Genomic DNA, 55,879 nt, shown 5'->3' with positions numbered 1-55,879 from the left:
CCACCTACCTCGCACCGCACCCGGGCTCCCTCTGGGCCAAGGGGCCTGACGCTCTCGACCTGACCCGACCGCCGCGGAGGCTCGTCGACGACGTGCTTCCGGACGAGTTTCCCCTGAGCATGTTCTATGAGGCGCTCTCGAAGAAGCTGAAGCGTGTGATCGCCTCGACCCGAGGTATCACCAGGGCGGACGCCGGGCGAGCAGCTGCGTGAGCGCGGGTTCTGAGGAGGCGGTGGCGATGAACGGAACAGGCAGGGCCGACAACGGTGTGCTCGAGGGTGCGGTGATCGCGGTGGCCGGTGCGGCGGGTCCCGCCGGCCGGGCCACGCTGCTCAGGCTCGCGGAGGCCGGAGCGACGGTGGTCGCGTCCGACGCGAACCCCGAGCGGCTCGTCGAGGCGGTCGACGCGGCACGCTACGCCCACGGGGGCGCGACCGTCACCGGTGACACGGTCGATCTCCTCGATCCGGGCGCCGCGCGTGAATGGGCCCTCAAGACGGAGAGCGAGTTCGGGAAGGTCGACGGCCTGGTCCATCTGGTCGGTGGCTGGCGCGGCGGTGCGGGGTTCGAGGACTCGAGTCTCGCCGACTGGGACTTCCTCGAGAAGCTGCTGATCCGGACCGTCCAGTCGACGTCGCTGGCCTTCCACGAGGTGCTCCAGCGCAGCGACCGGGGTCGCTACGTGCTGATCAGCGCGGCCGGAGCCAGCAGCCCGACCGCCGGGAACGCCGCCTACTCCGCGTCCAAGGCCGCGGCCGAGGCGTGGACCCTCGCCCTGGCCGACTCCTTCCGCAAGGCGGGGGGCGACGCGGGACCCACATCGGCTGCTGCGATCCTGGTCGTCAAGGCACTGGTGCACGACGCGATGCGCGCCGAGCGCCCGAATGCGAAGTTCGCGGGCTTCACGGACGTCACGGAGCTGGCCGAGGCCATCGCCGGCGTCTGGGACGTTCCCGCAGGAGAAGTGAACGGAAAGCGCCTGTGGCTGACCCCGCAACCGTAAGGACCGACGCGCGACGGCATCACGATCCACTGGTACGCGGTTTCGCCAGTGACAACTACGCGGGCGCGCACCCCGAGATCCTGGCGGCCCTCGCCCTCGCCAACGGCGGCCACCAGGTCGCCTACGGCGAGGACGACTACACCGAGCACCTCCAGCGGGTCATGCACAGCCACTTCGGCCCCACCGCCGAGGCGTTCCCCGTCTTCAACGGCACGGGGGCCAACGTGCTCGCGCTGCAGGCGCTGACCGACCGCTGGGGTGCGGTGATCTGCGCCGAGTCCGCGCACATCAACGTCGACGAGGGCGGCGCGCCGGAGCGGGTGGGCGGTCTGAAGCTGCTCACCGTGCCGACGCCGGACGGCAAGCTGACCCCGGAGCTCATCGACCGCCAGGCGTACGGCTGGGAGGACGAGCACCGGGCGATGCCCCAGGTCGTCTCCATCACGCAGAACACCGAGCTCGGCACGGTCTACACGCCGGACGAGATCCGGGCCGTCTGCGAGCACGCCCACCGGCACGGGATGAAGGTGCACCTGGACGGCGCCCGGATAGCCAACGCCGCCGCGTCGCTGGACGTGCCGATGCGTACCTTCACCAACACGGTCGGCGTCGACGTCCTCTCCTTCGGAGGGACCAAGAACGGCGCGATCTTCGGCGAGGCCGTCGTCGTGCTGGACCCGGACTCGGTACGCGCCATGAAGCACCTGCGCAAGCTGTCGATGCAGCTGGCCTCGAAGATGCGCTTCGTCTCGGTGCAGCTGGAAGCGCTCCTGGCGCGGGACCTCTGGCTGCGCAACGCGCGCCACGCCAACGCCATGGCCCAGCGGCTCGCCGACGGGGTGCGGACGGTGGACGGGGTCGAGATCCTTCACCCCGTGCAGGCCAACGCGGTCTTCGCGCGGCTCCCGCACGCCGTGTCCGAACGGCTCCAGAAGCGGTTCCGGTTCTACTTCTGGGACGAGAAGGCCGGAGACGTCCGCTGGATGTGCGCGTTCGACACCCGTGAGGACGACGTCGACGCCTTCGTGCTGGCGCTCAAGGAGGAGATGGCCCGGCAGTAGGCGGGACATGGACGAGGTACGACGGCGGCCGTGGAGCGAGTGCTCTCCACGGCCGCCGTGTCGTCTCCGTGCGTCGTCAGCCGCGCTCGCGCACCTCGGCGGGCGTCGGCGCCGTACCGCCGAGATGGGCAGGTACCCACCAGGTGTCCGACGCGTCCTTGGGCCGCACCGGGTACGCGCGCTGGGCCGCCTCCAGGAGCTCCTGGACGCGCTCGCGCAGCCGGCGCGTGATGGCGCCCGCGTACTGGTCGGTGGGCGCTTCCAGGGCTTCGCCCACCCGGATCGTGATCGGCATGTGGCTGCGCCGGAAGTTGCGCGGACGGCCCTTGGTCCACAGGCGCTGGGTGCCCCAGAGCGCCATGGGGACGAGCGGCACTCCGGCCTCCTGCGCCAGGCGCGCGGCACCCGACTTGAAGCTCTTCAGGGTGAACGACTCGGAGATCGTCGCCTCGGGGAACACGCCGACGACCTCGCCCGACCGAAGAGAGGCCAGCGCGTGCGCGTATGCGTCCTCGCCCTGGTCGCGGTCCACGGGGATGTGCTTCATGCCGCGCATCAGCGGCCCGGACACCCTGTGCCGGAACACCGACTCCTTCGCCATGAAGCGGACGAGCCGCTTCTGGGGAAGGGCGCCCAGTCCGCTGAAGATGAAGTCCAGATAGCTGATGTGGTTGCTGACCAGAACCGCGCCACCGGTCTTCGGGATGTGCTCCGAACCCTGGGTGTCGATCTTCAGGTCGAGCGCCTTGAACAGCGTGCGAGCGGCGCCGATGACCGGCCGATAGACGAGTTCTGCCATCTGGATGAAGACCCTTCTTCAATGCCTCGGGAGGGTTCTCCCGGCGGAAGTTACGCAGCCGTAGGTTTTCGGCATTGGGGCGATCGTGCCCCATGTGCGACGTCGTGGCCAGCCCCAAAGGGTCCGGGGCGAGAGATTCTCGTCACGTGAACGGGCCGGGAATGCGGCGGGCCGGCGGTGTGCTGACCCATGGTGCGGAGATGTGAGACGGAGGCAGGGATGGACGGGCGGATGGCTGCCGAAACGCTGGACGCTGCCCAACTCGGGGCGGAGCTGGGCGATCGGGCGACTCTGGTGCAGTTCTCCAGCGCCTTCTGCCAGCCGTGCCGGGCCACCAGACGCGTCCTCGCGGAGGTGGCCGGGATGGTCGACGGGGTGGCCCACGTGGAGATCGACGCGGAGGCGCGCCTCCCCCTCGTGCGCGCCCTCGGAATCAGCCGGACCCCGACGGTGCTCGTGCTCGACGCGGACGGCAGGATCGTCCGCCGCGCCGCCGGCCAGCCGCGCCGGGCGGACGTCCTCGCGGCTCTCGGGCGGGCGATATGACGGTCCGTGACACATCTCCCACATGACGGGACGCACTTGACTGCGCACGCCACGCATCGTCAGTCTGACGTTATGCCGCCAGACCTCCTTCTCTCCGGCCGGGTCCATATCGACCTCGCTCGTCACGCGAGCGCGCGCTGTCCGGGCTTCTGAAGAACCCGCGGACCCGTACGCCCACTCGTCGAAGGATCACCCCATGACGGCATCGACCGATCTCGCCGCCTCGCTCGCGGCCACTCCCGAACTCCTCCGCTCCGTCTTCCGCCGGCACGCCGCCGGGGTCGCCGTGATCACGGCCGCCGGTGCCGCTCCGGTCGGCTTCACGGCCACCTCGCTCAACTCCGTCGCAGCCGAGCCCCCGCTCGTCTCCTTCGGAGTGGGAACCTCTTCCTCCAGCTGGCCGGTGATCGCCGAGGCGGAGCATGTCGGGGTCCACATACTCGGGGAGCACCAGCAGGAGCTGGCCGCGACGTTCGCGCGCCGCGGGGCCGACCGCTTCGGCCCCGCCACCGACTGGCGTGTCGGCCCGGAGGGCGTGCCGCTGCTGGGAGGCGTGGTGGCGTGGCTGGTCTGCCGGGTGGTGGCCCGTGTCCCGGCGGGGGACCACCGCATCGTGATCGCCCAGGTGGAAGCCGGTGACCCCTCGGGAGGCGGCAGGCCCCTCGTGTATCACCAGGGCCGGTTCACGGCTCTGCGAGACTGAGACCCGCACGCGCCGGGGGTGTGCCGGGCCCGTTGGCTACGTCACAGTTCCAAGCGCTTGCTTATGGGTAACGTAATAGGTGTACTGGCGAGTAATATTTCGGCCCGGGGGCTCGGTCGCCCTGACCGGAAACCGCCCGACAAGGCGCCTATGCTGCGTGCAACAAGGCAGCCCGGAAATGACGATGCAGTAGGAGAGCCGGCGTGAGCTTGAGGATCGTTGTCTGTGTGAAGTACGTGCCCGACGCCACCGGCGACCGGCACTTCGCCGATGACCTGACCCTGGACCGTGACGACGTCGACGGTCTGCTGTCGGAGCTCGACGAGTACGCCGTCGAGCAGGCGCTGCAGATCGCCGACGAGGCGGACGACGCGGAGATCACCGTGCTCACGGTGGGTCCGGAGGACGCCAAGGACGCGCTGCGCAAGGCGCTGTCGATGGGCGCCGACAAGGCCGTCCACGTCGAGGACGACGACCTGCACGGCACCGACGTCATGGGGACGTCCCTGGTCCTGGCCAAGGCCGTCGAGAAGACCGGTTACGACCTGGTCATCTGCGGCATGGCGTCGACGGACGGCACGATGGGTGTGCTGCCGGCGCTGCTCGCGGAGCGTCTCGGCGTCCCGCAGGTCACGCTGCTCTCCGAGGTCTCCGTCGAGGGCGGCACGGTCAAGGGCCGCCGTGACGGCGACACCGCGTCCGAGCAGCTCGAGGCGTCCCTGCCGGCCGTGGTGTCGGTGACGGACCAGTCGGGCGAGGCCCGCTACCCGTCCTTCAAGGGCATCATGGCGGCGAAGAAGAAGCCGGTGGAGTCCCTGGACCTGGACGACCTGGACATCGAGGCGGACGAGGTCGGTCTGGGCGGCTCGTGGACCGCGGTCGACTCCGCGGCCGAGCGTCCTGCCCGCACCGCGGGCACGATCGTCAAGGACGAGGGTGAGGGCGGCAAGCAGCTGGCCGAGTTCCTCGCGGGCCAGAAGTTCATCTGAGCCCCGGTCGCATCTTCCACGCCCCGCCCTTTCTCGCACGCAGGAGATTGAAGTCCCATGGCTGAAGTTCTCGTCTATGTCGACCACGTCGACGGCGCCGTCCGCAAGCCCACCCTGGAGCTGCTGACGCTCGCCCGCCGCATCGGTGACCCGGTCGCCGTCGCCCTCGGCAACGGCGCCGCCGACACCGCCGCCGCGCTCGCCGAGCACGGCGCGGTCAAGGTGCTCACCGCCGACGCGCCGGAGTTTGCCGACTACCTCGTCGTCCCGAAGGTCGACGCGCTGCAGGCCGCCTTCGAGGCGGTCTCCCCGGCCGCCGTGCTGCTGCCCTCCTCGGCCGAGGCCAAGGAGATCGCGGCCCGCCTGGCGCTGCGCATCGGCTCGGGCGTCATCACCGACGCCGTCGACCTGGAGGCCGGCGACCAGGGCCCCGTCGCGACGCAGTCCGCCTTCGCCGCCTCGTACACCACCAAGTCCCGTGTCTCCAAGGGCACCCCGGTCATCACGGTCAAGCCGAACTCGGCCGCCGTCGAGGCCGCCCCGGCCGCGGGCGCCGTCGAGGCCCTGTCCGTGTCCTTCTCCGCCACGGCCACCGGCACGAAGGTCCTCTCCCGCACCCCGCGTGAGTCGACCGGGCGCCCCGAGCTGACCGAGGCCGCGATCGTCGTCTCCGGCGGCCGCGGCGTCAACGGCGCGGAGAACTTCGCGATCATCGAGGCGCTCGCCGACTCCCTCGGCGCGGCCGTCGGCGCCTCGCGTGCCGCGGTCGACGCGGGCTGGTACCCGCACACCAACCAGGTCGGCCAGACCGGCAAGAGCGTGTCCCCGCAGCTGTACATCGCCTCCGGTATCTCCGGCGCGATCCAGCACCGGGCCGGCATGCAGACCTCGAAGACCATCGTCGCGGTCAACAAGGACGCCGAGGCCCCGATCTTCGACCTCGTCGACTACGGCGTCGTCGGCGACCTCTTCACGGTCGTCCCGCAGCTCACCGACGAGGTCAAGGCCCGCAAGGGCTGATCCGGCACGAGCACTGCCCGTACGACGGCCCGGGGCCGCGTGGTGTCCTCACCGCGCGGCCCCGGGCCGTTTCCGATCACCATTGACGCGCGACCAACGGGCTTATAACTTCACTATGCGGATGAAATATTCCGGGAAGTGGAAGTTACTCACTACGTGGAGGGTACGTTCATGGGTCAGCAGGAGAAGGTGGCGACGAGCCTCACCGCGGCGGTCGGTGAGGAGATCAGCGCCTCCCTCACAGCGGTGGACGCCGAACTCGCCCGCCGCTACCCGGGGGACCCCGGTACGCGCCAGCCCGTCCACACCGTCTACGTGCCCGCCGACGCGTTCACCGCGGGCACGATCCGCGCATGGGGCGACCAGGCGCTGGCGGCCCTCGACGAACACGCCCCCGACGCCGCCGCGTTCGCCGGGGCGCTCGGCATCCCCGACGCACTCGCGGGGCCGGTGCACGACCGCGTACGCGCCAAGCTGGAACGCGAGCCGGTGGAAGACCTGCGGATCGACTTCGAGGACGGGTACGGCCCGCGCCCGGACGCCGAGGAGGACGAGGCGGCGGCCCGCGCCGCACGGCTGGTCTCCCAGGCGTACGCGGACGGGACCGCCGCGCCGTACATGGGCATCCGCATGAAGTGCATGGAGGCCGCCGTACGGGACAGGGGCATCCGCACCACGGACATCTTCCTCACCGGCCTGCTGCGGGCCGGCGGGCTTCCGGACGGCCTGGTCCTGACGCTGCCCAAGGTCACCTATCCCGAGCAGGTGACCGCCTTCGTGCGGCTGCTCGAAGCCTTCGAGGAGACCCACGGTCTGCCGGCCGGGCGTCTCGGGTTCGAGATCCAGATCGAGACGAGCCAGTCGATCCTCGCCGCCGACGGCACCGCCGCCGTGGCCCGCATGATCGACGCCGCGAAGGGCCGGGCGACCGGGCTCCACTACGGGACCTTCGACTACAGCGCCTGCGTCGGGGTCAGCCCCGCCTACCAGGCGAGCGACCACCCCGCCGCCGATCACGCCAAGGCTGTCATGCAGGTCGCCGCGGCCGGCACCGGCGTCCGCGTCTGCGACGGCTCCACGAACGTGCTGCCCGTCGGCCCCACCTCTCAGGTCCACGAGGCGTGGCGCCTCCACCACGGCCTCACCCGCCGCGCCCTGGCCCGCGCCTACTACCAGGGCTGGGACATGCACCCGGGGCACCTGCCCACGCGCTACGCCGCCGTCTACGCCTTCTACCGCGAGGGCCTCGCCCCGGCGGCGTCCCGTCTCGCGGCCTACGTCGCGAAGGCCGGCGGGGACGTCATGGACGAGCCCGCCACCGCCAAGGCGCTCAGCGGCTACCTGCTGCGCGGCATCGACTGCGGCGCCCTGGACGCGGACGAGGTCACCGGTCTCACCGGCCTGAGCCGGGCCGACCTGGACGGCTTCGCCTCGCCGCGACGGGCTGACCTGACCGTCACCGTGCCCCGGTAGCCGACAGCCACCGGGCCTCGCGCCCCGGTCGCCCGGCGCCCTTGTCGCGCCGTCCGCGCGTCCGGCACCCCGCCGTCAGGATTCCGGCCGGTGGCCGTACGCACGCGGCGCTTCCCGGGGCCGGCACCGACGGTCGCGGCGCCGGGGCTCAGGCGGGCGGCAGCTCGCCCGACCCGCGCGCGATCAGGCGGGTCGGCAGCTCCACCCGCGCGGGCGCGTCGCAGGCGCCGTCGAGGCGGCGGAACAGGTGTTCCGCCGCCGTGCGGCCGACCGCCGCGGCGTCCTGCGAGATCACGGTGATGCCGAGCAGGTCCGCCAGTTCGATGTCGTCGAAGCCGACCAGCGCGATCCGGCGGTCGCACTCGGCGAGGACACGGACCGCGGTGACCGTCACGCGGTTGTTCCCCGAGAAGAGCGCGGTCACCGGCTCCGGCCCGGCCAGCATGGCCTCGGCCGCCGCCCTCACCCGCGCGGGACCGGTCGGCCCGAGGGAGACCCAGGACTCCTCCACCTCTATGCCCGCGTCCGCCATGGCCGCGTGGTAGCCGCGAAGGCGCTCCGTGGCGGTGTGGATGCGCGGCTGGTCACCGATGAAGCCGATCCTGCGGTGACCGTGCTCGACGAGATGGGCGACACCGGCCCTGGCGCCGCCGAAGCTGTCCGAGAGGACCGTGTCGGCGTCCACCTGTCCCGCCGGACGGTCGACGAACACGGTGGCGATGCCCGCCTTCATCTCGGGTTCGAGATACCGGTGGTCGTCACCGGCGGGGATCACGATCAGGCCGTCGACCCGGCGGGCGCAGAGCGCGAGGACGAGTTCCTGCTCACGGTCCGGGTCCTCGGCGCTGGAACCGTTGATCAGCAGGGCGCCGTGGGCACGGGCGACCTCCTCCACGGCACGGCTCAGCGGGCCGTAGAACGGGTCGGCCAGATCCTCGAGCACCAGGCCGATCGAGGCGGTGCGCCCCTTGCGCAGCACGCGCGCACTGTCGTTGCGCCGGAAACCGAGGGCCTCGATGGCCTCCTGGACGCGCCGCTCGGTGTCGGGGGTGACACCGGGTTCGCTGTTGACCACGCGGGAGACCGTCTTGAGCCCGACTCCGGCGCGTGCCGCCACATCCTTCATGGTCGGCCGGTTGCCGTAGCGGGACTCGGAAGGGCGGGCGGTCTCGGCCACGGTGCGCTGTCCTGACGTCGGGAACGGTCGGTTCGGCCCTCCCGGTCGGTGCCGGGGGAGGCCGTGAAGCTGTGGCGTCGAGCATAGGCCCTGGACAACGTTGTCAAGAGAATGGAGACTGGGAGGACCACACAGACTGAAGTCGCAGGTCCTGCGCCGCACCCCCCGGAGAGTCCACACCGATGCATACCGACCTCGTCGCCGCGCTCGACATCGGCGGCACCAAGATCGCCGGGGCATTGGTGGACGGCGACGGCACGCTCCTCGTCCGGGCCCAGCGTCCCACGCCGGCCCGCGAGGGCGCCGAAGCCGTGATGGGCGCCGTGGGCGGCGTCCTGGCGGAGCTGACGGCCTCTCCGCTCTGGACCAGGACACACGCGGTCGGCATCGGCAGCGCCGGGCCCGTGGACGCCTCGGCAGGCACGGTCAGCCCGGTCAACGTCCCCGGCTGGCGGGGCTTCCCACTGGTGGCCAGGGTCGCGGCCCTCACCGGCGGACTGCCGGTCACCCTCGTCGGCGACGGCGTCGCCATGACCGCGGCCGAGCACTGGCTGGGCGCCGCCCGTGGGTACGACAACGCGCTGTGCCTGGTGGTGTCCACGGGCGTCGGCGGCGGTCTGGTGCTCGACGGGAAGCTGCACCCGGGGCCCTCGGGCAACGCCGGTCACATCGGCCACATCAGCGTGGACCTCGACGGCGATCCCTGCCCCTGCGGCGCGCGCGGCTGCGTCGAGCGCCTCGCGAGCGGGCCCAACATCGCACGCCGGGCGGTGGAGAACGGCTGGCGCCCCGGACCGGACGGCGACGCGACGGCAGCCGCCGTGGCCGCGGCGGCGCGTGCCGGGGACCCCGTGGCCGTGGCGTCCTTCGAGCGGGCCGCCCAGGCTCTCGCCGCCGGCATCGCCGCCACCGCGACCCTGGCCGACATCGACATCGCCGTGATCGGCGGGGGAGTGGCCGGTGCGGGCGAGGTCCTCTTCGCGCCGCTGCGCAGGTCCCTCCGCGACTACGCCACCCTCTCCTTCGTCCAGAACCTCACCGTGGCCCCCGCGGTGATGGGGACCGACGCCGGCCTGGTGGGCGCGGCGGCGGCCGTGCGTCCGGTCGGCGTGAACGGCGTACGGGCCGTGGCGGCCCCGTAGAGGGCCCGCCCCGCGGGATCGCTCCCGACGGCAGGCCGGTGGCCGCCTGATACCGTCCGGCATGGACATCACATCCGGCGGCACGGACGGGCCACGCCTCGACGCCGCCGCCCTGGCCCACGCGGAGCGTGGCGCCAACGTGTAGGGATCCCTGACGGAGACGTCCGACGCCGGACACGCCGCCGAGGTCTTCCGCCGCGCGGGCTGGGCGGTCCGACGATCGAGCTGGACCGGGTACGAGGCCGAAAGCGCCTTCGCGGAACTGGAACTGATGCCGACGGAGCCCGTGGTCCTCAGTGGGTTCGTCGACCCCGACCGCGTCGCTCTGCTCCTGGCAGCCCTGACGGATACGGGCATGCCGTTCACCCTCGAGTTCGAGGACCCGGACGGGCGTGAGCACTTCCTTCGCTCCGCGGCCCGGCCCGGAGGCTGACCGTGGGGGAGAGTACGCGTGTTCCGCCGCAGGCGTCCCCTCCGCCGTCCCTGCCCGTGCGCGCGTCAGCCGTCCCGCTGGTCGGGCTGCGGAGTCACCACCAGGAAGGTGTCCCGCTCCAGGTCCATCACGACCGCCGCGGGCACGCCCTCGCCACGGCGGGCCGCCGCGAACTCCTCCGCGGGCCGGCTGCCGCGCGGGCCTCCGGCAGGGAACTGTTCCAGTACCGTGCGACGCAATGCTCTTCCCCTCGTCCGTCCGGTGAACGCCTCTTCCAACGAGGCCCGGTGCCCGGTGTCACGGTGCCTCGGCCGACCGGACCCGCAACGCCACCACACGCCCCGGCGCCCGCTCCGGCGCAACCATGTGACCGATGTTGGTTTCCGGAGCGGGGTGTTGCGGGCAAGCCACAGGGGGCTACGGAGGAGGGGGACCCGTGATCGTCTGGATCAACGGTGCGTTCGGTGCGGGCAAGACCAGTGCCGCGTGCGAACTGATCGATCTGATCCCGAACAGCACCCTGTACGACCCCGAACTGACCGGCGGGGGACTGAGCCGGCTGCTGCCGCAGAAGAGACTCGCGGAGGTGACCGACTTCCAGGACCTGCCCATATGGCGGCGGCTGGTGGTCGACACGGCCGCCGCGCTCCTGGCCGAGCTCCCGGGGGTGCTGGTGGTGCCGATGACCCTGCTGAAGCAGGAGTACCGGGACGAGATCTTCGGGGGACTCGCGGCCCGGCGTATTCCGGTGCGCCATGTGCTGCTGGCGACGGAGGAAACGATCCTGCGCAGACGGATCGCCGAACGCGAGGAGTACGCCGACGACCCCGAACGCAGCGAACGGGTCCGGCAGTGGGCCTACGACCACATCGAGCCCTACCGCGCGGCACTCGAATGGATCGGCCCGGACGCCCACACGGTCGACACCGGCGCGCTCACCCCGTACGCGACGGCCGAGCTGATCGCGGAAGCACTGCGTACCGGCGCGGCGGGTGAGTGCGGCATCGTCCAGACACCCGAACCCCGTGCCGAGACGGTCGCGTCCGGGGTGCTGCTCTTCGACGACCTGGACCGGGTGCTCCTCGTCGACCCGACCTACAAGCCGGGATGGGAGTTTCCCGGTGGCGTGGTCGAGGCGGGAGAGGCTCCGGCGCAGGCGGGGATCCGGGAGGTCGCCGAAGAGCTGGGACTGCGTCTGGAGACGGTTCCCGAACTCCTGCTGGTCGACTGGGAGGCGCCGAAGCCGCCGGCCTTCGGCGGACTGCGCTTCCTCTTCGACGGGGGGCGCCTGCGGGGTGAGGAGGCCTCGCGCCTGCTGCTCCCCGGTTCGGAACTGCGCGGCTGCCGGTTCGTCACCGAGGAGGAGGCGGCCGGTCTGCTGCCGCCGACCCGTTTCGAACGTCTCCGCTGGGCGCTGCGCGCCCGTGAACGGTCCACCGTGATCAACCTGGAGGCGGGCGTACCCGTCGGGGGGGCGGGTTAGGGCCTCCCGTTCGGATCATGCCGGGCTCGCGTACCCCGGTGCCGCGTTGCACGCGGCGTCGCCGACAGCCGGTCACCGCATCGGCCCACGCCTCGCCTCGCGCCGCACCGGACCCCGCCACCCCGGTGCCGCTGATCCGGACAGGAGAGCCCGGGGGCCCGGGCGGAGCTCACCCCGCGGCGCCCCGCAGCACGGCGGCCGTGTCCTCGGTGAGCGGGTCGCCGTGACCGAAGCAGGCAACATCGGGGGCCAGGGCTGCCAGCCGGCGGAAGGATGCCCGTGCCTGCCCGTGGTCCGCGTTGAACACCCCGAGTGTCACGCGGCCGACCCCTGCCACGGCGTCCCCGGTGAACAGCACCGCGTGGCACGGCAGATGGATACCGATCGAGCCGGGGGTGTGCCCGGGAGCGTGCACGATGCGGGCGCCGCCCCCGAACGGCAGCTCGTCCCCGTCCTCCAGTTCGCGGTCCACGCGGGTGGCGGGCGCCTCCGGAACGGTCAGCGCGTGCGCGTACAGCGGTCTCTCCCAGTCGTGCAGGACCGGATCGGGTACCCGCTCCTCGCCCCGGACGAACGGGGCGTCCAGACGGTGGGCCAGAACCTCGGCGCCGTGGCGCCGGGCCAGCTCCCCGGCGGCCCCGTAGTGGTCGCGGTGGCCGTGCGTCAGGACGATCCGCCGGATCCGGGCCGGGTCGTGGCCCAGGCCTCGTATGCCGTCCTCGACGGCCGCCGCCGCGTTCACATCGCCCGAGTCGATCAGGGTCAGCTCCGCGCCGTCGGCCCAGAGACAGGCCTGACCGATCGCGAAACGGAAGAGGTGCAGCTGTGGAAGTACCTCGACGATCTCCATGGGGAGAACGTACGCACGGCGAGCCGCCCGGAACCGGAGTTCTGCTCCGGGCGACTTCGCTCAGGGCGTACCCGTACGGTCCGACGCGGCCTCAGCCCTTCCTGGAGTCCGCGTAGTTGCGCAGGAACAGTGCCTCGGCCACCGAGAGCCGCTCGAGTTCCCGCGGTGACACGCTCTCGTTCACCGCGTGGATCTGCGCCTCGGGCTCGCTGAGACCGATGAGCAGGATCTCCGCCTGCGGGTACAGCGCGGCGAGGGTGTTGCAGAGCGGGATCGACCCGCCCATTCCGGCGATCTGCATCTCCTCACCCGGGTACGCGACCCGCATGGCCTCCGACATCGCCGCGTAGGCCGGGCTGCTGGTGTCGGCGCGGAACGCCTGCCCCTGACCGACCTGCTCGACGGAGATCCGGGCACCCCACGGCGTGTGCGACTCCAGGTGCGCGGTGAGCAGCTTCGCGGCCTCCACGGCGTCCTGACCGGGCGGTACCCGCAGGCTGACCTGGGCCCGGGCGCTCGCCTGCACCGACGGGGTGGAGCCGACGACCGGCGGGCAGTCGATCCCGATGACGGTGACCGCGGGCCGCGCCCAGACGCGGTCGGAGACGGAACCCGAACCGATCAGACCGACCCCGTCGAGGACCTTGGCGTCCGCGCGGAACTCGTCCTCCGGGTACTGCAGTCCGTCCCACTCGGCGTCCGTCGCCAGGCCGTCGACCGTCGTCGTGCCGTCCTCGGCCCGCAGGGACGCCAGCAACTGGATCATCGCCGCCAGGGCGTCCGGCGCCGCCCCGCCGAACTGACCGGAGTGCAGGTTCCCCTTCAGGGTGTCCAACTGCACGCGAACCATCGCCATGCCGCGAAGCGTCGAGGTCACCGTGGGCACGCCGACCCGGAAGTTGCCGGTGTCGCCGATGACCACGGTGTCCGCGGCCAGGAGCTCCGGGTGTGCCTCGGCGTACCGCTCGAGGCCGCCGGTGCCCTGCTCCTCCGAGCCCTCGGCGATGACCTTGACCGAGACCGGCACGCCGCCGTTCGCCCGCAGGGCGCGCAGGGCCAGCAGGTGCATGATGAACCCGCCCTTGCAGTCCGCCGCCCCGCGCCCGAACCAGCGGCCGTCGCGCTCCGTCAGCTCGAAGGGCGGCGAGATCCACGCGGACTCGTCCAGCGGCGGCTGCACGTCGTAGTGGGCGTAGAGCAGCACCGTCGGGGCGCCGGCCGGGCCGGGCAGGTAGCCGTACACCGACTGGGAGCCGTCCGGGGTGTCGAGCAGCGCCACGTCCTGGAAGTCCTCGGCGCGCAGCGCGTCGGCGACCCAGGCCGCCGCTGCCTCGCACCCGCTCCTGGGGAACTGAGCGGGGTCCGCCACCGACCGGAATGCCACCAGCTCGGTGAGCTCCGCCTTCGCGCGGGGCATCAACGAGGCGACGGTCTCGGAGATCGGACGGGCGGTCATGGGCACGCTCCTGGTGGGTGCGACGTTAGGACTGTGGCGCGTGCGTCACGCGGCCGGGTGCGACGCTGTGGTCGCCGCGTCGTGTGTACGACGCATTCATGGCTGATCCTCCCACAGCGGAGTTGTGCCGAGACGCGCCGTAGGATGCCGTGAGCAGCTGTGGCCACAGGTCGGATCGGGAGCAGAAGCACATCGTGAGCAGCGAGAACGCAGACGCCGGACGTGAGCCGGATGAGTCGTCGTCGGTACCGCAGGAGTCCCCGGTGTGGGACGTCGTCGTGGTCGGCGCGGGTCCGGCAGGAGCTTCCGCGGCGTACGCCGCGGCCGTGGCGGGCCGGCGGGTACTGCTGCTGGAGAAGTCGGAGATCCCCCGGTACAAGACATGCGGCGGGGGAATCATCGGTTTCTCGCGTGACTCCCTGCCGCCCGGATTCGAACTGCCCCTGAAGGACCGGATCCACGCCGTCACCTTCTCGCTGAACGGCAGGCTGTCGCGTACCCGTAAGTCGCGGCGCATGCTCTTCGGGCTCATCAACCGGCCTGAGTTCGACGCCGGTCTCGTAGAGGAGGCGCAGAAGGCCGGGGCCGAGCTGCGGACGGGAGTGGCGGTCACCCGTGTGGAGCAGCACGGCCCGGCCGTGCCGGACCGGCGCACGGTGGCCGTGGTGCTGGCGGACGGTGAGACGGTGCTCGCGCGGGCGGTCGTCGGTGCGGACGGCAGCGCGGGCCGGATAGGAGCACACGTCGGTGTGAAGCTCGACCAGGTGGACCTCGGGCTCGAGGCGGAGATCCCCGTCCCGGAGACCGTCGCCGAGGACTGGGCCGGCCGGGTGCTCATCGACTGGGGGCCGATGCCCGGAAGTTACGGCTGGGTCTTCCCCAAGGGCGACACGCTGACGGTCGGGGTGATCGCGGCGCGCGGTGACGGAGCGGGCACCAAGCGGTATCTGGAGGACTTCGTGGGACGGCTCGGTCTCGCCGGGTTCGAGCCCAAGATCTCCTCCGGGCATCTCACGCGGTGCCGCAGCGACGACTCCCCGCTCTCCCGGGGCCGGGTCGTGGTCTGCGGGGACGCGGCGGGACTCCTGGAGCCGTGGACCAGGGAGGGCATCTCCTTCGCGCTGCGGTCGGGAAGGCTCGCCGGTGAGTGGGCGGTGCGGATCGCCGAGTCGCACGATGCCGTCGACGCGCGCCGGCAGGCGCTCAACTACGCCTTCGCCATCAAGGCGGGGCTGGGCGTGGAGATGAGCGTCGGCCGCCGCATGCTGAAGCTGTTCGAGCGACGCCCCGGTCTGCTGCACGCCGTGCTGACCGGTTTCCGGCCCGCGTGGAACGCCTTCGCGGGGGTGACACGGGGGACCACCTCCCTCGCCGAGCTGGTCCGGACCCATCCGCTGGCACAGCGGGCGCTGCACGCGATGGACCGTCGTGGTACCGACGGGGTCAGCCCGCGACCGTGATCCGGAAGACGGGGTGGTCCGCGCAGGCCGCGAGGAGCTCGGCGTCGGTCGACTTCACCGTGACGCCCTGGAAGTACTGGTCGACCTCCCAGCCCCAGCGCTTGAGGTAGGCGCGGAGGATCCGCACCTTCTGGCCGTCGTCGGCGATCTCGACGGCGGTGAACGTGCGGACCTTCCGGCCCACTCTCAGTTCTCCGCCGCCGGCCACGCGCATGTTGCGCACCCACTGGGAGTGGCCGCGTGCGGAGACCAGGTACTGCGCACCGTCATGACGGTGGGGATTGACGGGAATGCGCTGCATCCTGCCGCTCTTGCGGCCCCGGACCGACATCTCGGCCGAGCCCAGCAGGCTGAGCCCGTGGCGGGCGAGCCAACCGATGACGCTGTTCATCCGCTGCGCGAAGGCGCTTGCCCGGAGGTAGTACGGCTGCTCTGTCATGGCTGGCTCCTGAGTTTTAGAGAGCGGTGCTCTCGCTTGAGATCAGTGTGCACGGGTGTGCCGCTCTAAAGCAAGAGCAGTGCTCTCATTTTTGTTCGGTGCTCCGTCTTCGTGGCAGACTGATCTCATGAGCACCATTCGAGGAGCCAGGGAACGCGCCCGCGTCGAAGTGACGGCGGCGATCAAGGACGAGGCCAGGAAGCAGCTCGCGGCGGACGGTGCCGCCAAACTCTCCCTGCGCGCGGTCGCGCGCGAACTCGGGATGGTGTCCTCCGCGCTCTACCGGTACTTCCCGAGCCGTGACGAGCTCCTGACCGCTCTGATCGTCGACGCCTACGACGCGATCGGCCTGGCAGCGGAATCCGCCGGCACCCAGGGCGCCGGCGAAGCCGGTTCCCATGCCACCCGCTGGACCGAGGTCGCCTGTGCCGCACGGAGCTGGGCACTCGGGCATCCGCACGAGTACGCGCTCATCTACGGCTCGCCGGTACCCGGCTACACGGCCCCGCAGGACACCGTCGGTCCCGCGTCGCGCGTGGGTCTGGTGCTCATCGGCGTACTGCGTGACGCGCACCGTGACCGTGGCCTCGCACTTCCGCCGCTCGGCGACGCACTGCGCCCGGAGGCCGCGCGCATGGCCGCCGATCTGGCACCCGACCTGCCGCCCGAGGTCGTCGCGGCCCTGGTGGCCGCCTGGGCTCAGCTCTTCGGGCTGATCTCCTTCGAGCTGTTCGGCCAGTTCAACCGGGTGGTCGAGGAGCGCGAGCTGCTCTTCCGGCACGCCGTCCGCGAACTCGGCCGTTCGGTGGGTCTGCTGCCCGAGGGCGACCGTCCCTCGCGGGCTGTTGCCGGAGCGGCCTGAGGGCGCGGCCGGATTCCCGTTCCCCGGTGTCACCCGGTGACGGACCCCTCGGGCCGCAGGTCTTCGCGGACACGCCGGCCCGGGGTGCACCGGGACGGGTGGCGGGTGATCGCGGACACGCCGGCCGGGTTCGGGGTGCGCCGGAGCGGGCTGCTGGTGATCGCGGACACGCTCGCCGGGGTACACCGGGACGGCCGGGGTACACCGGGACGGGCTGCCGGTGATCGCGGACACGCCGGCCGGGTGCACCGGGACGGGCGGGTGGCAGGGTGCGAGCGACGAGGACCGGTGTCCCGCGCCGCACACCGGACCGGGCCGCCCCGGAGAACTCCTACGAGGCCGGGCCGGCGGGTGCGGCGCGACGGGCGGCCCCGCCGAGCGCGGCGGCCGTGGAGGCGAGCAGGGCCAGGGTGACGAGCGCGACCGGCAGCGAGATCCAGTCGGCGAGGAAGCCGATCACCGGCGGTCCCATCAGAAGGCCGCCGTAGCCGAGGGTCGAGGCCGCGGCGACACCGCTCGGGCCGGCCAGGGCGCCCGCCCTGCCCACCGCGACCGGGAAGATGTTCGCGAGGCCGAGCCCGGCGACGGCGAACCCGGTCAGGGCGAGCCACAGGGCCGGCGCGAGCGCGCCGACCAGCATGCCGCCCGCCGCGACCGCGCCGCCCACCACGAGCGTGCGGGTCTGCCCGAAGCGCTCCAGGAGAGTGGTTCCGGAGAGCCTGCCGACGGCCATCGCCAGCGCGAACAGGGAGTACCCGGAGGCGGCGAGTCCGGGGGGCGCGCCCAGGTCCTGGCTGAGGTGCAGGGCGCCCCATTCGGCCAGGGCGCCTTCACCGTAGGCCGTGCACAAGGCGATCACCCCGAAGAGGATCACGATCCTGCGGGCGTCGGCGCTCATCCTCCCGGGCCGCCCCGAGGGCCCCGCGCCCCGGCGGCCGCGAGCGTCCGGAACGGGGTCTGCGGGGCCTTCGCCCGCCCGCTCGGAGGCCGGTCGCCCACCGCGCAGGAGCGTCGGTCCCGCGGTCGCGGTCACCAGCAGGCCGGCCCCCGTCAGCGCCGAGAAGTGCGTCGCCGGTGAGAGGCTGCCCGCCACGAGACCGCCGAGCGCCGCGCCCGTCATGCCGCCGAAGCTGAACGCGGCGTGGAAGCTCGGCATCACCGGCCGTCGCAGCGCGGACACGACATCGACGGCGGCGCTGTTCATCGCCACGTTCATGCCGCCGTACGCGGCTCCGAACAGCAGGAGCACGAGGCCGAGCGTGAGGGCCGAACCCGCGTGTGCGGGGAGGGCGATGCTCAGGGACAGCAGTACCGCGCAGGCCACGGTGACCGCGTGACTCCCGTAGCGCCGGCACAGCCTGCCGGTGAGCGTCATGGTGATCACCGCGCCCGCCGAGACGCCGAGCAGGGCGAGCCCGAGGGTGGACGGGCCGGCTCCCGTCTGATGCTTGATGGCCGGGATGCGGACCACCCATCCGGCGAACAGGAAGCCGTCGAGGGCGAAGAACACGGTCAGCGCGATGCGGAGACGGGTCGCCGAGGAAGGAACGGTGCCTTCGCCGATACCGTCGGGCCGCGCCGTCCCTGTTTTGTTTACTTGCGACACAAACTGAGCATAGGATGGCCCCGACACGGTGCGCAAGACGATCGGCGCGGCCGTCTCCCCACGGACCGGGCGGTGAGCCGAGGGCGTCGGGAACGCCCCGGGATCATGGGAGACTCGCCCCCATGAACGGCAAGTCGACCACCACGCGGACGAAGTTGGAGAGGGGCCGCAGTGCGCTCGGGCCCGCTCTGGAGCTCGTGCACACGGGGCGCGCCCCCACCCGCGCCGTGCTGACCTCCGAACTCGGCGTCACCCGCGCCACCGCCGGCGCGGTCGCCGCGGAACTCGAGGCGCTCGGACTCATCAAGGTCGACTCGAGCCCCGGCTCCGCCGCGGGCTCACAGGGCCGTCCCTCGCACCGGCTGTCCGTCCGGGAGGGCGGTCCGGTGGCCTTGGCCGCCCAGGTCCACTCGGACGGCTTCCGCGCCGCACTGGTCGGGCTCGGCGGCGGGATCGTCGCCACGGCACCGGGCTGCGTCGCCGTGATGGCCGACCCCGCACAGGTGCTCGGCGAGGTCGTCGAAGCCGGGGCGCGCCTCCTGCGCGAGAGCGGCCTGCGCTGTGTCGGTGCCGGTCTCGCAGTGCCCTCGGCCGTGGCGGAACCCGACGGGACGGCGCTCAACCCGCTGCACCTCGCCTGGCCCGCCGGGGCGCCGGTCCGGGACATCTTCTCCGCCTGTGTACGCGCGGCGGGCATCGCCGGCCCCGCGTTCACCGGCAACGACGTCAATCTCGCCGCGCTCGCCGAGCACCGGCACGGAGCCGGACGCGGCGCCCAGCACCTGCTGTGCGTGGCCACCGGCCACCGGGGTGTGGGTGGTGCCCTCGTTCTCGACGGCCGTCTGCACAGCGGGAGTTCGGGACTCGCCCTGGAGGTCGGGCACCTCACGGTGAACCCGGAGGGGCGCCCTTGCCACTGCGGCGGGCGCGGTTGTCTCGATGTCGAGACGGACCCCCTCGCCTTCCTGACCGCCGCACGCAGGCAGCCCGGCCCCGAGGAGTCGCTGCTCAAGCAGTCAGGGGATCTGCTGCGCACGGAACTCGGCGATCCGCGGGTACGCGCTGCCGCGGAGGAGCTGATCGACCGGCTCGGGCTCGGCCTCGCCGGACTGGTCAACATCCTCAATCCCGACCGGATCATCCTGGGAGGGCTGCACCGCGACCTCCTGGAGGCCGATTCCGAGCGGCTCCGGGCCGTCGTCGCCGACCGCAGCCTGTGGGGGCGTAGTGGGAGCGTGCCCATCCTCTCGTGCACGCTGGACCACAACAGCCTCGTGGGCGCGGCCGAACTCGCCTGGCAGCCGGTACTCGACGACCCGCTGGGCGCACTGGCCTGACGCGACCGCCTCCCCGGAGCCAGGCCGGTGCGACGCGGGTGCACCCGGGCCGGACTCTCCGCGGTCGGAGAACAGCGCGAGAACAGCGCGGAGCGGTCGGTCACGGGGGCCGACGTGCTCCGCGCCGTTCTCGCGCCCGCCTCCCGTCAGCCGACGACGGTGGACCGGGCCCGCATCCTGGCCGCCGTGGACTCGGTGAGCGCCATGACGTCCGAGCCGAACGGGCCGTCGGTCGTCGACCCGTAGACGGGGAGCGGGGGCAGGGCGGTGGTGAAGGACGGCGCGGGCAGGGTGAACCAGATGACCTTCCCCGCGTCGTCGCTCGGACGTACGCCCCAGCTCTCGCTCACCGCGGCGATCATCGCCAGTCCGCGCCCGGAGGTCGCGGACTGGGCGGCGTCGCACACGGTGGGCAGCCGGGGGTCGTGGTCGTGGACGGAGACCGTCAACCGATCGAGCAGGAGCTCTACCTCGACGGTGCATGATTTGTCCGGCTGCGCGTGCCGGTGGACGTTGGTCAGCAGTTCTGTGACGCCGAGCGCGGCATGGTCGACCAAGGGGTCGAGATGCCAGTAGCGCAGTTGCGCCGAGATGATTCTGCGGACCTGACCGATCCGCGACGGCAGGGCCTGGAGCTCCACCGCGCAGTGCCTGCTTGGCTCGCTGATCACGGCTGCGACTCCCCGAAATAGGTCCGGAAGAAGACGAAGGAACGGATCCAGCTGATGGCTGGCTGCTGTTGCTGGTCATGCGTGGTCCGCCCTGTGTGGCTCGCGGCGGGTGGCTTTCGCTGTCACCGCCGGTGCACCATCAGTGACGTGTGACCAGCGTGACGCAGGGGGTGAGCCTCCGCAACTCGCGGTCGGTGAGGGGGCCCGGCGCCTCAGTCGTGGCGTCCCGCGGCGTTCCTCAGGGCTTCCAGGAAGCCGCGTACCGGCGCCGATCCGCCGGGCCGGCGGTTGCGCTGGCCCATCGTGAGCCGGTAGCGCACACCGTTGATCCGGGCGACCGCCGCGTCCGCGGCGGGGAACCAGGGCCTCCCGGCTCTCACCGCCGTCACGGGGGCGCTGGCGATCTCCCGCCCGTTGCTGGTCAGCAGGATGATCCTGCCGTCCTTGACCATCACCTGGCCCGCTCTGGTCAGCGATCTCGCCCACCGCTGGATCCTGACGTCGCGCGCACTGAACTCCGCCGTTCCGCAATCCGGCGCGCCGAACCCGGACGCGCTGAACTCTGTCTCGGCCATGGCGACTTCACCCCCCTTGTACCGTCTTCCGCAAGTCTGCCCGCTGTCACGGCCCTTGCACCAGGGCACGTGGAAGCCGGTCACCCGCGCATGCCGGGCGTGCACGGCGGGGGAGCGGTACGACGGGGCCAAGGGGGGCCTATGAGCCGGTCAAAGCAAACGTTTGTGCAGGTGGGGAGAATATCGTGGCCCCACTGAACGGCTGCCAACACCTGAAGGAGACCGTTGATGGACACCAGTGAGCACCCACCCGGCGGGGGCGTCACGGAGACCGTGGACATCGACCGGAGCGACCCCGGCTACCGGGAGTGGCTCAAGGAAGCGGTGCGCAAGGTGCAGGCCGACGCGAACCGTTCGGCCGACACCCATCTCCTGCGCTTCCCCCTGCCCGAGCACTGGGGCATCGACCTCTACCTCAAGGACGAGTCGACGCACCCGACCGGCAGCCTCAAGCACCGGCTGGCCCGCTCCCTCTTCCTCTACGGGCTCTGCAACGGCTGGATCCGGCGCGGCAAGCCGGTCATCGAGGCATCCAGCGGATCGACGGCGGTCTCCGAGGCGTACTTCGCGAAGCTGATCGGTGTGCCGTTCATCGCGGTGATGCCCCGCACCACCAGCCCCGAGAAGTGCCGCCTGATCGAATTCCACGGCGGCCAGTGCCACTTCGTCGACGACGCCCGCCGCCTGTACGAGGAGTCCGCGGCGCTGGCGGCCGAGACCGGCGGCCACTACATGGACCAGTTCACGTACGCCGAGCGCGCGACCGACTGGCGGGGCAACAACAACATCGCCGAGTCCGTCTACCAGCAGCTGAGACTGGAACGCTACCCGGAACCCGCCTGGATCGTCGCCACGGCCGGCACCGGCGGGACCTCCGCGACGATCGGACGCTACGTCCGCTACATGCAGTACGACACCCGCATCTGTGTGCCGGACCCGGAGAACTCCTGCTTCTTCGACGGCTGGACCCGCCACGACCCGCAGGCCACCAGCGACTGCGGGTCACGCATCGAAGGCATCGGCAGGCCCCGGATGGAGCCGAGCTTCGTGCCGGGGGTCATCGACCGGATGATGAAGGTCCCCGACGCCGCCAGCGTCGCCGCGGTCCGGGTCCTGGAGCGGACCATCGGACGCAAGGCGGGCGGCTCGACCGGTACAGGACTGTGGAGCGCCCTCAGGATCGTCTCCGAGATGGTCGCGACAGGCCGCACCGGTAGCGTCGTCACCCTCTTCTGCGACCCGGGCGACCGCTACCTCGACAAGTACTACTCGGACGAGTGGCTGCGGGCCCAGGCCATGGACGTCCGGCCGTACACCCGGACCATCGACCACTTCCTCGCCACCGGCACCTGGTCCGTCTGAGCATCCGGGGCTGACCCGGCCGGAATTCGGGTCAGCCACGGGCGGGGAGCCGCTCCACGGCGACGACGGCCGCGTCGTCACCGAGACGGCCCCCCGCGTGCCGCAGCAGATCCGCGCGCACCTCCTCCAGCAGCCGCTCCGGTCCCAGACCGGGCCATGAGGCCGCCCGTTCGGCCAGAGGGTAGAAACGGCCGGCGCGGTCGCGGGCCTCGGTGACCCCGTCCGTGTAGAGGAGCAGCACGTCGCCCTCCCGGAAGCTGAACACGTCCTCCGTGGGACCTACGGCGGACAGGGGACCCACTCCCAGAGGCGGACCGGGCTCGGTGGGATGGAGCGTGTGCACCCGGCCGGCCCTGAGCAGCAGGGGCGGCGGGTGGCCGCAGCTCACCAGACGTACCTCGGGAACGGCGTCCGGAACGTCGAGCACGGCGGCGGTGACGAACGCCTCGGCGATGCCCGGGTCGTCGCCCGCGCCGCCGTTCTCGTTGAGCGAGTCGATGCGGTGGGCGGCCACACTGCTGTCCAGCCGGGTGACCAGGCCGGGCAGATGCCCTTCCTGACGGGCCAGGGCGCGGAAGGCTCCGAGCACCCCCGCGGCGCCGCTGATGGCGTCAAGCCCCTTGCCCCGGACATCGCCGACGATGAAGCGGGTTCCGGCCGGAGTGCGTGCGGCGGCGTAGAGGTCGCCGCCCAGCTCCGCACCCTCCACCGCCGCGATGTAGAGCGAGGCCAGGCGCAGAGGGCCACTGTGCAGGGGCAGCGGCCGCAGTACTCCGCGTTGTGCCGCCTCGGCGACCGTTCGCAGCCGCACGGTCTCCGCGGCGTTGCGCTCCCGGAGGCGGGCGAAGAACGTGACCATGACCGAGATCAGGAAGAGGGCGATGATCTGGTACGTGTGGTTGAGGTCGGTGATGCTGGAGCGGTCCACGGCCACGGCGACCTGGGCCAGCACCGCGACGGCACCCACGAGGGCGGTGAGCCGGGGGCCGGCGAACGACGCGGTCATCGCGGGCGCCGCCACCAGGAACGGCCCGAGATGCACCTCGGGCGGAACATTGACGTCCACCACGGTCACCACGGCGATCAGCGTGAAGGGGACCGCGAGCAGTGCTCCGCCGGGGAGATCTCGCTGCCATTGCCGCAAACCCATGACTCCGGGATACCCCACCGGGCCCGCGCCCGCTCTTCCTGGGTGCACGGCGCCCGGACCGTCAGGCGCGCTCCCGCGGCCCCGTCAGGCGCGCCCGGGCGCGTACCGCAGCCCGTCAGTCCTCCAGCAGAACGTCCAGCTCACGGGAGAAGACCCGTCGGCCGGCGGTCGCCAGCAGCGGATCCGCCCAGCCCGGGAGCAGCCTCACACGCACGTCCTCGACCCAGATCACGTGCGAACCCGAACCGGTCGGACGGACGTCGATCGAGGCCCGTCCCAGCACCACGGAGCCTCGCTTCTCCACCTGGCACAGACCCGCCCGGCCCGCGGAGGGCGGGACCCACCGGACCACTTCCATCGGGTCGTCGAAGCCCAGGGCGCCCAGCCCCGTACGCGCCACGAACACCGTCCCGTGCCCGGCGGGCGGACCCGGCGCGACGGTGACAGAGGTGAGGGGAACCGTACCGCCGTGCCGCTCCCACGCGGTCACCCGCCGCCACGCCTCGACGGTGGACAGGGAGGTGAAGCGCTCGACACGGAAGACGGCCACGTCTCGATCGTACGGGCTGTCCCGCAGGAGGGCCGCGGCGCTCGGGGCGCGCCCCGGGCGTGCGACGGCCGCGGCGCGCTGTCCGGGGGAGCGGGAGACGATCCACCACCCCGGACCCGGCTGCCGCTATTCCTCAGGCGACCCGCCGGCCAGGACCAGACCCGGCAGATGTTCCTCGATCTCGTGACGTGATCCGTCCGGCAGCCCGGCGTCCGTGACGAAGGTGTCCACCTCGTCGAGCGTGGCGAAGGAGCTCAGCCCCACCGTGCCCCACTTCGTGTGGTCGGCGACCACCACGACCCTGCGCGCGGCCCGCACGAGGCGGCGGTTGGTCTCGGCCTCGGCGAGATTGGGAGTGGAGAGGCCCGCCTCGACCGAGATGCCGTGCACCCCGAGGAAGAGCACGTCGAAGTGGAGCGAGTCGATCGCCCGGTCCGCGACCGGACCGACGAGCGAGTCCGACGGCGTACGCACACCCCCGGTCAGGACCACCGTGGCCGCACCGGCCCGCGGTCCGCCCGACGACGGAGGGCGCTGCGCACCGTGGAACACGTCGGCCACCCGGCCCGAGTTCGTCACCACCGTGAGACCGGGTACGTCCAGGAGATGCCGGGCCAGCGCGAACGTGGTCGTACCGCCGGAGAGCGCGATGGCGCTCCCGGGCACCACCATCGCCGCGGCGGTGCGCGCGATGTCCTCCTTGGCGCTCAGCTCCAGCGTCGACTTCGCCTCGAAGCCGGGCTCGTGCGTGCTCGCCTCGACCACCGGGACGGCGCCGCCGTGCACCTTCTCGATGACGCCCTGACGCGCCAGCGCGTCCAGGTCCCGGCGGATGGTCATGTCGGAGACGCTCAGCTTGCGGGTGAGCTCGTTGACCCTGACCCCGCCACGCTTGCGCACGTCGTCCAGGATGAGCGCGCGCCGCTGTTCCGCGAGCAGGTTCTGGTTGTCGCTCAACGCCGGCCCCCGTCCTTCCCACACTCCGCACCGTCCGGCAGCGGTCCTGCGGGACTCCGCCATCCTCCCACGCACGTGTGCGGCTCGTGGCACTGGGGAGATTCGGTGAGATCACGTGCGATGGGCGGCCCTGTCCGCGAAGGTGGTGACGGCGCATCAGCCGACGCCAGGCCTTCCCGGGCCAGGAGCCGCACGTACCGGAGAGCGAGCGACCGACCTTGCCCCCACCCCACCCGACTGACGCGACGCCGACCGCCGGCCCCGCACTGGAACTGCTCGTCCACGGCGTCGGCGGGACCACGCCCCAGGAGATGCTCGGTGACCCCCGCACCACCAGGATCACCGGTGACGCCACGGCCGCGATCCACCGGCGAACGGAGGACGTCGGAGCCGAGGCGCACCCCGAGCGCCACCGCGACGGCCCGGTCGCCGAGGCCTACTGCTGGTCCAACCTGACCTCCGGCGACGGCTCCCGGGCCCTGTGGCTCCTGCTGCTCCCGTTCATGGTGGTCAACCTGGCGCACTGGATGAGGCCCACCGCACAGGGAAGCGACCGTGCCGTCCGGGTGTACGGCGTGCTCGTACGCCTCGTCGCCCTGTCCCTCACCGTGCTGCTGACGGCCGCGGCCTGCGAGGTCGCCCTCGACCTGGTCGCCTGGCAGTGCGCGGGCGCTCCCGCGTGCTCGGGAGGCCGCTCCTGGCTCGGGTTCCTCTCCACCCGTCAGGACGGATGGTTCTCCCAGCCCGGGCGCCGCCTCGCCGTCGCGGCAGCCGTACCGGCGGCCGTGGTCGGCCTCCTGTGGTTCCTCTCCGACCGGACCTGGAGCGCCTACGAGTCCCAGCGCCCCCTGACCGGACACGAGACGGACGACGGCTCGGACGCCGACACCGACCTGGCCGCCGGGCCGGAGACGCCACTGGTCAGGCCGGCCCTCGCCCGGCCCGGGTTCTGGTACGGGCGCAGGCTGGTCGCCCGGCTGCGCGCGGCCCACACCGCCGCCGGTCTCCTCACCGTGGCCGCGGCGGTCGGCGGCACCGCCGTACGGTACGACCTGACCGACGGCAGCCCCGTCCCCGCGGGGGCCGGCGCACTGCTCTGCGCCGGCCTCGCGCTCTGCGCACTCGTCGTCGCCGCCGTGGTCTGCCACCGGGGCCGCAGCGAGAGTCGCCTCGACGACCGGCTCGACGAGGCCGTCACCGCCTACCTGCCCGCCGGGGCCCTGGGGCTGCTCCTCTGCGCGGTGGTGTACGCCGGCTGGTCACGGCCCGGCTGGGAGTCCTCGGGAGTCCTCCCCGGCGAGACCGTGTTCCGCGTACTCACCCTGAGCCAGGGGCTGCTGGTCGTCCTGCTGGGCGCGGTGGCACTGATCCTCCACCGGCGTGCCCCCGAGCCGCGCACCACCCTGCGCGGTCTCGGCGGACCCGTGGTCGCCATGCTCGCCTGCGCACTCGGCGGAGTGATGACCGGCGGCTCCGCCCAGCGGGTCGCGGACTGGCTCGACGGACCGGGAACCCCGGGCATGGGAGCGGGCGCGGACATACCGGGCCCGCCCGTGCTCCTGAGCTGGCAGGCCTCCGTCATCCCCGTCCTGCTCGTACTGCTGCTCCCGCCCCTCGGCTGGCTCGCCGTGCGTACCGTGCGCCGCGCACGCCTGCTGGGACCCGCCGTCGAGGCGGAGTACGGCGAGAGCCGTCCCGAACCCGGGCGTACGCGGCAGATCGCTCGTGCCAGGTCGGCCGCCGCGCTCACCGACTCCGCCCCCGGCATCCTCGGCCTGCTCTCGGCGGCCACACTGCTGCTCGGGACCGCGGCGGTGACGGGCTCCTGGCTGACCGGAGAGGTCCCCGGGCTCGCGATGGACGGCAGTGGCCCCTTCGTCGAATCCCTCGCCGAGACCGCGCAGTCGACCGGCTCCTGGCTCACCGGCTTCGGAGTCATACTGTTCGTCACCTGGGGCCGCCGCGCCTACCGCGACGTGTCCGCCCGCCGGACCATCGGCATCCTCTGGGACGTGGGGACGTTCTGGCCGCGTGCTGCCCACCCCTTCGCGCCGCCCTGCTACGCGGAGAGGGCCGTACCCGACCTCACCTCCCGCATGTGCGCCTGGACGGCGAGCACCCGGGGCAGGCTCGTCATCTCGGGCCACTCACAGGGCAGCGTCCTGGCTGCGGCCGCGGTGTGGCAGCTTCCCGACGCGGCCCGCCGCCGCGTCGCACTGCTCACCTACGGCTCGCCCGTCGAGAGGCTGTACGGGCGCTGGTTCCCCGCCTACTTCGGCAGGATCCCCCTGGAAGGGCTCGAACGGTCGGTGCACTGCTGGCGCAACCTCTGGCGGTCGACGGACCCGATCGGAGGCCCCGTGCGGATCACCGAGAGCGGCGGGCCGGAGACCGACCGCGGCCCGCTGAGGGACCCCCTGGTCTACGGCAGGACCACCGAACACCCGCTGCCGGAACCGATCCTGGGGCACTCCGACTACCAGGCCGACCCCGCCTTCGCCGTGGAGCGGGCGGCACTTCTGGAACGGCTGCGGCCCGGGCTGCCCCAGCAGGCGGCGCGGGAGGAGCGGAGAGGGGGAGACGTTCAGGGCAGTGCCGGAAGGTCCTCGGGGTAGAGCATGGTCAGGTCGTCCGTGCTCGGCTCCACGAGCTGGGCGACCCTGCCCGCGTGCCGTTCCACCATCGACTCGAAGGTCTGACGGGCCGTCCGCCCGTTGCCGAAGGCGGGACCCTTCGGAAGCGCGGTGAAGTACTTCACCAGGGCTTCACCCGTTCCCTCCGCGAGGCTGTACTCGTGCTCCTCGGTCTGCTGCACGACGATCCGCAGCAACTCCTCGGGCTCGTAGTCGCTGAAGGTGATGGTCCGCGAGAACCGTGACGCCACACCGGGGTTGACGGTGAGGAAGCGCTCCATCTCGTGGGTGTACCCGGCGACGATCACCACCACCGCGTCGCGGTGGTCCTCCATCAGCTTCACCAGCGTGTCGATGGCCTCCCGTCCGAAGTCGCGGCCGGAGTCCTCGGGCGACAGGGCGTACGCCTCGTCGACGAACAGGACCCCGCCCCGCGCCCGGTCGAAGGCCTCCTGCGTCCGGATCGCGGTGGACCCGATGTGCTCGCCCACCAGATCGACCCGGGAGACCTCCACCAGGTGGCCGTGCTCCAGGACTCCCAGGGAGGCCAGGATCTCGCCGTACAACCGGGCCACCGTGGTCTTTCCCGTGCCCGGTGACCCGGTGAAGACCAGGTGCCTGCGTACCGAGGCGGCCTTGAGGCCGGCCTTCTGCCGACGGCGTCCCACCTCGATCATGTCGGTCAGGGCGCGCACCTCGCGCTTGACGCTGTCCAGGCCCACCAGCGCGTCCAGCTCGCTGAGCACGGCGCCGGAGTCCCGTGCCGGTTCGACCGGTGAGGCGGGGGCGGGGGCCGGTTCGGCGGCCCGCTGCCCCGGCATCGCGCCGAGCAGCCCGGGCGAGGACTGCGTCGCCGTCAGGACCGCGGGCGGCGGGGCGGGGGTGCCGCGCAGACCGCTCTCGTCGCTCGAACAGTCCTGGGCCACGGGACCGCCCGGGTGACCGTCTCCGCCCGAGCCCTCGGGGAACTCGTAGCCACCGCGGGCACACCGCTCCGTCCTGCACCTGGTCAGGGTGGACCTGCAGCCGTCCATCACATGGAAGCCGTACCCCTCGCTTCCGGTGACCCGGCAGCCGTCGAACGTGCCGCGGCCCTCGGCGGAGACGTAGAACCCGGCCTCCGCGGGCGAGGTGACCGTGCACCGCTCGATGAGCGGGTCGGCTCCCTTGGTGACGATGACACCGGTCTGCGCGGCGTCGATGGTGCAGTTGTTCAAGGTGCCGCCGCTGCCGTGGTCGCGGAACCACGCACCGGTCGAGGCCTCGCGGATCCGGCAGTCGTCGAGCTGGGCCGTGGCGCCGTCGCTCACCGAGACCGCCGTGTTGCGGATCTGGGACAGGTCGCTGTCCACGACGTCGGCGCGGGAGCCGCGGTCGAGGACGAAAAGGGCGTCGGGCACGTCGTGGACCCGGCAGGAGTCGAGTATCACCGTGGCGCCGTCGCTGACCCAGACCGCCGGGTAGTCCCCCGTACTGTCGTGGATCTCGCACTGGTTGGCGTCCACCCGGGTGCCCGGGTCCCAGACGGAGAGGCCGTTGCGGCCGAACCTGCGGACGGTGGAGCGGGTCAGGGTGAGCACGGAACGCGAGCGCAGGTCGATCGCGTTCTCCGGGATGTCGTGGATGTCGCAGTCGGCGAGCGTGAGGACCGCGTCGGTGTCCAGGGTGACCCCGTCGGCCGACGTACGGTGCACCGTGCAGTCCGTGAGGTGCGCCGTCCCGCGCGAGGTCACCTGCACCCCGGTCCCCTTGACCTCGTACACCTCGCAGCCCACCGCCTCCAGCGCGCTCGCCTCACCGGTGACGCTCAGCCCCGCCCCGGACGCGTGGTGGACGCGGCAGCGCTCGAGCCGGGGGTGCGCGCCGTCGCGTACGGAGACGCCGGACTGCCCGGCCGAGACGATCTCGCACTCCTCGAACACGCCACCGGCGCCGTCGAGCACCGCGATACCCACGCCCGCCGGGTTGTCCACCGTGCAGCGGCGGACGGTCGGCCTGGCCGCCCCCCGCACCTCCACACCGGCGGCCGACCGGGTCACGATGCGCAGGTCCGACAGCTCGGGAGCGCCCTCCTCGACCAGCACCGCGGGCGCGGCCGAGTCCTGGCCCTCGACGTGCAGGTCCAGGAGGACCGCGGAGGCGCGGACGGTCAGGGGGACCCCGTCGGCCGGGGCGATCCGCACGGAGCCGGCGGAACCCTCGGGTCCGCGCAAGGTGACCGCGCGGTGGACGACGAGGTTCTCCCGGTAGGTGCCGGGCGCGACGGTGAGGACGTCACCGTCGGCCGCGGCCTCCAGGGCGGCGGTGAGGGAAGCGTATTCGCCCGTTCGGCGCCGCCATCGCGATGTGCCGGTGTGCGTCACCTGGACCGTGCCCTGTGCCATGGTGCTGCTGTGCCCCCACCTCGTGCCGTGTGCGCTGCCTCGTGCCGTGTCCCTGGGGCCGACGGTGCGCCGCCCGCCCTCTCACCCGCCTGCCGAGGAGTCGGGCGGGCCGGTCCACCGTAGCGCGCGTGACGGGCGCGAGTTGACGGGTCGGCTGTTCAGGGCCCTGACGAGTGGCCCGGCACAGCCGTGTACGAGGAGAATCCGCTCCGCGTGATCAGCTGCCCGTACCCGTTCTGCCCCAGTCGGGGCCGACTTCGGCCCAGGCGCGGTCGAGCCGGTCGTACCGCCGTTGCATCATCTGCCATACGACGGACCTGCGGGCCAGCTCGGTGAGCCCGATCGCGAGCAGTGCCGCGCCCACGCCGGCGAGCACGGCGTGGGTGTGCGCCGTGGCCGTGTCCATCGGGCGCATCGCGGGCCGTCCCTGGGCGTCCGTCCAGATCCGGACGTGCGAGCCGGGGGTGGTCCGCGCCGATCCCGTCGACACGGTGCCCGTGCGGGGCGTCCCGTCCGGTGCGGTCCAGTCAGCCACCACCGAGGTCCGCGCGGAATCAGCGGTGACGGCGGCCTCGGGGTCCGCCGCGAAGCGGGGCCGGCCCGTGGACGCGCGGACCACCACGGCCGTGGTCGGACGGATCAGTTCGTGCTGGGCCCGCACCGACCGTGCCAGCACGTCGTCCGTGGCCGAGCCGACGCTCCAGCCCAGCACCGGCGCCGCCAGCACCATCACCACCAGCGCGGACAGAGCCACCCACGCCTCATGGCGATCGGTGGCACGGCACACGGGATTGTGCCGCCACCGCCGGATTCCCAGAACCGCTCGCACAGTCATCCACCCCCTTGCCCTTCCGTGATAACCCGGCGGGGATCTGTTCGCTTCCTCCGGAGGCGAAGAGAGAGCAACCTCACGTCGTCAAAGCCCGTGGCGGCCGGAAGAGTTGTCCTCGACCACCTCATCGGGGCACCGGGGGAGACGGGTCCGGCCTCCGTTCGAGGACCCGCACCGGATCTCCCGCCCGGATGGTGCCGGTGCCCTCCGGGATCAGGTTCTGGCCGAAGAGGAGTTGCTTCCCGTCCCGGCGATGCCGGGCGAGGGTCCGCAACGGCTCCGTGCCGCGCTCGGCCGTGCGCTGGTCGGTGGTCGTGATGACGCACCTGCCGCACGGCTTCACGACCCGGAGGACGACCTCCCCGATCGCGATCCGCACCCAGCGGTCCTCCGCCCACGGCTCCGTGCCCTCCACGACCACGTTCGGCCGGAAGCGGTCCATGGGCAGCGGGCCCTCGTGCGGATGCCCGCCCCGGGCCACCAGTGCGTTGAGGGCGTCCAGCGAGGCACGCGCGGTCAGGAGCAGGGGGAAGCCGTCGGCGAGGGACACGGTCTCGCCGGGGCGGCCGAACTCCGGGTCGACCGGCCTGCGGTGCGACGGCTCGTCGAGATGGACGAGCCGGACCTCCGCACCGAGGCGGGCGCCGAGCCACGCGTGCGCCTCCGGGGCCGCCGGCACCACCTCGACCGTGTTCCGGTGGAGCACGGCCGTGATCGTGCGGGCCGGATCGGGCACCCCCACCGTCAGAGCCGGGCAGCCCGGCGCTGACAGGACCACTCCGCCCCCCGGCAAAGGTTCGGCGGACAGCAGCGCCATGCGGGGCTGCTGACGCTGGGTGACGACCCTGCTCGCGCTGTCGATCAGCATCCACCTGCGGTCGCCGTCGAGTCCCCATGGCTCGACGACGGCCTCGCCGACCGCCTGCGCGGCCAGCGACTTCACCGGGTGGATGTACACGGCACCGAGGGCGGGAGAGCGCATGCCGCCATCCTGCCAGCCGTCACCGACAGTGCCCGGCAGCGGCCGTCAGTACCCCCGGCTCTGGTACGGGCGGTTGTAGGGGTCCTCGTACGGTGCCTGCGCGGGCGCCGGCCTCGGGGACGCCGGCCGCATCGACTCGTATCCCGTGCCGGGGCGCTGCGGTTGGGGCTGCTGGTAGCCCCGGGGCGCCGACGGCTGCTGCGGGATGTACGGCGCCGGTGCGTGCTGCAGGTGCGCGGGCTGCATCGCCGGCGCCTGCTGCGGCCCGGCGTTCTGGTACTGCGGCTGCTGCTGCGGATAGCCGTACGAGCCGGTGTGCTGCGACGGCGCCGCCGGCAGTGCGGGCAGGGCCGACGGCAGGGCGGGCAGGTAGCTGTTCCCGGTGTCGTACGCGGCAGGGACCCGGATCGGTGCGATCTGAGGGGTCCCCCGCTCGGCGACCAGGGAGTCGTAGATCGGGGTGTCGGGGAACGACGGCGTGGCGTAGTAGCCGCTGCCGTAGGTGGAGCGGGGGGAGGTCATGACCATAAGTTAAGCCCACGATGTGCTGGTTGGGGAGCCCCAATCCTGTGGTTATCCGTTTTACGTTGCTTTTGTTGAGCCGGCCCGCGAAGACATCGCTAAAGCCCTTGTAAACAGGTGAGCATTACCTCGGAGATCACCGGCGACAAGAGGTGTCCGAGACGCTACAAAGGGTGACAGCCGATCCGTGGTCGACGGGCGCCGCCTCGACCGGAAGCGGCGCGTACAGCTCTCCGAGGCGGACCGCTCCCGGAAGCGGGGCGCGACGGAACCCCCCCAGGCGGACGCCCTGTGCGCCGCGCCCCGAACCGGCCCCGAGGCGTCGGCGGTTCAGCGGCGCGAGGCGGCGCCCGGCGGTGATCACCGCGGGGCGCGCGGTTCCCGGCGGGGACGCCCGCCGCGCGCCGCCGTACGCGGACGCCTGCCGCGGCCGGGCGGCGGGACGCCCCGCCCCGGCGGAGGCGGCGCGCCCGGTATCGGCCGGCGGTGGTGACGTATGATCAGCATTGCGCGCTCGGGCTTTCGGGGGAACTCATGGATGGCATAGGGCCATTACGGTGCGGGCCGGCCGTAGAGGGCCTTGCCGAGGCCGGCGGCCGGCGCATTTCGGCGGCCGGTCCCTATGGCGCCCCGGCCGATTTGATCAGGCCCGCCGAAGGCCGCGTGAATTCGCGGTGACGTTTCCGCGGACACCGCGGCGGCGGTGTGCCCACTGCGGCCCGGCGGACCGTGTCCCGCCCGGTGCCGAGCGCGGCAGCACGCGCCCACGGCGGCCTCCGGCGCCCGCTCACCGCCCGGGCCGAGACATCCGTATCCGCAGAGGGGGAGACACCGGCCCATGAACGCAGCGCCTGTGAACGCAGCGGGGAGCACCGTCCGGATCGGTGCGCTCGCCCCGCTCTCGCCGCCCGGCTGGGTGGAGGCGGGCAGACATCTGCTCGCCGGACTGGAGCTGGCGGTCAAAGAGGCCAACGCCGGGGGAGGGGTGAGCGGCAGACCGCTCGAACTCGTGGTCAGGGACACCGCCGCGGATCCGTCCAGGGCCGTCGCCGCCGTGGACGAACTGGCCGGCTCAGGTGTGACCGCCCTGGTCGGGGAGTACCACAGCGTGGTCGCTCGCGCGGCGGCTTCGCGGGCGGCCGAACTCTCACTGCCCTTCCTCTGCTCCTCGGCGGTGCTGGACGCGCTGACCGACGAACCGACGGACCGGGTCGCCCGCATCTCCCCGCCGCAGTCGCGCGGCTGGCGGCTCTACGCCGACTTCCTGCTCGGCGCAGGCCACACACGCATCGCGGTGGCGACCGACCCGGGTGCCTACTGGGCCGCGGGGGCATCCGTCCTGCGGGACCGTTTCGCCGCACGCGGCGGGAGCGTCGCCGGACTCGACGCGCGCGCCCTCACCCCCGCCGGGATGTGCGACGAGGTCGTGGCCGTCGGCGCCACCGCTCTCCTCCTCCTGACCGGCCAGCCCGAGCCGGCCGTCCCCCTCGTCCGGGCCGCACGCAGGGACCGGCGCCTGAGCGGGCTCACGATCGGCGCCCCGGCCGGACAGCCGGAGTTCGCCGGGTGGGAGCGGTCACTCGGGAGGGACGGCGCCGCGATCCCCTTCCTCCGCTACCTGCCCGAGCGACTCGGCCCGCTCGGCCTGCGCGTGGGCGCGGCCCTGCGTGAACACCTGGGCGAGGAGCCCTCCTTCGTGGCGTTCGAGGGATACGACACCGTCACGGTCCTCGCCCGGATGCTGCGTACCCAAGGGGTGGACGGGGTGCGTACCGCTGCGGCCTGGGGAGACGTCGCCGTCGACGGAACCCGCGGGCGCATCCGCTTCTCCCGTGTGCCGGGCATCGGAGTCCTTCAGTGGGACGGCGCACCGGTCCTCGTCGTCGACCGCGATCCGGACCGGCGCGACCGCTTCCGGACCGTGTACGCCGGCTGAGGAGGGCCGGAACCGGCGTGCCCGGGACCCGGCTCCGGCGTTCGGCGCCGTCCGGCTGACCCGGGGGCACCTCACTCCCTGACGGGACTGTGGGCGCACCGGCGCCCCGGGGTCTAGGTTGTCGGGAGATTCTCCGGACCACCGGACTCGTGTTGGGGGCGAGCATGACCATGCAAAAGGGTACGAACGTCGCGGTGCCGGCGGGGGCCGTACGGATCGAGCTGGGCTGGCGGACATCGCCCGGAGCCCCGGACGTGGACGCGTCCGCGCTGCTGCTCGTGGCGGGGAAGGTACGCGACGACGCGGACTTCGTCTTCTACAACCAGCCGGTGCACGGGTCCGGCGCGGTGCGCCACGAGGGGAAGCGGACCGCGGCGGGTACGGTCACGGACACCCTCGCCGTGGACTTCTCCCGGGTGGAGCCGGCGATCGACCGCATCGTGATCGCGGCTTCGGCCGACGGAGGGCCCTTCAGCCGGGTGACGGGCCTCTACGTCAGCGTGGTCGACCAGGCGAACGGATCCGAGATCGCCCGCTTCGAGAGCGCGGACGCGACGGTGGAGACCGCGTTCATCCTCGGTGAGCTCTATCTGCGCCAGGGGGCCTGGAAGTTCAGGGCTGTCGGCCAGGGATACGGCACCGGACTCGCCGGACTCGCCACGGACTTCGGGATCTCCGTCGACGAACCCCGGCAGGCGCCACCGCAGCAGGCCCCTCGGCCTCCCGCCGCTGGCCGGCCTCCCGTTCCCGCGGTCGCGCCCCAGGCTCCCGCCACACCGCCCCCCGCGCCCCCGGCGGCGCAGCCCGTGCGGCTGACGAAGGTCACGCTGACCAAGGAGACACCGTCGGTGTCGCTGTCCAAGCAGGGCGGGACCTCCGGCGCGCTGAGGGTCAACCTCAACTGGGAGGTACGCAAGCAGTTCAAGGGCTGGGGCGCGAAGCTCGGCAGGGCCGTCGCCGTCCACGCCGACCTGGACCTCGACCTCTGCGCCCTGTACGAACTGACCGACGGGCGGAAGGGGGTGGTTCAGGCACTCGGGAACGCATTCGGATCGCTCCGGCAGCCGCCCTACATCCACCTCGACGGCGACGACCGCACCGGGGCCGTCTCCACCGGCGAGAACCTCACCGTCAACCTCGACCACAAGGACAGACTTCGCCGGGTCCTGATCTTCGTGACCATCTACGAAGGCGCCCGCAGCTTCGCCGACCTGCACGCCACGGTCACGCTCCAGCCCCAGAACGGCGCCCCCATCGACTTCTCCCTCGACGAGTGCACCGTGCCGTCCACCGTGTGCGCCCTCGCGATGATCACCAACAACGGGAGCGGCGACCTCACCGTCCAGCGCGAGGCGCGCTATCTGGTGCCCCAGCGCGGGGTCAGCCCGCAGCGGACCATAGACGCGGCCTACGGCTGGGGCATGAACTGGACCCCCGGACGCAAGTGACCCGGGACGTTCCCGGCCACGGGAGCGCTCAGGACTCCGGAGCGGCCTCGGGACGGGCGTACGTCCGCCCCTTCCAGGCCGCGCCGCGGCCCCGGTGGTGCAGCACCGCGGAGTCCACCGTCATCAGCAGGTAGAGGAACGCGGTGAAGGGGAGCAGCGGAGCCGGCCAGAGCGGCTGCCGGTAGTACCGGAGCATGGGCGCGTACGTCCCCGTCATCACGGCCCAGGCCGTTCCGCCCGCCGCCGCTGCCACCGCGTCGCCCGTCGCCGCCCCCGCCACCAGGGTGAGCGGCGGGGCGAGGTAGACCAGGGCGAGCCCCAGCACGGTCCCGGCCAGCAGGGCGGGACTGTGCCGCAGCTGTGCGTACGCACTGCGCGACACCATCCGCCACAGGTCCAGGAGGCGCGGATACGGCCGCACGCTCTCGACGCGGTCCGCGAGCCCCAGCCAGACGCGGCCGCCCGACCGGCTCACCGCACGCGCGAGGGACACGTCGTCGATCACCGCCTGGCGGATGGCATCGGGCAGCCTCGCCCGGTCGGCCGCTTCCGTCCGCAGCAGCACGCAGCCGCCCGCCGCCGCGGCGGTCCGTGACCGTGCCGAGTTGACCCGGCGGAACGGGTAGAGCTGTCCGAAGAAATAGACGAACGCCGGGACCACCAGGCGTTCCCACGCGCTCGTCACCCGCAGCCTGGCCATCTGGGACACGAGGTCGAAGCCGCCGTCCCCCTCGGCGCCGGCCGCGGCGACGAGTTCACGCAGGCTGTCCGGCTCGTGCGCGATGTCGGCGTCCGTCAGGAGCAGGAAGTCGGGCCGTCGCTCCCGCGCCGCCGCCATCCCGTGCCGCAGCGCCCAGAGCTTGCCCGTCCACCCCGCCTCCGGCTCACCCGGGGCCAGCACCGTCAACGGCAGCCCTCCGAACCGTTCGGAGAGCGACAGGGCCAGCTCACCCGTGCGGTCCTCGCTGCAGTCGTCCACGAGGAAGATCTCGGCCGCACCCGGATAGTCCTGGGACAGGAGGGACGGCAGACTCATCGGCAGGACCTCCGCCTCGTCCCTGGCCGGGACGACCACGGCCACCGAGGGCCAGCGCGCGGGCTCCCGCCGTGCCGGGAGCCGCTGGTCGGTGCGCCAGAAGAACCCCTGGCCCAGCAGCAGCCACACCCACACGGTCAGGGAACCCACGGCGATCCAGGCAAGGGCGCTCATTCGTCGAAGTCTGCCCCACGCCGACGGCAGCGCACGGGCGGTCGACTATGGTGACCGGGTGAAGATCGCACTCATGGACTCGGGAATCGGCCTGCTCGCGGCAGCGGCCGCGGTGCGCCGGCTGAGGCCCGACGCCGATCTGGTGCTGTCGTCCGATCCCGCCTCCATGCCCTGGGGACCGCGTACGCCCGAGGACGTGACCCGGCTCGCTCTCGATGTGGCACGTGCGGCCGCGGGACGGCTCCCCGACGCCCTGATCGTCGCCTGCAACACCGCCTCCGTCCACGCGCTGCCCGCCCTCCGCGCCGAACTGGAGCCCGGGCTGCCGGTCGTCGGCACCGTCCCCGCGATCAAGCCCGCGGCCGCGGGCGGCGGCCCCTTCGCCATCTGGGCGACGCCCGCCACCACCGGGAGCCCGTACCAGCGAGGGCTGATCCGCGACTTCGCCCGTTCGGCGGACGTCACCGAGGTGCCCTGCCCGGGCCTCGCGGACGCCGTCGAGCGGGCCGACGAGGAAGCGATCGACCGAGCCGTGGCCGCAGCGGCCGAGCTCACCCCGGCCGACGTGACGGACGTCGTCCTCGGCTGCACCCACTACGAGCTCGTCGCCGGCCGCATCCGCGCGGCGGTGGAAGCCGGCAGGACCGTCCGCTCCCCGCTCGTCCTCCACGGCTCGGCGGAAGCCGTCGCCGCGCAGGCACTGCGACGGATCGGGGCCACGCCCGCTCCGTCGGCCGAACCGGCCGGCACGCTCACCGTGCTCCTCGGCGGACACGCCGCAGACCTCACGGAGCCCGCCCTGGCCTACGCCGAGGGGCGCCTGCTCAAGGCGGTCAGCCCCGCCGTCTGAGCGGTCCGCGCGCCGCCACGCCCCGCCGCTTCGCCGGGAACGTGGGTACGCTGCTGGGCATGACGGACCACCCCGGCAGGACGCGGCACGGTTCGAGCCAGGCCCCGAGCACGGTCTGGACGGGCCGGGCCACCAACCGATTCCAGTGGCTGCTCGCCGCCGCGGGCGCGGGGTGTCTGGCCCTCGGGATCGAGCTGGCGGTCGACTCCGCCTGGAGCGCCGCGCTGATCGTGTCCGTGATCGGCTGCGTCGCCGCGGGGCTGCTGATCCTCTTCGGCACCCTCGCCTTCGTCCACGTCGCGGTGAAGGTCGACGGCGACGCCCTGGAGGTGCGCTGCGGCCACGCCGGACTCCCCAGACGCCGGATCCTGCTCACCCATGTGGTCGGCGCGGACTTCGCCCCCAAGGTGACCCCGCGCCAGTGGGGCGGCTGGGGCTACCGCTGGCGTCCGGAGAAGGGCACGGCCGTCGTCGTGCGCCGGGGCGAGGGCCTCGTGCTCAGGCTCGGGGACGGCCGGACGTTCACCGTCACCGTGGACGACGCGGAGGCCGCCGTGCGCTTCATCCGGGACCGGCTGCACCTGACGGCGGCCGGCAGGACCGGGCCCACGGGCACCTGAGTCCCGCGGCAGGTGGAGCGCCTGCCGCCCTCACAGCCGCCCACCGTAGACTCCGGCAGGTGAGCGCCACCATCACCACCCTCGACGACCCGTCGCCCGCCCCCACGTCCCGCGGTACGAAGCCCTGGCAGCGGTTCGTCCGGCCGGCCGCGGCCGTGCTCTCGGGCGTCATGCTCTACGCGAGCTTCCCGCCCAGGCCCCTGTGGTGGCTGGTGCTGCCCGGGTTCGCACTGCTGGGCTGGGTCCTCACCGCCCGCAGGACGCGGGCCGCCCTGGGACTGGGCCTCCTCGCGGGCCTCGGCTTCATGCTGCCGCTGCTGCACTGGACCGGCGAGGAGGTCGGCCCCGTCCCCTGGCTCGCCCTCGCCTTCGCCGAAGCGCTGTTCATCGCCATCGGCTGTGCCGGGATCACCGCGGTGTCCAGACTTCCGTACTGGCCCGTGTGGGCGGCGGCCGTCTGGACACTCGACGAGGCGCTCCGGGCCCGCGTCCCCTTCGGCGGCTTCCCCTGGGGCCGGATCGCCTTCGGCCAGGCCGACAGCGCGTTCCTCCCGCTCGCCGCGCTCGGCGGCACCCCCCTGCTCTCGTTCGCCGTCGTCCTGTGCGGATTCGGACTCCTGGAGGCCGCACGGCAGGTCCGCCGCTACCGGGCCACCCGCAGCGTGCCCCGCGCCGCCGTGATCGCCGCGGCGGTCACCGTGGCCGCCCCCGTCGCCGCGGCGCTCGCGGCCCTCCCGCTCGTGGACGACTCGCCCGAGGACGGCACCGCCACCGTGGCAGCGGTGCAGGGCAACGTTCCGCGGCTCGGGCTGGACTTCAACTCCCAGCGCCGGGCCGTCCTGGACAACCACGCGAAGCGGACGGAACAGCTGGCCGAGGACGTCGCGGCGGGCAAGGTGAAACAGCCCGACTTCGTGCTGTGGCCGGAGAACTCCTCCGACCTCGACCCGTACCGCAACCCCGACGCGCGCGAGGTCATCGACAAGGCGGTGCGGGCGATCGGCGCGCCCACCGTCATCGGCGCCGTCCTGACCCCGGACGAGGGGCCGCTGCGCAACACCCTGATCGCCTGGGACCCGAAGCAGGGTCCCGTGGACACCTACGACAAGCGGCACATCCAGCCCTTCGGCGAGTACATGCCGATGAGGTCGGTCGCGAGGATCTTCAGCAAGGACGTCGACCGGGTCCAGCGGGACTTCGGCCCCGGCACCGCGGTCGGCGTCTTCGACCTCGCGGGTACCAAGGTCGGACTGGTGACCTGCTACGAGGCCGCGTTCGACGACGCCGTACGGGACACCGTGAAGGCCGGCGGCCAGATGATCGCCGTACCCAGCAACAACGCCACCTTCGGGCGCAGCGAGATGACCTACCAGCAGCTCGCCATGAGCCAGGTCCGGGCGGTGGAACACGGCCGGGCGGTCGTCGTCCCCGTCACCAGCGGTGTCAGCGCGGTGATCAGGCCGGACGGAACGATCGTGGAGAAGACCAGGATGTTCACCCCGGACGCCCTCGTCGACGAGGTGCCGCTGCGCTCCTCGCTCACGCCCGCCACCCGTATGGGAGCCCTGCCGGAAGGGGTCCTGTCCCTGCTCGCCCTGGCCGGCCTCGGCTGGGCGACGGCCCGGTCGGTGCGCGCGCGGAAGGAGACGAGGTCCTGACCGCGGGCGGGGCGGGACACCGTCACGCGGCCACGTAGGGTCGGGCGCATGGCTACTCCAGACTTCATCCGCGAGATCCGGGCCACCGCCGGCCACCAGCTCCTCCTGCTGCCCGGGGTCACCGCCGTCGTCTTCGACGACGCCGGCCGGGTCCTGCTCAACCGGCGGGCCGACACCGGCAACTGGTCGGTCATCGGGGGCATCGCGGAGCCTGGCGAGGAGCCCGCCGCGACGGCCGAGCGGGAGACGCTCGAGGAGACGGGGGTGCGGTGCGTCGCGGAGCGTGTCGTGCTCACCCAGGCGCTGAAGCCCGTGCAGTACGCCAACGGTGACCGCTGTCAGTACGTCGACATCACCTTCCGCTGCCGGGCCACCGGCGGGGAGGCGCGGGTCAACGACGACGAGTCCCTCGAGGTCGCGTGGTTCGACGTCGACGCCCTGCCGCGACTGAGCGACTTCTCCCTGTTCAGGATCAAGCAGTCCCTCACCGACGGCCCCACCTGGTTCGCGCGCACCCCGTGAGCCGAACGGGCCCGCCTCCCCGGGACGCACCTCGACGGCCTCACCGGCGCAAGGACGAAGGAGTCTCCGGAGCCGACGTGGGCCCAAGTCGGCACACCGCCCGCGAGCTCCGCTGACCCAGCGTCCGGCCGAGTACGGACGCGGTGCCGCCGTAGGGCGGGCCTTCAAGGACATGGCGGGGTGGTGTTCGCCTGTCGGACTATCGTGATTGCATGCAGTTCGAGGCCGGCACGTTTCCTTCTCATCCGATTCGCGGGGTCCGCGCCGTGTATGCGTGGCAGAGCACCTGCCCTTCCGATTTCGCCGAGGTCGTCGTGGACTTCGAGCCGGGGAGAGCCGGCATCACCCTGGAGACAGCTCCAGCCATGACTGTTCAGGGAGACGTCCTCACTCCGGAGGAACTGTCCACCTACCGCGCGGCCATCGTGGCGGGCGTCCGCGAGGAAGTAGCCCAGCTGGTCCCTGGAACGCCTGCGGCTGTAGCGGTCGTGCTGCGCAAGATCCGTGTCCACCCAGTCGACTCCCACCCGAGGTCCTTTCATATGGTCGGGCGAGTTGCGGTGCGCAATGCGCTCGGTGGCCTGCGGCCCGCCCCGAGGCCAAGCGTGAAGCCCCCGCCAGAGTGCCGCGGGTGACAGCGCTGTAATCGCCGGCGGCACCGTAGCCCGATGGACGTGGGGGCGCTTCGCCCAGGACGGCGAAACGATCGCCGCGTGCCTCCAGACGCTGATCGTCGCTGTCACCATCATCGAGAAGAGCGGACGCCTCCAACAGCAATCTCTTCCGTGGCAACCTGAGGTTCGATTCCGCCGTGCCTTCGTCGACCGCGGCCCGTCACCTGACCACTCAGATGACGGCCTACCTGCGCTCACAGGAGATCGGGAGCGTGTATGCCAGCCTCGACCTCGCCGGGGCGGTGACAGACGGCGACCGCGGCACTGACGCCCGTCCGGGCCTCCAGCCGGCGAACGGCGTCCGGAGACGATGGTGGCCCTGGCCGTCACGTCCACCGCATCCCGACGGCGGACAGCTGCTCGATCCGTTCAGCGGTCAGCGTCGCCCGGGAGCGCTGGTTCGCGACCTGCACGACGTCCTGGCGGAACCCAAACGGATGACCGGCCTCCGCCATGGCGGAAGCCGGAGAGGCCGGCCGTCGCCCCGATGTCACCGGCGCGGTGGAGGTGAACCTCCGTCAGGCTGCCGTCCCGGCGGCACCGGCCCCCACGCGACGGCCCGCCGTGGGGCCCGCGAGAACCCCGCCCGGCACGTGATCGTAGGGTGGCCCGGGGTGGTGACCTGCGACGGGTCACGCGCGGGGCAGCGACGGCGGTGCTCCGTCGACGGGCGGACCCGGGGCCGCCCGGCCTCACGTCGTCCGGCACCACCCGGAGCCACCGTCCGCGGGAGGCCTCCACGATTCGGCGGCAAGGATTCGCATGCAGGGCGTTCTCACCGGATTCGCGGTCATCGCCGCGGTCATAGGCATCGGCTACCTCCTCGGGCGCCGCGGACACCTGGGGGACGACGGCCGTACCGTCCTCACCGGGCTCGCCTTCAAGGTCGCGACGCCCGCACTGCTCTTCACGACCCTGGCGGGCGCGGACCTCACGGTCATCTTCTCGCCGCGTCTCCTGGTCACTGCCGCGGGAACGGCCGCCACGGCAGCCGTCTTCGTCGTCGTCGGGCTCCTCAGGGGGTGGGGCGCCGGCCCGGTCACCATCGGCGCCCTCTGCTCCAGCTACGTCAACGCCGGAAACCTGGGCATCCCGATCGCCGTCTACGTCCTCGGGGACGCCTCACTCGTCGCGCCCGTCCTGCTGTTCCAGCAGATCGTCGTCACCCCGCTGGCGCTGACCGTCCTCGACCTGACCCGCCCCGGGGAGCCGCGCCCCCTGAGCCGGCGTCTGACCACACCGTTCCGCAACCCGATGGCGATCGGCTCCCTTTCCGGCGTCACCGTGGCAGCCGTCGGTTGGACCGTCCCGCAGCCGGCGCTCGAACCCCTCACCCTGATCGGCAACATGTCGGTCCCCGCGGTACTGCTCGCCTTCGGTATGTCCCTGCGGGGCAGCGGGATGCCCGCGCGCGGGGAGAACCGGCCCGCCGTCATCCTGTCGGCCGCGCTCAAGACGACGGTCCAGCCCCTCGTGGCGGTGGGGATAGGCGCGGGACTCCTCCAGCTGCGGGGTGCGGCGCTGCTGGACGTGGCCGTGACATCGGCGCTGCCCGCGGCCCAGAACCTCTACACCTACGCCTCGCAGTACCGGGTGGCCGAACAACTCGCCAGGGAATCCATACTGCTGTCCACGATCGTCTCCGTCCCGGTCCTCGTCGCGATCGCCGCCTTCCTGGGGTAGCGCGGGAGACCGTACGCGTGGGCGGCCGACGAGCGGGGAAAACGTGCCGGTCCGTCCCCGGAGACGGGAACGGGGACGGTGGCGGGACGCGGCGAGGCGCCCGCCGGGTGGGACCCCGGTCGGGCGCCTCGCGTCGTGAACCGCGCGTGGCGGTGTGCTGCCCTTCAGGCCTGCTCGGCCCCGTTCCTCGGAGCCGGGACGGCGTGGGGGGCGGCGTGCTCGTCCCGGCGCGAGCGGTGGGACATCCAGGCGGCGACCAGGGCGCCGGAGATGTTGTGCCAGACGGAGAACACCGCGGCGGGAAGCGCCGCCAGCGGGCTGAAGTGGGCTGTCGCCAGGGATGCGGCCAGCCCCGAGTTCTGCATGCCCACCTCGAAGGCCATGGCGCGGCTCGCGGGCCTGCCGAGACCGGAGAGCTTTCCGGCACCGTAACCGAGAGCGAGCCCGAGGCCGTTGTGCAGCACGACGGCGACCAGCACCGTCACGGCCGCGGACTTGATCGTGCCGGCGCTTCCCGCCACGACGGCGCAGACGATCGCGGCGATGGCCACGGACGACAGCCAGGGCATGAAGCCCAGGACCCGGTCCACGAGCCGGCCGGCGAGAAGCCGCACGACCAGGCCGCCCAGGACAGGGAGCAGCACGGTCTTGAGAATGTCCGTGATCATCGAGCCGGCGTCGACCGGCAGGTACGCACCCGCCAGCAGGAGCGTGAGCGGCGGTGTCACCAGCGGGGCCACGAGCGTGGAGACCGTCGCGACCGAGACCGAGAGCGCGACGTCACCCCGGGCGAGGAAGGTTACGACGTTCGACGCCGTGCCACTCGGCGCGCAACCCACCAGGATGAGTCCGGCCGCCAGCTGCGGCGGCAGCCCGAGCAGGTGGGCGATGGCCCAGCCGAGCCCCGGCATGATGACGTAGTGGGCGACCAGGCCGATGGCCACGGCCCACGGGCGCTTGGCCACACCCCTGAAGTCGAGCGGTGTCATCGTCAGCCCCATGCAGAACATGACGATTCCGAGCAGGTACGGAACGGACTCCGTCCAGCCGTCGAACGTGCCGGGAGTGACGAGGCCTGCGACACCCGCGAGGAGCACGAGCACGGGGAACACCGTGACGGCCCGTCGTGCCGCCTTGTCGTCGGATCCCGCTTGATCAGGGGTTATCTGTTCGGTTTGCACAGGCGCGATCACACGCCGCAGGTGGTGGCCGACGCAAGCCCGTCTCACCATGCGGTCACATGGTCCAGTATGTGTGCATCCGGTGAAGGGGTCGAGGGGCCTTCACCGCCGTGGCCACAGGCCCTACTTGCCCGAGCCGACCGGATTGACCGTGACGGGCCGGCCGGAGCCGGCGTCCACCTGGACGCGGACGGAGAGGCGCATACGGTGCGAGTGGGTCTCGTCCGGTGGCGTCACCAGAGCGGAGGTGAAGGTGGTGCCCGAACCGCCGGAGGTGGCCGGCGGGAAGTTCAGGGAGAAGTTCGTTCCCTCCCCGGGAGCGAGGGTGACGGTCCGGACCGTCCGGTCCCTGTTGCGCTCGGCGCTCACCGTCCCGTCCCGGCCCGAGAGATCCAGGCCCGGGTAACCGCGCATCGAGCAGGAGTCCGGCCCGGTGTTCTCCAGGTTGATCAGCACCTCTCCCTCCGCCATGCCCCCGGAGCTGCTGAAGGAGAGACCGGCCGTACGGCAGGTGCCGTCCGGTGCGGGGGCGGGGGCGGGGGCGGACGAGCCGGACGCCTGGCTGTCGCCGCCGGGCTCCTCCGCGCCGCCGGCCCCCGGGGTCCCGCCGGAGCCGCCCGGACTCCCGGCCGTGGAAGGCGCCCCGGTGGGGGAGGACACGGCGACGCCGGACGCCGTGTCACCCTCCCGCTCGCAGGCGGTGAGGGAAAGAGCCGCGACGACGGTGGCGGTGACAACGGCGGTGGTCTTCCCGAAACGCATGGCTTCCCCTGTCCTCGGACATCGGCTGCTCAGTACGAGCACTCACACGGGCGGTTCACGCGACGTTCCGGTCTCCGGTCGGGCACCGGACCGGAGAGCGGCCGGGGAAGCGGCGCCGCCCCGCCGTCTCCCACGGGACCAGGTGCCCGTCAGGCGCCCCGCCATGTGCGCGTACCCGTCCGACCGGGGATGCGGAGGCCCCGGGCCGGGGGCAACGTGGGGGAGTGCCGCAGCTGCTGAGAACACATTGGATCCCGGTCGGCCTCATCGTGCTGGCCGTGGTGGTCGACCTCGCCACACCTCACGACGTCACGTCCGCGCCCCTGCTCATCGCCGCGCCGGTCGCCGCGGCGCCGCTGGCCGGCGTCCGGGGGATCATCGCCGTGGGGATCACCGCGATGGTCGTCCACGCGTTTCTCGCACGGGTCGACGGGACCTTCGGCTGGCGTGCGGGAGTGGCGAACCAGATCACCCTCGCGGCCGTCACCGCGCTCGCGGTCCTGATCCACCGGATGCTGCGCCGACAGGACTCCCGCGCGCGGCGCGCCCAGTACGTCGCGGCGGTCGCGCAGCGGGCCCTGCTGCCGCGGCCTCCCGCGCGGTTGGGGGATCTGCGTGTCGACGCGCGGTACGTGCCCGCCGAGAGCGAGGCGCTGATCGGCGGAGACCTCTACGTCGTCCAGAGCACCCCCTACGGGATCCGCGCGATGGTCGCTGACGTGAGGGGCAAGGGACTCGGCGCGGTCAGCGCGGTCAGCGCCGACCTCGGGGCCTTCAGGTACGCGGCGGACGAGGCGGAGGATCTGGCGCAGCTGGTGAGCAGGCTGGAGTGGGCGCTCCTGCGCGAGGGCGGCCGGCGCGGGGGCCGGCAGCAGGAGGAGGGCTTCACGACGGCCCTCATCGCGGAGTTCTCCGAGGACCTGGAGACCGTACGCCTGGTCAACCGCGGCCATCCCCCGCCGGTGCTCATCGACACCCGGGGCGCCGCCACCCTCCTGGAGACCTCCGAGGAGGCGCCTCCGCTCGGGATGAGCGACCTGGGGGCGTGGGACACGCCGGTCGACAGCTTCGCGTTCCCCGCCGGGGCGACCCTCCTCTGCCTCACGGACGGAGTCACCGAGTCCCGGGACTCCTCCGGACGCTTCTACGACCCGGTGGGCCGCCTTCCGCACCTGCTCGGCAGACGCCTCGCCTCCGGTGCCCACGTCACGCCGGGACAGATCCTGGACCTGCTGATCCAGGACGTCGCCCGCCACTCCGGGGGCCGTCCCCACGACGACCAGGCGATGATCGCCCTGCACCGCGTCCGCGCCGGACCGGAACGCCGTGCGCGGCGCGGCCCGGCGGTCCCGGCGGTCTGACGGCCCGCGCCCGGGGCCCGGACCGTTTCGCGTGGCGGCGGCACGGACATGATCCGGTGGTGACGGAGAGTCGTGAGGCACTGACCTGGACGCTGAAGAGCGAGCGCCCTGACCCGGCCGGATATCTGACGGTCCGGCGCCGCACCTACGTACAGCCGGACGGCAAGGACTCGGACTGGGACATCCTCGACGGCGCGCCGACGGTGGCACTGGTCGCGTTCACCGAGGAGGGCCGGGGCATCCTCGTCCGGCAGTACCGGCCGGGTCCCGGCAAGGTCCTGGCGGAGCTCCCCGGCGGCATGATCGAGCCCGGGGAGGACGTCCGGCACGCGGCGGCGCGGGAGCTCCTGGAGGAGACCGGATACCGCGCGGGTACCACGCACGTCGTGATGCGGACGTACCTGGCCTCCTACGCCACCCATGTGCGATACGCGGTGCTGGCCACCGGCTGCCGCAAGGTCGCCGAACCCACACCCGACGCGGAGGAGTTCGTCGAGCCGTTCACCCTGGACGTGGACGCGTACACGGAGCACCTTCTCGGCGGTGAGTACACGGACACGGACGTCGGCCTCGCCGGGCTCGTCGCGGCGGGTGTTCTCGTCAGGAGTCCCGGGCCGCCGCCATCCGCAGTACGCGGGGTGACAGGCTGACGTGCGGCGGTTCCCTGTCCGGTCCACACTCGGACCATGCCGACCGACAAGATCCCCTCGGACCCCGGCCGGAGCGCGGCGGGCCGGCCGGGCGGACGGGGTGACGCCAACCGGACGCTGACCCTGGCGGCGATGCTCTTCGCCGTGTCGATGACGTTCATCGACCAGACGATCGTCTCCATCGCCGCCCCTCGCATCATCGACGAACTCGGCCTCTCGTCCTCGGGGATGCAGTGGGTGGTCAACGCCTACCTCCTCGCGCTCGCGGCCTTCTTCGCGCTGGGCGGACGGCTGTCCGACATCCTCGGCCACCGCAGGGTGATGGTGGCGGGCACCCTGCTCTTCGTCCTCTCCTCCGTGCTGTGCGGGTGTGTCCCCGAGGGTGGCCTCGCGCAGACGTGGCTGATCGTGTTCCGCGCGACGCAGGGGCTCGGAGCGGCGCTGATGTTCCCCGCCGCCCTCGCCGTCGTCATCGCGGTCTTCCCGGTCGACAAGCGGGGGCGTGCCCTCGCGCTGTTCTTCGGGATCTCGGGTGCGCTGACGGCGGTCGGACCTCTGCTCGGCGGATGGCTGACGGGCTGGACCTGGCGGGCCATCTTCTGGGTGAACGTACCGGTCGCCGTGATCGCCCTGGTCCTGGCCGCCATGGCCCGTATCCCCGAGACCCGTCGCCGGGAGAAGCTCGACGTCCCCGGTGCCGTCCTGATCGCCGTGGGCATGGGGCTGAGTGTCCTCGGCTTCCAGCAGGCGTCCGCGTGGGGCTGGAGCAGCGTCCTCACCTGGTTGTGCATCGTGGGCGGGCTCGCCGTGCTGGTCGTGTTCTGCCGCTACGAACTCCGGGTGGAGGAACCGCTCATCAAGCTGCGGGTCTTCAGGGACCGGGCGTTCACCGTCGACATGCTCGTCCTCTTCTTCGCGATGCTGGCGTTCGTCCCGGTGTTCTTCTTCGCCTCCGTCTACGCGCAGGTCTCGCTGAGTGCCTCCCCGAACCAGGCCGCGCTGTACCTGCTGTACTTCTTCATCGGCTTCGGGATCGCCTCCCAGTGGGGCGGGCGGATCCTGGACCGGCGGGGAGCGCGCCCGGCGATGAAGCTCGGTACGGCGCTGGGGGCCGTCGGATTCGCCCTGTGGGCGAACAAACTCACGGACCTCTCGATGCACGACCAGTGGCCGTACGCCGCGCTCGCCGGGGCGGGCATCGGATTCCTCCTCGCCCCGGCCTCCACCGATGCCGTCAACCGGTCGATCGGAGCCTCGTACGGCGAGGTCACAGGCGTCACCCAGACCGTGCGCAACTACGCGGCCAGCGTCGGCATCGCCGTCTTCGGGACGATCCTCACCCACATCACCACCGACCGGGTCGTGGAGACGCTTACGTCGAGGGGAGTGCCCGAGGGCCCGGCCGGTGACGCGGCCAGGTCGGTCGCGGAGGCCGTCACCGGAAACCCTGACGCCCAGGCCCCGTCCGGCGACGGCCGTGTCGCCGCCCTGATGCGGGATTCGATGGACGCCGTCCGGCTGGACTTCGCCGAGGCCAACCAGTGGGTGTTCTACGGAATGGCCATCGCGCTCGCCGTCGCCTACCTGTGCGCGCACCGCCACCCAGGAACCAGGGTGACCGGGGACGGCTCGGCGGACGCTGCCGGCCGCCACGGAACGGAGACCCCGGACGGGTCCCGCTGAGGACCGGACCGTGACGGTCTCACGAGCGGGGCAGAACCCGGCCGGACCCACCGCCGCGCACGCCCAACCGTCGGGGCCACCCGGCCGGCCCCGGAGTCCCCCGGGCCACAGGTGTGCGACGGCCTCCGCAGGGGAGGCGTGACCCATGCACTCCTGGAACCTCGACGACATGCCCGACCTCTCCGGCACCACCGCGGTGGTCACCGGCGCCAACAGCGGAATCGGGGCCGTGACGGCCCTCGCCCTCGCCCGGTCCGGCGCGCGGACCGTACTCGCCTGCCGTGACCACGAGCGGGGGAGCCGGGCGCTGGACGCCGTACGCCGTGCGGCACCGCGATCCGACGCGAGGCTGGTCCCGCTCGACCTCGCCGACCTCTCCGCCGTGGCCGACGGCGCCGCCCGGATCGCCGAGGAGACCGACGGCCGGCTGGACCTCCTGGTGAACAACGCCGGAGTCATGGCGCTGCCCCTGCTCCGCACCGCCGACGGCTTCGAGATGCAGTTCGGCACCAACCACCTCGGCCACTTCGCGCTCACCCACCACCTGCTGCCCCACCTCGGAACGGGAGGCATGTCGCGCGTCGTGACCGTGTCGTCGCTGGGTCACCGGGCCGGACGGATCGACTTCGGCAACCTCAACGCGGAACGCGGCTACGACAAGTGGCGCGCCTACATGCAGTCCAAGCTCGCCAACCTCCTCTTCACCGCCGAACTCCAGCGCCGCGCCGACGCCGCCCGGCGGCCGATCCTGTCGCTCGCGGCCCATCCCGGACTGTCCGCGACGGAACTCGGCCAGGCGGGCCCCCGGCTGGCGGGGCGCCCCTGGGCGGCGAAGCTGGAACGTCTGACCCGCCTCTACACGCAACGGCCCTCGGCGGGTGCGCTGCCCGTCCTGTACGCGGCGACCTTGCCCGACGCGCTCGGCGGAAGCTACTACGGGCCCCGGCTGCTGGGCGAGACCAGGGGAGGGCCCGCACCCGCCCGCATGTCCGTCCGCGCGCAGGACATGGACACCGCGCGCGCCCTGTGGGAGGAGTCGGCCCGCCTCACCGGAGTGAACCCGGACGCTCTCTGAACCCGGGCGGTCCCGGTCCCGACCGGGACCGCCCGGGTGGGGGTCAGGCGCTCGCCGGCCGCAGGTCGGCACCGCCCGCGCGCAGCCCCTCGTTGGCGGCCTCCGCGAGGGGACCGTCGGTCACGATCGTGTCGAACGCGCTGAGCGGGGCGACCCGGAACAGGCCGAGGACGTCGCCCGCCTGCCCTTCCCGCTGCGTTGCTCCAGAACCACGGGCCGGTCCTGCCGGGCCCCTCGATGACCGCTGCCGTGGAGGCCGCGGTGGAGGTCGAAGAGGTCTCCGCCCTACTTCTCGCACTGGGCGACCGCGCCCCGCGTCTGCTGACGGAGGAGGAGGCGCGGGCGCTCGGGGAGAAGTACGGCTCTCCGTGGGGCGACGGGTGACATCTTCTCCGGGGGCGGTGCGGGGTGAGGCGCGTCTCACCCCGCACCGCTCTCTTGCTATGCAACCAGTTGCATAGAACGATCGGGGCATGGCCCTCGAACACGCGATCCTCGTCTCCCTGCTGGAGCAGCCCGGGTCGGGCTACGAGCTGGCCCGGAGGTTCGAGCGGTCCATCGGCTACTTCTGGACGGCCACGCACCAGCAGATCTACCGCGTCCTCGGACGCATGGAGGGCGACGGTCTCCTCGAAGTCCGCGACGTGCCGCAGGAGCGCCGCCCCGACAAGAAGGAGTACTCCGTCGCCCCTCCCGGACGCGACGTCCTCTCCGGCTGGCTCCACGAGCCGATCGAGCCCGAGAGCCTCCGCCACGACCTCGCCGTGAAGATCCGCGGAGCCGCCTTCGACGACCCCGCCGCTTTGCTCGGGGAGGTCGAGCGGCACCACCGGGTCCACAGCGACCGGCTCACGCGCTACCTCGCGGGAGAGCTCCGTGACTTCACCGGCCCGGACGCACCCGTCCCCCTCGACCGGGGACAGGAACTCCAGCACGTCGTCCTGCGCGGCGGCATCGCCTACGAACGCATGACGATCGCCTGGCTCGAAGACGTGCTCACCACCCTGCACCGGCTCGCCGCCGCTCCGCGCGGCTGAATCCGCCCCGCATCCTCCCGCCCGTATCCCGGAAGGTGTACCACCGTGCCCGACCCGCTGCTCTTCAATCCGCGCTCCTACGACCCTGCGCACTTCGACCCCGAGACCCGCAGGCTGCTGCGCGCCACCGTCGACTGGTTCGAGGCGCGCGGAAAGCGCCGGCTCATCGAGGACTACCGTTCCCGCGCCTGGCTGGGGGAGTTCCTGGAGTTCGCCGCGAAGGAGAAGCTGTTCGCCACCTTCCTCACCCCCGCGTCCGAGGCGGAGCGGGAGGACCAGCGCTGGGACACCGCCCGGATCGCCGCGCTCAACGAGATCCTCGGGTTCTACGGGCTGGACTACTGGTACGCGTGGCAGGTGACCATCCTCGGTCTCGGCCCCGTATGGCAGAGCGACAACGCAGCCGCGCGCAGCCGAGCGGCCCGGCTGCTCGCCGACGGCGAGGTGTTCGCGTTCGGCCTTTCGGAGAAGGAGCACGGCGCCGACATCTACTCCACCGACATGCTCCTGGAACCGGACGGGGACGGAGGCTTCCTGGCCTCCGGGTCCAAGTACTACATAGGCAACGGCAACACGGCGGGCCTCGTCTCCGTCTTCGGCCGCCGCACGGACGTCGAGGGCCCCGACGGTTACGTCTTCTTCGCCGCCGACAGCCGCCACCCCGCGTACCGGCTGGTGAAGAACGTCGTCGACTCGTCGAAGTACGTCAGCGAGTTCCGCCTGGAGGGCTACCCGGTTGCCGCGGCCGACGTCCTGCACACCGGGCGCGCGGCCTTCGACGCGGCGCTCAACACGGTCAACGTGGGCAAGTTCAACCTCTGCACCGCCTCGATCGGCATCAGCGAGCACGCGATGTACGAGGCGGTCACACACGCGCACAACCGTGTGCTGTACGGCCGTCCCGTGACCGCCTTCCCCCATGTCCGGCGTGAGCTGACCGACGCCTACGTGCGACTCGCCGGCATGAAGCTGTTCAGCGACCGGGCGGTCGACTACTTCCGCTCGGCCGGGCCCGACGACCGCAGGTACCTGCTGTTCAACCCGATGACCAAGATGAAGGTGACCACCGAGGGCGAGAAGGTCGTCGACCTGCTGTGGGACGTCATCGCGGCCAAGGGCTTCGAGAAGGACACCTACTTCGCGCAGGCGGCGGTGGAGATCAGGAGCCTGCCGAAGCTGGAGGGCACGGTCCACGTCAACCTGGCCCTGATCCTGAAGTTCATGCGCAACCACCTGCTGGACCCGGTGGCGTACGAGCCCGTGGCATCCCGTCAGGACGCGGCCGACGACGCCTTCCTCTTCCGGCAGGGACCCGCGCGTGGCCTCGGGGCCGTACGCTTCCACGACTGGCGTCCCGCCTTCGACGCCTACGCCGAGCTGCCGAACGTGGCCCGCTTCCGTGAGCAGGCCGACGCCCTGTGCGCCTTCGTCGCCGAGTCGGCACCCGACGCGGAGCAGAGCCGCGACCTGGACTTCCTGCTGTCGGTCGGCCAGCTCTTCGCGCTGGTCGTCCACGGCCAGCTGATCCTCGAACAGGCCCGCTCCGTCGCCCTGGACGGGGACGTGCTCGACGAGCTCTTCTCCGTCCTGGTCCGCGACTTCTCCGCCCACGCGGTCGAGTTGCACGGCAAGGACTCCGCCACCGCCGCCCAGCAGGCATGGGCCCTCGCCGCGGTGCGCCGCCCGGTGGCCGACGAGGCCCGCTCCGCGCGGGTCTGGGCACGGGTCGAGGCCCTCTCGGGGGCGTACGAGATGGCGCCGTAGGGCCGATCGGGCAGCAGACCGGTCCGGGCCGCTTCGCTCGCGCGCGCGGGGGCATACGGAAGGTCCGGCGGCCGGATCCGGCCGGCTGCCAGGAGGAGGAGGTCATGGAAGGGATCTGGAACTGCCGGGCGGAGCTGGGCCGGCCGATCGAGGACGATGTGATCGGCTACGAGGTCGAGGCGCGGGACGGGAGTGTGGGCCCCGTCGTCCGGCTCTCCCCGGTACCGGGCTTCGACCACCTCGTCGTGGACGCCGGGGTCTGGAAGTTCGGGAGGAGCTTCGTCGTCCCGGCCGGCCTGGTCACCGCCGTCGACGACGGCGGACGGGTGATCAGGGTCGGATGCGACAAGGAGCAGATCAAGGACGCGCCGCGCTTCGAGCGCGACCAGGACACCGGTGACCTGTTCTATCTGCGCAGGCTCGGCGCCTACTACGAGTCGCTCGTCCTCACGACGGAGTGACGGCGGGTGCCACCGGGCGCCCCCGACCGGCGCGCCGCCGGCCCGCCCTGATCAGGAGAGGTACGGGTCAGGAGGAGTACGGGCGGCGGCTGCGCCGGCCGAGCACGACCTTGACCGGTACGAGCGCCAGCCACGACCACATGGCAGCGGCCGGAGAGAGCAGGAAGGCCAGGGGGACGGTGGCCCCGAAGACGCAGGCGGTTCCGCAGAGGTCGGCCGCCACCGACCGGACGGTCGCACGATCGGCCGGACCGGACGGTCCGGCCGATCGCACGCCGGTCCTCAGCACCGCCAGCTCGAGCAGGTTCGTAAGGCTCACGGAGCCCGCGTACACCGCCACGGCGAGTGGTTCGTAGGCGTACTCCGAGAGCAGAGCCGTCGGGAAGGGGATGAGCGCGATGGTGCCGAGCCAGATGAGCGCCAGTTGCAGAGCCGGGCCGTCGAACCGGGGGACGAGTGCCACGATCCGCCTGTTGTCGTGCCAGAACGCCGAAAGGATCATGAAACTCAACGCGTAGGCACCCAGGTCCGGCACCGCGTCGCCGACCGCGTCGCGGAAGCCCTTGTCCGACAGACCGGGCGGGACGTGGACGTCGAGCACCAGCAGTGTCATGGCGATGGCGAAGATCCCGTCGGACAGCGCGGTCAGCCGCTCGGTCTTCCGGTCGTCGCCAGCTCCGCTCTCCGCCACCCGGACAGCGTCCCGGTGCCAGGACGCCGCCGGGCGGGATTAGGCCGACGGCGGGCATGCCGCGAAGGGCGGCCCCACCCGTACGCCCGCCGGCGCGTACGGTCAGGCGGAGAGGAGGCTGTCGTCCTGCTGCGCCGCGACGGGCCTGCGCAGCCCGGGGGAGACGGTGGCCCGCATGCCCAGCATGGAGTCCGCGGCCTGGAGCGCCTGGCGGACCGCCTGGGTGCCGGTCATCACGCACAGGGTGTAGGAGGCGTCCTCGAGGGCCCGGGCCGTCACCTCGGTCGGACGCCGGGCGTCCTCGATCCGGGCGTCGGCGTAACGGGCCAGGGCCACTCTCAGGTCCTGCGGACTGGGGGTCAGCACAGCGGGTTCTCCTCTGGGTTCGATCCACGCCCGGGGTGGTTCACCAGGGCACGAGCCGTCGTCGTCGACCGGAGCGCGCGGCGTTCGGAATCCCGCCATCTGATCCGGCGTCACCCGTCTACCCGGTCGCGTGCGGAGTACGCCTCCCCCTGCGTGTGCACCGGCGTTCGGCCGGGCGGACGTTCTACCGTGCAGCGATGCGATCCGTGCCCTGGTGGGCCCTGCTCTCCTCGATCAGCGCCCCGATCCTCCTCGTCGGTGGATGGTCGGTCTCCGCGGAACTCCAGGGGCCCGGCTACGATCCCGCCTCCTCCACGATCAGCATCCTCGCCGCGGACGGGGCCGGGGGGTACTGGGTGATGACGTCGGCCCTGCTGGCACTGGGCGCCTGCCATGTGACCACCGCGTGGGGGTTGCGCCCCGCCGCCGTCCCGGGGCGGGTGGCGCTCGCCGCAGGCGGACTCTCGGCGATGCTGCTGGCGCTGTTCCCGGCACCGAGCAGTGGGGGGTCCTTCTCCCACGGCGTGGTCGTGGCCATCGGGTTCTCGCTGCTCGCCGTCTGGCCGGTGCTGGCCGTGCGGCGTGGCCGCGGCGCGGTTGCCCGCGAGTACGACGGGGGGCCTGGGGCGGCGATCCCGCTGCGCGCGGACCCGGTTCCCTGGGGGCTGCGCCCGGTGCCCTCCGTCACGGCGGCGGCGCTGATGTGGCTCGGCGGCGCGTGGTTCCTGCTCGCACTGTTCGTGCTGGGCACGGCGGGGGCGGCCGAGCGGGTGATCACGTTCGCCCAGTCGTTCTGGCCGCTCGTGGTGGTCGTCTCCTGCTCGCGCCAGGCCGGTGGCCGGGCGGTGTGAGGGGTGCGGGCCCGGCCGTCCCCGGGTCGGTCCTCCCGGGGACGGCCGGTCACTCGGCGGCGCGCTGCGGCACGCCCTTCGACTACGGCTTGCGGCCCACGGCCACGTAACCGGCCGCGGGTACGCCCTCCTGCCCGGCGACCGGCTCACCCAGTTCGGGGTGCCAGGCATCGGCCGTGGCGATGCCCGGCTCGACGATTTCGAAGCCGCCGAAGAACCTGGCGAACTCGTCGCGGGTGCGGGGCGCCAGGGTGAGGGCGTTGGCCTTGTACATCTCGTTGACCTTCCGGGCCTCCTCCGGAACGAAGTCGGCGGTGATGTGCGAGAGCACCAGGTGGCTGCCCGGCGCGAGCGCCTTGCTCAGCTGTTCCACCACCTCGTGCGCGCCGTCCTCGTCGCTGACGAAGTGCAGCACGGAGATCAGCGAGAGGGCGACCGGCTGCCCGAAGTCCAGGGTCCTGGCCGCGTTCTCGAGGATGAACTCCGGGTTCCGTGCGTCCGCCTGGACGTAGTCGATCGCACCCTCCTCGGTGCCCTTGAGCAGGGCGCCGGCGTGTGCCAGGACGATCGGGTCGTTGTCGCAGTAGACCACGCGGGCGTCGGGCGCGATCCGCTGGGCCACCTGGTGCAGGTTGGGTTCCGTGGGGATGCCCGTGCCGATGTCGAGGAACTGCCGTATGCCCTGGTCCGCCAGCCAGCGGGTGGCGCGGTGCATGAAGGCCCGGTTCGTCTTCGCCATGACGGGGACGCCGGGTTCCACGGCGAGCATCTGGCGGCCCATGGCCTCGTCCACCGGGTAGTTGTCCTTGCCGCCGAGGAACCAGTCGTACATCCGGGCGGGATGGGGCTTGCTGGTGTCGATACGCAGCGAAGGGGCGTCGTGCTCCGGTCGGGACATGGGTGAACTCCTGAATGGCGCGGCGTCGTTGATCAGTTGAC

54 protein-coding genes and 1 pseudogene (1 of these 55 running past the window's edge) are annotated in these 55,879 nt (G+C 72.4%); 33 read left to right on the top strand and 22 right to left on the bottom strand.

Annotated features, from left to right (window positions below; translation table 11 throughout):
* The 3 genes in view from ACFXOA_RS12650 to ACFXOA_RS12640 are tightly spaced (at most 26 nt apart) and all read left to right on the top strand, a layout consistent with a single transcriptional unit that may run on beyond the window.
* On the top strand, positions 1-212 hold the 3' end of the coding sequence (locus ACFXOA_RS12650; RefSeq protein ID WP_385025842.1) for a DUF6421 family protein. The gene continues 1,186 nt to the left of window position 1, outside the view; only the last 212 of its 1,398 coding nucleotides appear in the window; its start codon lies off the left edge, out of view; its stop codon occupies positions 210-212.
* Between the two features lie 26 nt (positions 213-238).
* Positions 239-1,003: an SDR family NAD(P)-dependent oxidoreductase gene (locus ACFXOA_RS12645; RefSeq protein WP_385025839.1), complete on the top strand. Its 765-nt coding sequence runs from the start codon at positions 239-241 to the stop codon at positions 1,001-1,003.
* A complete protein-coding gene (locus ACFXOA_RS12640; protein WP_385025836.1) occupies positions 982-2,064 on the top strand; it encodes a threonine aldolase family protein in 1,083 nt (360 codons plus the stop codon). The genes ACFXOA_RS12645 and ACFXOA_RS12640 overlap by 22 nt, the downstream gene beginning before the upstream one ends.
* A gap of 76 nt (positions 2,065-2,140) precedes the next feature.
* Here ACFXOA_RS12640 and ACFXOA_RS12635 read toward each other — a convergent pair whose 3' ends face one another.
* Positions 2,141-2,863 (bottom strand): lysophospholipid acyltransferase family protein, encoded by a 723-nt coding sequence (locus ACFXOA_RS12635; RefSeq protein WP_385025833.1) that lies wholly within the window; start codon positions 2,861-2,863, stop codon positions 2,141-2,143.
* A gap of 219 nt (positions 2,864-3,082) precedes the next feature.
* On the opposite strand from ACFXOA_RS12635, the gene ACFXOA_RS12630 reads away from it, so the two are divergent.
* The 5 genes from ACFXOA_RS12630 (at position 3,083) to ACFXOA_RS12610 (ending at position 7,594) form a co-directional block, all read left to right on the top strand.
* Positions 3,083-3,409, top strand: a complete 327-nt coding sequence (locus ACFXOA_RS12630) for a TlpA family protein disulfide reductase (RefSeq protein ID WP_385025830.1) — start codon at positions 3,083-3,085, stop codon at positions 3,407-3,409.
* A gap of 196 nt (positions 3,410-3,605) precedes the next feature.
* Positions 3,606-4,112, top strand: a complete 507-nt coding sequence (locus ACFXOA_RS12625; protein WP_385025827.1) for a flavin reductase family protein — start codon at positions 3,606-3,608, stop codon at positions 4,110-4,112.
* Between the two features lie 203 nt (positions 4,113-4,315).
* Complete coding sequence (locus ACFXOA_RS12620; RefSeq protein ID WP_385025824.1) at positions 4,316-5,101, top strand: electron transfer flavoprotein subunit beta/FixA family protein; 786 nt, start codon at positions 4,316-4,318, stop codon at positions 5,099-5,101.
* Positions 5,102-5,158: 57 nt separating this feature from the next.
* Complete coding sequence (locus ACFXOA_RS12615; protein WP_385025821.1) at positions 5,159-6,121, top strand: electron transfer flavoprotein subunit alpha/FixB family protein; 963 nt, start codon at positions 5,159-5,161, stop codon at positions 6,119-6,121.
* Positions 6,122-6,292: 171 nt separating this feature from the next.
* Positions 6,293-7,594, top strand: coding sequence for a DUF6986 family protein (locus ACFXOA_RS12610; RefSeq protein WP_385025818.1), 1,302 nt, complete (start codon positions 6,293-6,295; stop codon positions 7,592-7,594).
* Between the two features lie 148 nt (positions 7,595-7,742).
* Here ACFXOA_RS12610 and ACFXOA_RS12605 read toward each other — a convergent pair whose 3' ends face one another.
* A complete protein-coding gene (locus ACFXOA_RS12605; RefSeq protein ID WP_385025815.1) occupies positions 7,743-8,771 on the bottom strand; it encodes a LacI family DNA-binding transcriptional regulator in 1,029 nt (342 codons plus the stop codon).
* Positions 8,772-8,953: 182 nt separating this feature from the next.
* Here ACFXOA_RS12605 and ACFXOA_RS12600 point away from each other — a divergent pair, with 182 nt between their 5' ends.
* A complete protein-coding gene (locus ACFXOA_RS12600; protein ID WP_385025812.1) occupies positions 8,954-9,913 on the top strand; it encodes an ROK family protein in 960 nt (319 codons plus the stop codon).
* Positions 9,914-10,184: 271 nt separating this feature from the next.
* Positions 10,185-10,346 carry a hypothetical protein gene (locus tag ACFXOA_RS12595; protein ID WP_385025809.1) on the top strand — a complete coding sequence of 54 codons (162 nt, stop codon included), beginning with the start codon at positions 10,185-10,187 and terminating at the stop codon, positions 10,344-10,346.
* A gap of 65 nt (positions 10,347-10,411) precedes the next feature.
* Here ACFXOA_RS12595 and ACFXOA_RS12590 read toward each other — a convergent pair whose 3' ends face one another.
* On the bottom strand, positions 10,412-10,585 hold the full coding sequence (locus tag ACFXOA_RS12590) for a hypothetical protein (protein WP_385025806.1): 174 nt from the start codon (positions 10,583-10,585) through the stop codon (positions 10,412-10,414).
* Between the two features lie 197 nt (positions 10,586-10,782).
* Between ACFXOA_RS12590 and ACFXOA_RS12585 the strand changes: the two genes are divergently transcribed.
* Positions 10,783-11,829: an NUDIX domain-containing protein gene (locus tag ACFXOA_RS12585; protein ID WP_385025803.1), complete on the top strand. Its 1,047-nt coding sequence runs from the start codon at positions 10,783-10,785 to the stop codon at positions 11,827-11,829.
* Between the two features lie 169 nt (positions 11,830-11,998).
* On the opposite strand, the gene ACFXOA_RS12580 is transcribed toward ACFXOA_RS12585, so the two are convergent.
* On the bottom strand, positions 11,999-12,679 hold the full coding sequence (locus tag ACFXOA_RS12580; protein ID WP_385025800.1) for an MBL fold metallo-hydrolase: 681 nt from the start codon (positions 12,677-12,679) through the stop codon (positions 11,999-12,001).
* Positions 12,680-12,770: 91 nt separating this feature from the next.
* Entirely contained in the window at positions 12,771-14,135 is a 1,365-nt protein-coding gene (locus ACFXOA_RS12575) for a dipeptidase (protein ID WP_385025796.1), read from the bottom strand.
* 194 nt (positions 14,136-14,329) lie between these two features.
* Here ACFXOA_RS12575 and ACFXOA_RS12570 point away from each other — a divergent pair, with 194 nt between their 5' ends.
* Positions 14,330-15,595 carry a geranylgeranyl reductase family protein gene (locus tag ACFXOA_RS12570; RefSeq protein ID WP_385025793.1) on the top strand — a complete coding sequence of 422 codons (1,266 nt, stop codon included), beginning with the start codon at positions 14,330-14,332 and terminating at the stop codon, positions 15,593-15,595.
* Here ACFXOA_RS12570 and ACFXOA_RS12565 read toward each other — a convergent pair.
* Positions 15,579-16,034 (bottom strand): nitroreductase family deazaflavin-dependent oxidoreductase, encoded by a 456-nt coding sequence (locus tag ACFXOA_RS12565; RefSeq protein WP_385025790.1) that lies wholly within the window; start codon positions 16,032-16,034, stop codon positions 15,579-15,581. The two genes, ACFXOA_RS12570 and ACFXOA_RS12565, sit on opposite strands and share 17 nt — an antisense overlap.
* 127 nt (positions 16,035-16,161) lie before the next feature.
* Between ACFXOA_RS12565 and ACFXOA_RS12560 the strand changes: the two genes are divergently transcribed.
* Complete coding sequence (locus ACFXOA_RS12560; RefSeq protein WP_385025787.1) at positions 16,162-16,896, top strand: TetR/AcrR family transcriptional regulator; 735 nt, start codon at positions 16,162-16,164, stop codon at positions 16,894-16,896.
* A 331-nt stretch (positions 16,897-17,227) separates the two neighbouring features.
* On the opposite strand, the gene ACFXOA_RS12555 is transcribed toward ACFXOA_RS12560, so the two are convergent.
* Positions 17,228-18,502: an MFS transporter gene (locus tag ACFXOA_RS12555; protein ID WP_385025784.1), complete on the bottom strand. Its 1,275-nt coding sequence runs from the start codon at positions 18,500-18,502 to the stop codon at positions 17,228-17,230.
* A gap of 122 nt (positions 18,503-18,624) precedes the next feature.
* Between ACFXOA_RS12555 and ACFXOA_RS12550 the strand changes: the two genes are divergently transcribed.
* On the top strand, positions 18,625-19,839 hold the full coding sequence (locus ACFXOA_RS12550; RefSeq protein ID WP_385025781.1) for an ROK family protein: 1,215 nt from the start codon (positions 18,625-18,627) through the stop codon (positions 19,837-19,839).
* Between the two features lie 146 nt (positions 19,840-19,985).
* On the opposite strand, the gene ACFXOA_RS12545 is transcribed toward ACFXOA_RS12550, so the two are convergent.
* Together ACFXOA_RS12545 and ACFXOA_RS12540 are read right to left on the bottom strand one after the other, a co-directional pair.
* On the bottom strand, positions 19,986-20,510 hold the full coding sequence (locus tag ACFXOA_RS12545; protein ID WP_385025778.1) for an ATP-binding protein: 525 nt from the start codon (positions 20,508-20,510) through the stop codon (positions 19,986-19,988).
* A gap of 212 nt (positions 20,511-20,722) precedes the next feature.
* Positions 20,723-21,085 (bottom strand): hypothetical protein, encoded by a 363-nt coding sequence (locus ACFXOA_RS12540; protein WP_385025775.1) that lies wholly within the window; start codon positions 21,083-21,085, stop codon positions 20,723-20,725.
* A 228-nt stretch (positions 21,086-21,313) separates the two neighbouring features.
* Between ACFXOA_RS12540 and ACFXOA_RS12535 the strand changes: the two genes are divergently transcribed.
* Positions 21,314-22,447, top strand: a complete 1,134-nt coding sequence (locus tag ACFXOA_RS12535; protein ID WP_385025772.1) for a PLP-dependent cysteine synthase family protein — start codon at positions 21,314-21,316, stop codon at positions 22,445-22,447.
* A gap of 31 nt (positions 22,448-22,478) precedes the next feature.
* On the opposite strand, the gene ACFXOA_RS12530 is transcribed toward ACFXOA_RS12535, so the two are convergent.
* From ACFXOA_RS12530 to ACFXOA_RS12520, 3 genes are all read right to left on the bottom strand, one after another.
* Positions 22,479-23,597: a PP2C family protein-serine/threonine phosphatase gene (locus ACFXOA_RS12530; RefSeq protein ID WP_385025769.1), complete on the bottom strand. Its 1,119-nt coding sequence runs from the start codon at positions 23,595-23,597 to the stop codon at positions 22,479-22,481.
* A gap of 115 nt (positions 23,598-23,712) precedes the next feature.
* Complete coding sequence (locus ACFXOA_RS12525; RefSeq protein ID WP_385025766.1) at positions 23,713-24,147, bottom strand: SRPBCC family protein; 435 nt, start codon at positions 24,145-24,147, stop codon at positions 23,713-23,715.
* A gap of 126 nt (positions 24,148-24,273) precedes the next feature.
* Positions 24,274-25,104, bottom strand: coding sequence for a DeoR/GlpR family DNA-binding transcription regulator (locus tag ACFXOA_RS12520; RefSeq protein WP_385025763.1), 831 nt, complete (start codon positions 25,102-25,104; stop codon positions 24,274-24,276).
* Between the two features lie 311 nt (positions 25,105-25,415).
* Between ACFXOA_RS12520 and ACFXOA_RS12515 the strand changes: the two genes are divergently transcribed.
* Positions 25,416-27,719 (top strand): hypothetical protein, encoded by a 2,304-nt coding sequence (locus ACFXOA_RS12515; protein WP_385025960.1) that lies wholly within the window; start codon positions 25,416-25,418, stop codon positions 27,717-27,719.
* On the opposite strand, the gene ACFXOA_RS12510 is transcribed toward ACFXOA_RS12515, so the two are convergent.
* From ACFXOA_RS12510 to ACFXOA_RS12495, 4 genes are all read right to left on the bottom strand, one after another.
* Complete coding sequence (locus tag ACFXOA_RS12510; RefSeq protein ID WP_385025760.1) at positions 27,689-30,121, bottom strand: right-handed parallel beta-helix repeat-containing protein; 2,433 nt, start codon at positions 30,119-30,121, stop codon at positions 27,689-27,691. The two genes, ACFXOA_RS12515 and ACFXOA_RS12510, sit on opposite strands and share 31 nt — an antisense overlap.
* Before the next feature lie 217 nt (positions 30,122-30,338).
* Positions 30,339-30,956 carry a hypothetical protein gene (locus ACFXOA_RS12505; protein WP_385025757.1) on the bottom strand — a complete coding sequence of 206 codons (618 nt, stop codon included), beginning with the start codon at positions 30,954-30,956 and terminating at the stop codon, positions 30,339-30,341.
* Positions 30,957-31,077: 121 nt separating this feature from the next.
* Positions 31,078-31,935: an MOSC domain-containing protein gene (locus ACFXOA_RS12500; protein WP_385025754.1), complete on the bottom strand. Its 858-nt coding sequence runs from the start codon at positions 31,933-31,935 to the stop codon at positions 31,078-31,080.
* A gap of 45 nt (positions 31,936-31,980) precedes the next feature.
* A complete protein-coding gene (locus ACFXOA_RS12495) occupies positions 31,981-32,457 on the bottom strand; it encodes a DUF6643 family protein (RefSeq protein WP_385025752.1) in 477 nt (158 codons plus the stop codon).
* A gap of 838 nt (positions 32,458-33,295) precedes the next feature.
* Between ACFXOA_RS12495 and ACFXOA_RS12490 the strand changes: the two genes are divergently transcribed.
* On the top strand, positions 33,296-34,393 hold the full coding sequence (locus ACFXOA_RS12490) for an ABC transporter substrate-binding protein (RefSeq protein WP_385025749.1): 1,098 nt from the start codon (positions 33,296-33,298) through the stop codon (positions 34,391-34,393).
* A gap of 164 nt (positions 34,394-34,557) precedes the next feature.
* Positions 34,558-35,841, top strand: coding sequence for a TerD family protein (locus ACFXOA_RS12485; RefSeq protein WP_385025746.1), 1,284 nt, complete (start codon positions 34,558-34,560; stop codon positions 35,839-35,841).
* 28 nt (positions 35,842-35,869) lie between these two features.
* On the opposite strand, the gene ACFXOA_RS12480 is transcribed toward ACFXOA_RS12485, so the two are convergent.
* On the bottom strand, positions 35,870-37,051 hold the full coding sequence (locus ACFXOA_RS12480; RefSeq protein ID WP_385025743.1) for a glycosyltransferase: 1,182 nt from the start codon (positions 37,049-37,051) through the stop codon (positions 35,870-35,872).
* Between the two features lie 58 nt (positions 37,052-37,109).
* On the opposite strand from ACFXOA_RS12480, the gene ACFXOA_RS12475 reads away from it, so the two are divergent.
* From ACFXOA_RS12475 to ACFXOA_RS12450, 6 genes are all read left to right on the top strand, one after another.
* A complete protein-coding gene (locus ACFXOA_RS12475) occupies positions 37,110-37,901 on the top strand; it encodes a glutamate racemase (RefSeq protein WP_385025740.1) in 792 nt (263 codons plus the stop codon).
* Positions 37,902-37,960: 59 nt separating this feature from the next.
* Entirely contained in the window at positions 37,961-38,521 is a 561-nt protein-coding gene (locus ACFXOA_RS12470; RefSeq protein ID WP_385025737.1) for a hypothetical protein, read from the top strand.
* A 59-nt stretch (positions 38,522-38,580) separates the two neighbouring features.
* On the top strand, positions 38,581-40,179 hold the full coding sequence (gene lnt, locus ACFXOA_RS12465; protein ID WP_385025734.1) for an apolipoprotein N-acyltransferase: 1,599 nt from the start codon (positions 38,581-38,583) through the stop codon (positions 40,177-40,179).
* A 48-nt stretch (positions 40,180-40,227) separates the two neighbouring features.
* Positions 40,228-40,701: an NUDIX domain-containing protein gene (locus tag ACFXOA_RS12460; protein ID WP_385025731.1), complete on the top strand. Its 474-nt coding sequence runs from the start codon at positions 40,228-40,230 to the stop codon at positions 40,699-40,701.
* 212 nt (positions 40,702-40,913) lie between these two features.
* Positions 40,914-41,336, top strand: a complete 423-nt coding sequence (locus ACFXOA_RS12455) for a hypothetical protein (RefSeq protein WP_385025728.1) — start codon at positions 40,914-40,916, stop codon at positions 41,334-41,336.
* An 801-nt stretch (positions 41,337-42,137) separates the two neighbouring features.
* Positions 42,138-43,058, top strand: a complete 921-nt coding sequence (locus tag ACFXOA_RS12450; protein ID WP_385025725.1) for an AEC family transporter — start codon at positions 42,138-42,140, stop codon at positions 43,056-43,058.
* 164 nt (positions 43,059-43,222) lie between these two features.
* On the opposite strand, the gene ACFXOA_RS12445 is transcribed toward ACFXOA_RS12450, so the two are convergent.
* A complete protein-coding gene (locus ACFXOA_RS12445; protein WP_385025722.1) occupies positions 43,223-44,239 on the bottom strand; it encodes a bile acid:sodium symporter family protein in 1,017 nt (338 codons plus the stop codon).
* Positions 44,240-44,362: 123 nt separating this feature from the next.
* Positions 44,363-45,001 (bottom strand): DUF4232 domain-containing protein, encoded by a 639-nt coding sequence (locus ACFXOA_RS12440; protein WP_385025719.1) that lies wholly within the window; start codon positions 44,999-45,001, stop codon positions 44,363-44,365.
* 224 nt (positions 45,002-45,225) lie between these two features.
* Here ACFXOA_RS12440 and ACFXOA_RS12435 point away from each other — a divergent pair, with 224 nt between their 5' ends.
* The 8 genes and pseudogenes from ACFXOA_RS12435 to ACFXOA_RS12400 all read left to right on the top strand — a co-directional run bounded on the left by ACFXOA_RS12435 (position 45,226) and on the right by ACFXOA_RS12400 (position 53,032).
* Positions 45,226-46,362: a PP2C family protein-serine/threonine phosphatase gene (locus ACFXOA_RS12435; RefSeq protein ID WP_385025717.1), complete on the top strand. Its 1,137-nt coding sequence runs from the start codon at positions 45,226-45,228 to the stop codon at positions 46,360-46,362.
* A 59-nt stretch (positions 46,363-46,421) separates the two neighbouring features.
* Complete coding sequence (locus ACFXOA_RS12430) at positions 46,422-47,012, top strand: NUDIX hydrolase (RefSeq protein WP_385025714.1); 591 nt, start codon at positions 46,422-46,424, stop codon at positions 47,010-47,012.
* Positions 47,013-47,048: 36 nt separating this feature from the next.
* Positions 47,049-48,695, top strand: a complete 1,647-nt coding sequence (locus ACFXOA_RS12425) for an MFS transporter (RefSeq protein WP_385025711.1) — start codon at positions 47,049-47,051, stop codon at positions 48,693-48,695.
* A gap of 145 nt (positions 48,696-48,840) precedes the next feature.
* Positions 48,841-49,770 (top strand): oxidoreductase, encoded by a 930-nt coding sequence (locus ACFXOA_RS12420; RefSeq protein ID WP_385025708.1) that lies wholly within the window; start codon positions 48,841-48,843, stop codon positions 49,768-49,770.
* 139 nt (positions 49,771-49,909) lie between these two features.
* Positions 49,910-50,154 (top strand): annotated as a pseudogene (locus tag ACFXOA_RS12415) (aldolase); the annotation flags it as partial.
* 89 nt (positions 50,155-50,243) lie between these two features.
* Complete coding sequence (locus ACFXOA_RS12410; protein WP_385025705.1) at positions 50,244-50,807, top strand: PadR family transcriptional regulator; 564 nt, start codon at positions 50,244-50,246, stop codon at positions 50,805-50,807.
* A 45-nt stretch (positions 50,808-50,852) separates the two neighbouring features.
* The gene (locus tag ACFXOA_RS12405) at positions 50,853-52,571 is read left to right on the top strand and encodes an acyl-CoA dehydrogenase family protein (RefSeq protein ID WP_385025702.1); all 1,719 of its coding nucleotides are present in this window, start codon (positions 50,853-50,855) and stop codon (positions 52,569-52,571) included.
* Between the two features lie 104 nt (positions 52,572-52,675).
* On the top strand, positions 52,676-53,032 hold the full coding sequence (locus ACFXOA_RS12400) for a hypothetical protein (protein WP_385025699.1): 357 nt from the start codon (positions 52,676-52,678) through the stop codon (positions 53,030-53,032).
* A gap of 67 nt (positions 53,033-53,099) precedes the next feature.
* On the opposite strand, the gene ACFXOA_RS12395 is transcribed toward ACFXOA_RS12400, so the two are convergent.
* Together ACFXOA_RS12395 and ACFXOA_RS12390 are read right to left on the bottom strand one after the other, a co-directional pair.
* Positions 53,100-53,723 carry a TMEM175 family protein gene (locus ACFXOA_RS12395; protein WP_385025696.1) on the bottom strand — a complete coding sequence of 208 codons (624 nt, stop codon included), beginning with the start codon at positions 53,721-53,723 and terminating at the stop codon, positions 53,100-53,102.
* A 102-nt stretch (positions 53,724-53,825) separates the two neighbouring features.
* Positions 53,826-54,089 carry a DUF5133 domain-containing protein gene (locus ACFXOA_RS12390; RefSeq protein WP_385025693.1) on the bottom strand — a complete coding sequence of 88 codons (264 nt, stop codon included), beginning with the start codon at positions 54,087-54,089 and terminating at the stop codon, positions 53,826-53,828.
* Positions 54,090-54,286: 197 nt separating this feature from the next.
* On the opposite strand from ACFXOA_RS12390, the gene ACFXOA_RS12385 reads away from it, so the two are divergent.
* A complete protein-coding gene (locus ACFXOA_RS12385) occupies positions 54,287-54,940 on the top strand; it encodes a DUF998 domain-containing protein (protein ID WP_385025690.1) in 654 nt (217 codons plus the stop codon).
* An 82-nt stretch (positions 54,941-55,022) separates the two neighbouring features.
* Here ACFXOA_RS12385 and ACFXOA_RS12380 read toward each other — a convergent pair whose 3' ends face one another.
* A complete protein-coding gene (locus tag ACFXOA_RS12380) occupies positions 55,023-55,838 on the bottom strand; it encodes an SAM-dependent methyltransferase (protein ID WP_385025687.1) in 816 nt (271 codons plus the stop codon).
* Positions 55,839-55,879: the final 41 nt, after the last annotated feature.

Source organism: Streptomyces sp. NPDC059166, from assembly GCF_042755185.1.
Lineage (GTDB): Bacteria > Actinomycetota > Actinomycetes > Streptomycetales > Streptomycetaceae > Streptomyces.
Note: the sequence above shows the minus strand (reverse complement) of the source record. Positions and strands in the feature narration are given on the sequence as shown.

What these genes read in the sequence shown, in the direction of transcription:
- ACFXOA_RS12450 (WP_385025725.1), top strand. Translation starts at nt 42,138, where the DNA reads ATGCAGGGCGTTCTCACCGGATTCGCGGTCATCGCCGCGGTCATAGGC.
- ACFXOA_RS12425 (WP_385025711.1), top strand. Translation starts at nt 47,049, where the DNA reads ATGCCGACCGACAAGATCCCCTCGGACCCCGGCCGGAGCGCGGCGGGC.
- ACFXOA_RS12495 (WP_385025752.1), bottom strand. Translation starts at nt 32,457, where the DNA reads ATGACCTCCCCCCGCTCCACCTACGGCAGCGGCTACTACGCCACGCCG.
- ACFXOA_RS12575 (WP_385025796.1), bottom strand. Translation starts at nt 14,135, where the DNA reads ATGACCGCCCGTCCGATCTCCGAGACCGTCGCCTCGTTGATGCCCCGC.
- ACFXOA_RS12500 (WP_385025754.1), bottom strand. Translation starts at nt 31,935, where the DNA reads ATGCGCTCTCCCGCCCTCGGTGCCGTGTACATCCACCCGGTGAAGTCG.
- ACFXOA_RS12490 (WP_385025749.1), top strand. Translation starts at nt 33,296, where the DNA reads ATGAACGCAGCGCCTGTGAACGCAGCGGGGAGCACCGTCCGGATCGGT.
- ACFXOA_RS12540 (WP_385025775.1), bottom strand. Translation starts at nt 21,085, where the DNA reads ATGGCCGAGACAGAGTTCAGCGCGTCCGGGTTCGGCGCGCCGGATTGC.
- ACFXOA_RS12615 (WP_385025821.1), top strand. Translation starts at nt 5,159, where the DNA reads ATGGCTGAAGTTCTCGTCTATGTCGACCACGTCGACGGCGCCGTCCGC.
- ACFXOA_RS12470 (WP_385025737.1), top strand. Translation starts at nt 37,961, where the DNA reads ATGACGGACCACCCCGGCAGGACGCGGCACGGTTCGAGCCAGGCCCCG.
- ACFXOA_RS12480 (WP_385025743.1), bottom strand. Translation starts at nt 37,051, where the DNA reads ATGAGCGCCCTTGCCTGGATCGCCGTGGGTTCCCTGACCGTGTGGGTG.
- ACFXOA_RS12560 (WP_385025787.1), top strand. Translation starts at nt 16,162, where the DNA reads ATGAGCACCATTCGAGGAGCCAGGGAACGCGCCCGCGTCGAAGTGACG.
- ACFXOA_RS12420 (WP_385025708.1), top strand. Translation starts at nt 48,841, where the DNA reads ATGCACTCCTGGAACCTCGACGACATGCCCGACCTCTCCGGCACCACC.
- ACFXOA_RS12580 (WP_385025800.1), bottom strand. Translation starts at nt 12,679, where the DNA reads ATGGAGATCGTCGAGGTACTTCCACAGCTGCACCTCTTCCGTTTCGCG.
- ACFXOA_RS12460 (WP_385025731.1), top strand. Translation starts at nt 40,228, where the DNA reads ATGGCTACTCCAGACTTCATCCGCGAGATCCGGGCCACCGCCGGCCAC.
- ACFXOA_RS12385 (WP_385025690.1), top strand. Translation starts at nt 54,287, where the DNA reads ATGCGATCCGTGCCCTGGTGGGCCCTGCTCTCCTCGATCAGCGCCCCG.
- ACFXOA_RS12440 (WP_385025719.1), bottom strand. Translation starts at nt 45,001, where the DNA reads ATGCGTTTCGGGAAGACCACCGCCGTTGTCACCGCCACCGTCGTCGCG.
- ACFXOA_RS12625 (WP_385025827.1), top strand. Translation starts at nt 3,606, where the DNA reads ATGACGGCATCGACCGATCTCGCCGCCTCGCTCGCGGCCACTCCCGAA.
- ACFXOA_RS12410 (WP_385025705.1), top strand. Translation starts at nt 50,244, where the DNA reads ATGGCCCTCGAACACGCGATCCTCGTCTCCCTGCTGGAGCAGCCCGGG.
- ACFXOA_RS12455 (WP_385025728.1), top strand. Translation starts at nt 40,914, where the DNA reads ATGCAGTTCGAGGCCGGCACGTTTCCTTCTCATCCGATTCGCGGGGTC.
- ACFXOA_RS12510 (WP_385025760.1), bottom strand. Translation starts at nt 30,121, where the DNA reads ATGGCACAGGGCACGGTCCAGGTGACGCACACCGGCACATCGCGATGG.
- ACFXOA_RS12645 (WP_385025839.1), top strand. Translation starts at nt 239, where the DNA reads ATGAACGGAACAGGCAGGGCCGACAACGGTGTGCTCGAGGGTGCGGTG.
- ACFXOA_RS12505 (WP_385025757.1), bottom strand. Translation starts at nt 30,956, where the DNA reads ATGACTGTGCGAGCGGTTCTGGGAATCCGGCGGTGGCGGCACAATCCC.
- ACFXOA_RS12535 (WP_385025772.1), top strand. Translation starts at nt 21,314, where the DNA reads ATGGACACCAGTGAGCACCCACCCGGCGGGGGCGTCACGGAGACCGTG.
- ACFXOA_RS12485 (WP_385025746.1), top strand. Translation starts at nt 34,558, where the DNA reads ATGACCATGCAAAAGGGTACGAACGTCGCGGTGCCGGCGGGGGCCGTA.
- ACFXOA_RS12610 (WP_385025818.1), top strand. Translation starts at nt 6,293, where the DNA reads ATGGGTCAGCAGGAGAAGGTGGCGACGAGCCTCACCGCGGCGGTCGGT.
- ACFXOA_RS12635 (WP_385025833.1), bottom strand. Translation starts at nt 2,863, where the DNA reads ATGGCAGAACTCGTCTATCGGCCGGTCATCGGCGCCGCTCGCACGCTG.
- ACFXOA_RS12600 (WP_385025812.1), top strand. Translation starts at nt 8,954, where the DNA reads ATGCATACCGACCTCGTCGCCGCGCTCGACATCGGCGGCACCAAGATC.
- ACFXOA_RS12400 (WP_385025699.1), top strand. Translation starts at nt 52,676, where the DNA reads ATGGAAGGGATCTGGAACTGCCGGGCGGAGCTGGGCCGGCCGATCGAG.
- ACFXOA_RS12595 (WP_385025809.1), top strand. Translation starts at nt 10,185, where the DNA reads ATGCCGACGGAGCCCGTGGTCCTCAGTGGGTTCGTCGACCCCGACCGC.
- ACFXOA_RS12630 (WP_385025830.1), top strand. Translation starts at nt 3,083, where the DNA reads ATGGACGGGCGGATGGCTGCCGAAACGCTGGACGCTGCCCAACTCGGG.
- ACFXOA_RS12530 (WP_385025769.1), bottom strand. Translation starts at nt 23,597, where the DNA reads ATGGGTTTGCGGCAATGGCAGCGAGATCTCCCCGGCGGAGCACTGCTC.
- ACFXOA_RS12380 (WP_385025687.1), bottom strand. Translation starts at nt 55,838, where the DNA reads ATGTCCCGACCGGAGCACGACGCCCCTTCGCTGCGTATCGACACCAGC.
- ACFXOA_RS12550 (WP_385025781.1), top strand. Translation starts at nt 18,625, where the DNA reads ATGAACGGCAAGTCGACCACCACGCGGACGAAGTTGGAGAGGGGCCGC.
- ACFXOA_RS12515 (WP_385025960.1), top strand. Translation starts at nt 25,416, where the DNA reads ATGCTCGGTGACCCCCGCACCACCAGGATCACCGGTGACGCCACGGCC.
- ACFXOA_RS12565 (WP_385025790.1), bottom strand. Translation starts at nt 16,034, where the DNA reads ATGACAGAGCAGCCGTACTACCTCCGGGCAAGCGCCTTCGCGCAGCGG.